63 protein-coding genes and 1 tRNA gene (1 of these 64 cut by a window edge) are annotated in these 56,083 nt (G+C 42.8%); 31 read left to right on the top strand and 33 right to left on the bottom strand.

Annotated elements, in window-relative coordinates; genetic code table 11:
* On the top strand, positions 1-462 hold the 3' portion of the coding sequence (locus tag COT72_05355; protein PIN99676.1) for an adenylate kinase. It extends 186 nt beyond the left edge of the window; the window shows 462 of its 648 coding nt (coding positions 187-648); the start codon falls outside the window, past its left edge; the stop codon is at positions 460-462.
* 10 nt (positions 463-472) lie between these two features.
* Here COT72_05355 and COT72_05350 read toward each other — a convergent pair whose 3' ends face one another.
* The 4 genes from COT72_05350 to COT72_05335 form a co-directional block, all read right to left on the bottom strand.
* Complete coding sequence (locus tag COT72_05350) at positions 473-1,207, bottom strand: hypothetical protein (protein PIN99675.1); 735 nt, start codon at positions 1,205-1,207, stop codon at positions 473-475.
* Positions 1,208-1,286: 79 nt separating this feature from the next.
* On the bottom strand, positions 1,287-1,970 hold the full coding sequence (locus tag COT72_05345; protein PIN99674.1) for a hypothetical protein: 684 nt from the start codon (positions 1,968-1,970) through the stop codon (positions 1,287-1,289).
* A gap of 42 nt (positions 1,971-2,012) precedes the next feature.
* On the bottom strand, positions 2,013-2,426 hold the full coding sequence (locus tag COT72_05340; protein ID PIN99673.1) for a hypothetical protein: 414 nt from the start codon (positions 2,424-2,426) through the stop codon (positions 2,013-2,015).
* 316 nt (positions 2,427-2,742) lie between these two features.
* Entirely contained in the window at positions 2,743-3,252 is a 510-nt protein-coding gene (locus tag COT72_05335) for a hypothetical protein (GenBank protein PIN99672.1), read from the bottom strand.
* Positions 3,253-3,366: 114 nt separating this feature from the next.
* On the opposite strand from COT72_05335, the gene COT72_05330 reads away from it, so the two are divergent.
* The 7 genes from COT72_05330 (at position 3,367) to COT72_05300 (ending at position 7,388) form a co-directional block, all read left to right on the top strand.
* Positions 3,367-4,695, top strand: a complete 1,329-nt coding sequence (locus COT72_05330) for an aspartate aminotransferase (protein PIN99671.1) — start codon at positions 3,367-3,369, stop codon at positions 4,693-4,695.
* 48 nt (positions 4,696-4,743) lie between these two features.
* A tRNA-Thr gene (locus COT72_05325) sits at positions 4,744-4,815 on the top strand.
* 129 nt (positions 4,816-4,944) lie between these two features.
* Positions 4,945-5,235: a hypothetical protein gene (locus COT72_05320; protein PIN99670.1), complete on the top strand. Its 291-nt coding sequence runs from the start codon at positions 4,945-4,947 to the stop codon at positions 5,233-5,235.
* Between the two features lie 54 nt (positions 5,236-5,289).
* A complete protein-coding gene (locus COT72_05315; GenBank protein ID PIN99669.1) occupies positions 5,290-5,673 on the top strand; it encodes a hypothetical protein in 384 nt (127 codons plus the stop codon).
* A complete protein-coding gene (locus COT72_05310) occupies positions 5,639-6,034 on the top strand; it encodes a hypothetical protein (protein ID PIN99668.1) in 396 nt (131 codons plus the stop codon). The genes COT72_05315 and COT72_05310 overlap by 35 nt, the downstream gene beginning before the upstream one ends.
* 53 nt (positions 6,035-6,087) lie before the next feature.
* Entirely contained in the window at positions 6,088-6,687 is a 600-nt protein-coding gene (locus tag COT72_05305; GenBank protein ID PIN99667.1) for a hypothetical protein, read from the top strand.
* Positions 6,684-7,388 (top strand): hypothetical protein, encoded by a 705-nt coding sequence (locus COT72_05300; protein ID PIN99666.1) that lies wholly within the window; start codon positions 6,684-6,686, stop codon positions 7,386-7,388. The genes COT72_05305 and COT72_05300 overlap by 4 nt, the downstream gene beginning before the upstream one ends.
* Before the next feature lie 3 nt (positions 7,389-7,391).
* Here the strand turns inward: COT72_05300 and COT72_05295 are convergent, their stop codons facing one another.
* Together COT72_05295 and rpl10e are read right to left on the bottom strand one after the other, a co-directional pair.
* Positions 7,392-9,107, bottom strand: coding sequence for a hypothetical protein (locus COT72_05295; GenBank protein ID PIN99665.1), 1,716 nt, complete (start codon positions 9,105-9,107; stop codon positions 7,392-7,394).
* A 57-nt stretch (positions 9,108-9,164) separates the two neighbouring features.
* Positions 9,165-9,692 carry a 50S ribosomal protein L16 gene (gene rpl10e, locus COT72_05290; GenBank protein PIN99664.1) on the bottom strand — a complete coding sequence of 176 codons (528 nt, stop codon included), beginning with the start codon at positions 9,690-9,692 and terminating at the stop codon, positions 9,165-9,167.
* Positions 9,693-9,789: 97 nt separating this feature from the next.
* Between rpl10e and COT72_05285 the strand changes: the two genes are divergently transcribed.
* The 5 genes from COT72_05285 to COT72_05265 are packed head-to-tail and all read left to right on the top strand — an operon-like array spanning position 9,790 to position 12,691.
* Positions 9,790-10,308, top strand: coding sequence for a hypothetical protein (locus COT72_05285; protein ID PIN99663.1), 519 nt, complete (start codon positions 9,790-9,792; stop codon positions 10,306-10,308).
* The gene (locus COT72_05280; protein PIN99662.1) at positions 10,308-10,700 is read left to right on the top strand and encodes a hypothetical protein; all 393 of its coding nucleotides are present in this window, start codon (positions 10,308-10,310) and stop codon (positions 10,698-10,700) included. The genes COT72_05285 and COT72_05280 overlap by 1 nt, the downstream gene beginning before the upstream one ends.
* A gap of 39 nt (positions 10,701-10,739) precedes the next feature.
* Entirely contained in the window at positions 10,740-11,756 is a 1,017-nt protein-coding gene (locus COT72_05275) for a hypothetical protein (protein PIN99661.1), read from the top strand.
* Positions 11,757-11,790: 34 nt separating this feature from the next.
* Positions 11,791-12,276, top strand: coding sequence for a hypothetical protein (locus COT72_05270; protein PIN99660.1), 486 nt, complete (start codon positions 11,791-11,793; stop codon positions 12,274-12,276).
* Positions 12,251-12,691, top strand: a complete 441-nt coding sequence (locus COT72_05265) for a hypothetical protein (protein ID PIN99659.1) — start codon at positions 12,251-12,253, stop codon at positions 12,689-12,691. Before COT72_05270 ends, COT72_05265 begins: the two co-directional genes overlap by 26 nt.
* On the opposite strand, the gene COT72_05260 is transcribed toward COT72_05265, so the two are convergent.
* The 7 genes from COT72_05260 to COT72_05230 form a co-directional block, all read right to left on the bottom strand.
* Positions 12,678-13,778 carry a hypothetical protein gene (locus tag COT72_05260; GenBank protein ID PIN99658.1) on the bottom strand — a complete coding sequence of 367 codons (1,101 nt, stop codon included), beginning with the start codon at positions 13,776-13,778 and terminating at the stop codon, positions 12,678-12,680. The genes COT72_05265 and COT72_05260 overlap by 14 nt on opposite strands.
* A gap of 50 nt (positions 13,779-13,828) precedes the next feature.
* The gene (locus COT72_05255) at positions 13,829-14,962 is read right to left on the bottom strand and encodes a hypothetical protein (protein ID PIN99657.1); all 1,134 of its coding nucleotides are present in this window, start codon (positions 14,960-14,962) and stop codon (positions 13,829-13,831) included.
* Positions 14,963-15,002: 40 nt separating this feature from the next.
* On the bottom strand, positions 15,003-15,644 hold the full coding sequence (locus COT72_05250; GenBank protein PIN99656.1) for a hypothetical protein: 642 nt from the start codon (positions 15,642-15,644) through the stop codon (positions 15,003-15,005).
* Entirely contained in the window at positions 15,641-16,318 is a 678-nt protein-coding gene (locus COT72_05245; protein ID PIN99655.1) for a hypothetical protein, read from the bottom strand. The genes COT72_05250 and COT72_05245 overlap by 4 nt, the downstream gene beginning before the upstream one ends.
* Positions 16,318-16,545, bottom strand: a complete 228-nt coding sequence (locus COT72_05240; GenBank protein PIN99654.1) for an AsnC family transcriptional regulator — start codon at positions 16,543-16,545, stop codon at positions 16,318-16,320. Before COT72_05240 ends, COT72_05245 begins: the two co-directional genes overlap by 1 nt.
* 6 nt (positions 16,546-16,551) lie before the next feature.
* Positions 16,552-17,112, bottom strand: a complete 561-nt coding sequence (locus COT72_05235) for a hypothetical protein (protein ID PIN99653.1) — start codon at positions 17,110-17,112, stop codon at positions 16,552-16,554.
* 94 nt (positions 17,113-17,206) lie between these two features.
* Positions 17,207-17,527, bottom strand: coding sequence for a hypothetical protein (locus COT72_05230; protein ID PIN99652.1), 321 nt, complete (start codon positions 17,525-17,527; stop codon positions 17,207-17,209).
* A gap of 90 nt (positions 17,528-17,617) precedes the next feature.
* Here COT72_05230 and COT72_05225 point away from each other — a divergent pair, with 90 nt between their 5' ends.
* Entirely contained in the window at positions 17,618-17,902 is a 285-nt protein-coding gene (locus COT72_05225) for a hypothetical protein (GenBank protein ID PIN99651.1), read from the top strand.
* A 7-nt stretch (positions 17,903-17,909) separates the two neighbouring features.
* Here COT72_05225 and COT72_05220 read toward each other — a convergent pair whose 3' ends face one another.
* Complete coding sequence (locus COT72_05220; GenBank protein PIN99650.1) at positions 17,910-19,100, bottom strand: hypothetical protein; 1,191 nt, start codon at positions 19,098-19,100, stop codon at positions 17,910-17,912.
* A 108-nt stretch (positions 19,101-19,208) separates the two neighbouring features.
* Between COT72_05220 and COT72_05215 the strand changes: the two genes are divergently transcribed.
* A complete protein-coding gene (locus tag COT72_05215; GenBank protein ID PIN99649.1) occupies positions 19,209-19,715 on the top strand; it encodes a hypothetical protein in 507 nt (168 codons plus the stop codon).
* A gap of 186 nt (positions 19,716-19,901) precedes the next feature.
* Positions 19,902-20,423 (top strand): 50S ribosomal protein L15e, encoded by a 522-nt coding sequence (locus COT72_05210; GenBank protein PIN99648.1) that lies wholly within the window; start codon positions 19,902-19,904, stop codon positions 20,421-20,423.
* Positions 20,424-20,450: 27 nt separating this feature from the next.
* On the opposite strand, the gene COT72_05205 is transcribed toward COT72_05210, so the two are convergent.
* Positions 20,451-21,677: a hypothetical protein gene (locus COT72_05205; protein PIN99647.1), complete on the bottom strand. Its 1,227-nt coding sequence runs from the start codon at positions 21,675-21,677 to the stop codon at positions 20,451-20,453.
* Between the two features lie 46 nt (positions 21,678-21,723).
* On the opposite strand from COT72_05205, the gene nac reads away from it, so the two are divergent.
* Entirely contained in the window at positions 21,724-22,044 is a 321-nt protein-coding gene (nac, locus tag COT72_05200) for a nascent polypeptide-associated complex protein (protein PIN99646.1), read from the top strand.
* 10 nt (positions 22,045-22,054) lie between these two features.
* On the opposite strand, the gene COT72_05195 is transcribed toward nac, so the two are convergent.
* Together COT72_05195 and COT72_05190 are read right to left on the bottom strand one after the other, a co-directional pair.
* Positions 22,055-23,593 (bottom strand): hypothetical protein, encoded by a 1,539-nt coding sequence (locus COT72_05195; protein PIN99645.1) that lies wholly within the window; start codon positions 23,591-23,593, stop codon positions 22,055-22,057.
* Positions 23,590-24,495 carry a hypothetical protein gene (locus tag COT72_05190; protein ID PIN99644.1) on the bottom strand — a complete coding sequence of 302 codons (906 nt, stop codon included), beginning with the start codon at positions 24,493-24,495 and terminating at the stop codon, positions 23,590-23,592. The genes COT72_05195 and COT72_05190 overlap by 4 nt, the downstream gene beginning before the upstream one ends.
* Before the next feature lie 118 nt (positions 24,496-24,613).
* On the opposite strand from COT72_05190, the gene COT72_05185 reads away from it, so the two are divergent.
* Genes COT72_05185 through COT72_05170 form a run of 4 tightly spaced genes read left to right on the top strand, consistent with a single transcriptional unit; the run spans position 24,614 to position 29,629 of the window.
* Entirely contained in the window at positions 24,614-26,443 is a 1,830-nt protein-coding gene (locus COT72_05185) for a transketolase (GenBank protein ID PIN99709.1), read from the top strand.
* Positions 26,440-27,282 (top strand): transaldolase, encoded by an 843-nt coding sequence (locus tag COT72_05180; protein ID PIN99643.1) that lies wholly within the window; start codon positions 26,440-26,442, stop codon positions 27,280-27,282. The genes COT72_05185 and COT72_05180 overlap by 4 nt, the downstream gene beginning before the upstream one ends.
* Positions 27,279-27,725, top strand: coding sequence for a ribose-5-phosphate isomerase (locus COT72_05175; GenBank protein ID PIN99642.1), 447 nt, complete (start codon positions 27,279-27,281; stop codon positions 27,723-27,725). The genes COT72_05180 and COT72_05175 overlap by 4 nt, the downstream gene beginning before the upstream one ends.
* Positions 27,719-29,629: a hypothetical protein gene (locus COT72_05170; GenBank protein ID PIN99641.1), complete on the top strand. Its 1,911-nt coding sequence runs from the start codon at positions 27,719-27,721 to the stop codon at positions 29,627-29,629. Before COT72_05175 ends, COT72_05170 begins: the two co-directional genes overlap by 7 nt.
* A 1-nt stretch (position 29,630) precedes the next feature.
* Here the strand turns inward: COT72_05170 and COT72_05165 are convergent, their stop codons facing one another.
* The 6 genes from COT72_05165 to COT72_05140 all read right to left on the bottom strand — a co-directional run bounded on the left by COT72_05165 (position 29,631) and on the right by COT72_05140 (position 36,311).
* Positions 29,631-30,287 (bottom strand): NUDIX hydrolase, encoded by a 657-nt coding sequence (locus tag COT72_05165; GenBank protein PIN99640.1) that lies wholly within the window; start codon positions 30,285-30,287, stop codon positions 29,631-29,633.
* A 9-nt stretch (positions 30,288-30,296) separates the two neighbouring features.
* The gene (locus COT72_05160; protein PIN99639.1) at positions 30,297-31,121 is read right to left on the bottom strand and encodes a hypothetical protein; all 825 of its coding nucleotides are present in this window, start codon (positions 31,119-31,121) and stop codon (positions 30,297-30,299) included.
* A gap of 89 nt (positions 31,122-31,210) precedes the next feature.
* Positions 31,211-31,885, bottom strand: coding sequence for a hypothetical protein (locus COT72_05155; protein ID PIN99638.1), 675 nt, complete (start codon positions 31,883-31,885; stop codon positions 31,211-31,213).
* Entirely contained in the window at positions 31,875-33,317 is a 1,443-nt protein-coding gene (locus COT72_05150) for a nicotinate phosphoribosyltransferase (GenBank protein PIN99637.1), read from the bottom strand. Before COT72_05150 ends, COT72_05155 begins: the two co-directional genes overlap by 11 nt.
* A gap of 98 nt (positions 33,318-33,415) precedes the next feature.
* Positions 33,416-34,123, bottom strand: a complete 708-nt coding sequence (gene uppS, locus COT72_05145) for a di-trans,poly-cis-decaprenylcistransferase (protein PIN99636.1) — start codon at positions 34,121-34,123, stop codon at positions 33,416-33,418.
* Positions 34,113-36,311 carry a hypothetical protein gene (locus COT72_05140; GenBank protein PIN99635.1) on the bottom strand — a complete coding sequence of 733 codons (2,199 nt, stop codon included), beginning with the start codon at positions 36,309-36,311 and terminating at the stop codon, positions 34,113-34,115. Before COT72_05140 ends, uppS begins: the two co-directional genes overlap by 11 nt.
* On the opposite strand from COT72_05140, the gene COT72_05135 reads away from it, so the two are divergent.
* The 5 genes from COT72_05135 to COT72_05115 all read left to right on the top strand — a co-directional run bounded on the left by COT72_05135 (position 36,304) and on the right by COT72_05115 (position 42,480).
* The gene (locus COT72_05135) at positions 36,304-37,542 is read left to right on the top strand and encodes a hypothetical protein (protein ID PIN99634.1); all 1,239 of its coding nucleotides are present in this window, start codon (positions 36,304-36,306) and stop codon (positions 37,540-37,542) included. The two genes, COT72_05140 and COT72_05135, sit on opposite strands and share 8 nt — an antisense overlap.
* Positions 37,543-37,562: 20 nt before the next feature.
* On the top strand, positions 37,563-39,062 hold the full coding sequence (locus COT72_05130; protein PIN99633.1) for a hypothetical protein: 1,500 nt from the start codon (positions 37,563-37,565) through the stop codon (positions 39,060-39,062).
* 5 nt (positions 39,063-39,067) lie between these two features.
* Positions 39,068-40,216, top strand: coding sequence for a hypothetical protein (locus COT72_05125; protein ID PIN99632.1), 1,149 nt, complete (start codon positions 39,068-39,070; stop codon positions 40,214-40,216).
* Complete coding sequence (locus tag COT72_05120; protein ID PIN99631.1) at positions 40,216-41,382, top strand: hypothetical protein; 1,167 nt, start codon at positions 40,216-40,218, stop codon at positions 41,380-41,382. The genes COT72_05125 and COT72_05120 overlap by 1 nt, the downstream gene beginning before the upstream one ends.
* A gap of 108 nt (positions 41,383-41,490) precedes the next feature.
* Positions 41,491-42,480: a hypothetical protein gene (locus tag COT72_05115; protein PIN99630.1), complete on the top strand. Its 990-nt coding sequence runs from the start codon at positions 41,491-41,493 to the stop codon at positions 42,478-42,480.
* On the opposite strand, the gene COT72_05110 is transcribed toward COT72_05115, so the two are convergent.
* From COT72_05110 to COT72_05080, 7 genes are all read right to left on the bottom strand, one after another.
* Complete coding sequence (locus tag COT72_05110) at positions 42,477-43,721, bottom strand: DNA helicase UvrD (GenBank protein PIN99629.1); 1,245 nt, start codon at positions 43,719-43,721, stop codon at positions 42,477-42,479. The genes COT72_05115 and COT72_05110 overlap by 4 nt on opposite strands.
* Before the next feature lie 85 nt (positions 43,722-43,806).
* Positions 43,807-44,556, bottom strand: a complete 750-nt coding sequence (locus tag COT72_05105) for a hypothetical protein (protein ID PIN99628.1) — start codon at positions 44,554-44,556, stop codon at positions 43,807-43,809.
* Between the two features lie 151 nt (positions 44,557-44,707).
* Positions 44,708-45,466 (bottom strand): hypothetical protein, encoded by a 759-nt coding sequence (locus tag COT72_05100; GenBank protein ID PIN99627.1) that lies wholly within the window; start codon positions 45,464-45,466, stop codon positions 44,708-44,710.
* A 1-nt stretch (position 45,467) separates the two neighbouring features.
* Entirely contained in the window at positions 45,468-45,659 is a 192-nt protein-coding gene (locus COT72_05095; protein ID PIN99626.1) for a 30S ribosomal protein S27e, read from the bottom strand.
* A 6-nt stretch (positions 45,660-45,665) separates the two neighbouring features.
* Positions 45,666-45,959 (bottom strand): 50S ribosomal protein L44e, encoded by a 294-nt coding sequence (locus COT72_05090; GenBank protein ID PIN99625.1) that lies wholly within the window; start codon positions 45,957-45,959, stop codon positions 45,666-45,668.
* A gap of 681 nt (positions 45,960-46,640) precedes the next feature.
* Positions 46,641-47,858, bottom strand: coding sequence for a hypothetical protein (locus tag COT72_05085; GenBank protein PIN99624.1), 1,218 nt, complete (start codon positions 47,856-47,858; stop codon positions 46,641-46,643).
* Between the two features lie 55 nt (positions 47,859-47,913).
* Entirely contained in the window at positions 47,914-48,252 is a 339-nt protein-coding gene (locus tag COT72_05080; GenBank protein PIN99623.1) for a hypothetical protein, read from the bottom strand.
* Positions 48,253-48,301: 49 nt separating this feature from the next.
* Here COT72_05080 and COT72_05075 point away from each other — a divergent pair, with 49 nt between their 5' ends.
* Positions 48,302-49,243, top strand: coding sequence for a hypothetical protein (locus tag COT72_05075; GenBank protein PIN99622.1), 942 nt, complete (start codon positions 48,302-48,304; stop codon positions 49,241-49,243).
* Between the two features lie 237 nt (positions 49,244-49,480).
* Here COT72_05075 and COT72_05070 read toward each other — a convergent pair whose 3' ends face one another.
* The gene (locus tag COT72_05070) at positions 49,481-49,915 is read right to left on the bottom strand and encodes a hypothetical protein (GenBank protein ID PIN99621.1); all 435 of its coding nucleotides are present in this window, start codon (positions 49,913-49,915) and stop codon (positions 49,481-49,483) included.
* A gap of 90 nt (positions 49,916-50,005) precedes the next feature.
* On the opposite strand from COT72_05070, the gene COT72_05065 reads away from it, so the two are divergent.
* The gene (locus COT72_05065) at positions 50,006-50,935 is read left to right on the top strand and encodes a hypothetical protein (protein PIN99620.1); all 930 of its coding nucleotides are present in this window, start codon (positions 50,006-50,008) and stop codon (positions 50,933-50,935) included.
* A gap of 4 nt (positions 50,936-50,939) precedes the next feature.
* On the opposite strand, the gene COT72_05060 is transcribed toward COT72_05065, so the two are convergent.
* Both COT72_05060 and COT72_05055 read right to left on the bottom strand, forming a co-directional pair.
* Positions 50,940-52,382 (bottom strand): hypothetical protein, encoded by a 1,443-nt coding sequence (locus COT72_05060; GenBank protein PIN99619.1) that lies wholly within the window; start codon positions 52,380-52,382, stop codon positions 50,940-50,942.
* Positions 52,383-52,439: 57 nt separating this feature from the next.
* Positions 52,440-53,123: a phosphoesterase gene (locus COT72_05055; GenBank protein PIN99618.1), complete on the bottom strand. Its 684-nt coding sequence runs from the start codon at positions 53,121-53,123 to the stop codon at positions 52,440-52,442.
* 87 nt (positions 53,124-53,210) lie between these two features.
* Between COT72_05055 and COT72_05050 the strand changes: the two genes are divergently transcribed.
* The 3 genes from COT72_05050 to COT72_05040 all read left to right on the top strand — a co-directional run.
* Positions 53,211-54,230 (top strand): hypothetical protein, encoded by a 1,020-nt coding sequence (locus tag COT72_05050; protein PIN99617.1) that lies wholly within the window; start codon positions 53,211-53,213, stop codon positions 54,228-54,230.
* A complete protein-coding gene (locus COT72_05045) occupies positions 54,231-55,031 on the top strand; it encodes a hypothetical protein (protein PIN99616.1) in 801 nt (266 codons plus the stop codon).
* Between the two features lie 33 nt (positions 55,032-55,064).
* On the top strand, positions 55,065-56,083 hold a 1,019-nt coding region (locus COT72_05040), incomplete at its 3' end, for a hypothetical protein (protein PIN99615.1).

Below are 56,083 nucleotides of genomic sequence, written 5' to 3'. Positions count from 1 at the left end.
ATTATCATAGAACTCGTAAAGGAGCGTATTGCAAAACCAGACTGTGTAAGCGGGTTTCTCTTTGACGGCTTTCCGCGAACAATCACGCAAGCAGAAGCGCTTGACACGCAAGGAATCACCATTGATAGTGTTATTGAACTTGATGTTCCAGATAGTGAAATATTACTGCGCATGAGTGGGCGGCGTGTGCATGCTGCATCGGGGCGCGTGTATCATGCTGTGTTCAACCCGCCGCGGGTTGCAGACTATGATGATGTGACCGGAGAGCCATTAATTTTGCGTGATGATGACAGAGAACAAATCGTGCGTGAGCGTCTTGCAATATATCATCAGCAAACAGCGCGGTTGGTAGATTTTTACCAAGAAAAACAAAAACAGAGTAGAACACATTTTTTCAAAATTAATGGGGTTGGCGACATTCACCAAATACATGAGCGTACTCTCAGCGCACTTGAAATATAACTCGTTGTTTTTATTTGAGTACTTCAAAAATGGTTGAGAGGTTTTTTCGCTCAACAGTGAGAAGTGATATAATTTGTGGTTCTTTGCGGTTTTTGAGCATGATGCGATACAGAATAGCGGTGTTTCCTGCAAGTTGCAACAGGTACATGTGCGCGCGGCTTCCCACTTCATGCATGTTTTTCAAGTGTTTTTCAATGTTTGCAACAATGTCTTTTTCGTGGTCAGTAACAACCACAATAACGCCTGTGTTGTTGTAGAGTTCTGCAAGGTGTATTGGTTCTGCACCCATAATTTTTTTCTGGTTCCAGATAAGAACGCGTTTGTTTTTTCCAACAAGATAATTTGTGTAGCCCATGACGTTATCTATCTTCATTCCTTCACTAAACAGTTGTGCAATAACGTGTCGGTCGCGCGTGTAGTTTGCAACAAGAATCTTGTGCTGTCGCAGGGGTGATTGCAGGGCTTTGCGTCTTTCGCTTGCAAGGTGTTCTTCATCAAGCAGGGTGTCATCAATAAATGAGAGTATTGTTTTTTGCGGGTACGTTCCAAATCCGCGAACAAAGAATTTTCCCTTAGTTTGCGAGTAGTTAACGAGAAAATCAATCCACGCTTGCACCGGTTTGTTTTCAGGGTATGCTCGTTGAAGGGATTCGCGCGTTTGTGCAAGACTCTTATTTACGTCAATTCCTTGTTTAAGGTGTTTGCTCACTTCTGTGAAAAATTTGTAGGCAACATCTTTTTGCATTCTCTTGTTGAGGTTGAACGCGGTAAATAAGAACATAGAGTAATTAGGGTATTGTGAAATTAATATAGGTTGTTATTTCTTAATTAGCAATAAGCGTGCGAAGCGAGTTAAGAACAGATGGCTTGGTTTGTGCATGAAGAATTGCGCGATTTTCAATTTCAGTCAGCAAATGGTCAACAGTGGGGCAGTATTCAACAACGTTTTGTGCACACCCAAGCATGTCAAGCGTGTGCGCATCACTTCCTGCAACGCACGCAGGACCAAGTGCATTTATTCGTAGCGCGTTTTTTCGCAAGAGGGGTGTGAGCGGGTTTTTGTAGGAGTAATATGTTTCAACGCCTGAGAGCATTTTGTAATAGTTCTTTTTTGAGCGGTCAAAATAAAAGGGGTGCGGCAGGATGAGGACTGAACCGTCTGCGTGCGCACTCTCAATTGTTTCGTAGAGGTCAGGAAATGCTTCAGTATTAAAAAAGTCCTGTTTTGGGTTGAGGATGATAAGATGTGTTTCGCCAAGTACGCGTTCAAGGCGTGATGCTGGTTTGCAGGTGAGTTCAACGCCGGGAATGATGTGATTGTGAGTAATTGAGGGCATCATGTTATGGTCTGTGAGCGCGATGAAATCAAGACCTACCTGGCGTGCTCGTGTGAGAAGTGAGAGCGGAGCATATGTTGGCGGTATGTGAGCGAACCCGCGTTTTTGTTTTCTTCTGCCTTCCGTTGAGAGCACGCAGTGCGTGTGAAGGTCAATGTGCGTGTATTCCATGCTAATTGAAATGTGAGGAATAATTTTTAATACTTTTGGATTTTAAATATCCACGGAGTTGCCTTCTTTTGCGTATCTTACAAGAACAAAATCTTTAACTCGAGCAGTAAAATCTATCTCACGAAGCGTGCAGAGAATGTCTTCTAACTGAGAAAAATCGTGTAAAGCAGATTTGAGAATTTTTTTTCCAAAGGTTGTTGTTTTGTATTCCAACCCTGATGTAAAACCAATTATTTGGTGGCGAATAAGTGATTCCAAATCAGTAAGAAGTGCGCGTGAGAAAATGCCATCCTCAGACTTTATGAATTGATAATCAAAGAGTTTTTTTCCGTATGCTTGAAGAGATTCGTAATTAGTGGAAAAAAGAAGGCAGCTTATTTTCTCAATTCTGTCAAGGGGTAGGGTTTCTAATGCATACATAAGATAGTACCAGTTTGTTGAGAACTCACTACTCACACGGTTCTAGATACAGTTCAAATATTAAAATTAGATAGTTATACTTGTTTGAGTCCTAAAAACGCATAAGCAAGTCGTTTTTGTTCGTCTTCAAAGGTGGTTACGTCTTTTGCACGCATAAGATTGAGCTTGAGGTTTGTATCATATGTATTGATTACAAAACTTCACGTTGTTAGAATACATAAAAGATAAAAAGCAAGGTAACATGCATGACTAGTATGACAGATAAAAAAGAATGCAATTGCGCCAGACAGGACTGTGCATGCAAACAAGACGCAAAGCAAGAATCACACGGTTGTGGTTGCGGTAATTGTTGTTAAACGCTTCGGGCAAGGATTATTTCTAAGTCCCCATTCTTGTAGTGTGCAGAAACAAGCGGATTGACGGGCATGTTTTTAGACCACGTTTCCAAATTTTGATAGAATGTTCCTTTAGGTGTTTCTAAAACAAGGTAGTGGTATTGTTTGCGGGGATTATTTTTTGGTGTTCTTGTTTTAATCATAGCGCGCCATTGTGGATTAATGTCTGGAAAGAGCAGGGTAAAGTAGGAAGGGTGCACTTGTGAGTGCATTTCAAACAGCGCAGGCTTATTGGGTGTTCCGCTATGCAGTTTCATAAGCAGTGTGTCTTGTGCAATGCCTGTTTTTTTTGATAATTCCTGGGAAAGTGTTTCAAGAGCCTCGTGCGATAGGTTGGTTGCATAAAAGAAGTCAGGGCATGAGATTTCTTTGGTGCCAATAAAGTATGATATTTCAATAGTTCCTTTTTTGTCTTGGCATGCGTGCACATACACATCAAAATCAAATGCGTTCTCAGCGTTACTCATAGTATGTGTTTATGAAAGCGCGCTCTTTTTAAAATTAGTTGCATAAAATCATTATATAACGCGTGTTACCTACCAAAGCACATTTAAAGGATTGCAATACCTAATGGGACGACAATGTCTAACACAAGGTATGGTGTTATTGAGCGGAAAAATCTGCTTCGAAAAACAGTTCGCGGTCTTAAAAAAAGCGCAACACTTGTAATAAATGAGCAATGTAACGCACTAAAAGCGCAAGGCAGGGACGTATTCAAACTTGGTCTTGGTCAGTCACCATTTCCCGTTCCAACAAGCGTTGTTGAAGCGCTCAAGGAGCACGCGCATGAAAAAGATTATCTTCCTGTAGAAGGTCTTTTTGCCCTTAGAAGCGCTGTTGCAGAACATCATACCCGCATGAATGGGGTTAGCATCATGCCTGAGGGCGTGCTTGTTGGCCCGGGAAGTAAAGAATTATTGTTTTTATTGCAGCTTGTGTTTGAGGGGGCAATTATTCTTCCCTCTCCCTGCTGGGTTTCGTACCGTCCGCAAGCGCGTATTCTTGGCCATTCAATTAAAACAATCAAAACGCGTTTTGAAAATACGTGGAAAATTAGTGCAAAAGACTTAAAAGACCTCAGTCTTTTGCAGGCAAACCCGTACACGCCAAAACTTTTCATACTCAATTATCCTTCAAACCCAACAGGTCAGATATATAGCGCGCAGGAATTGGAAGAAATTAGCAGGGTTGCGCGAAAATATAATATCATCATTTTAAGCGATGAGATTTATGGACGTCTCACGTTTAACAAAACGCACACGAGTATTGCAACGTATTATCCTGAAGGAACAATTATTAGTTCAGGGCTTAGTAAGTGGTGCGGAGCTGGTGGTTGGCGTCTTGGAACGTTTAGTTTTCCAAACACATTGTACGCGCTCAAAGAGGCTATGGCAACAATTGCAAGTGAAACATACACGAGCGTGAGCGCACCAATACAGCATGCCGCCATAACCGCGTTTAAAGAGAATTCAGCAATTGATGCGTACGTTGCTGATTCGGTTCGCATACTCCACGCGCTTGGCGAATGGTGTGCCCTTACGCTTCGAAATGCGGGTGTTCGCGTGCACAATCCCCAGGGCGGTTTTTACGTGTTTTGCGATTTTTCCGAGCTCAACGATATCATTGATAAAAAAGGCATATTTGATGATGTGGAATTATGCGAGTCTATACTCAATAAAACAGGTGTTGCGATTCTGCCCGGCTCTGATTTTGAGCGTTCGCCAGAAGAGTTAACTGCGCGCTTGGCGTTTGTTAATTTTGATGGCAAACGCGCACTTGATGCAGTGCGAAACATACCCCAAAAAGTGCCGCTAACAACCGATTTTTTGGAAACGTATTGTGGCGACACCCTTAAGGCAGTGCGCAGAATTGTGTCATGGCTTTCACAAGAGCATGAACGCGGGGCATAGGTAAAACCTTTTAAAATATGCCCCTTTATTGTTTTAGTACAAAACAGTGCCTCGGTAGCTCAGTGGTAGAGCGATTGCCTTGTAAGCAGTAGGTCAAGGGTTCAACTCCCTTCCGGGGCTCTTTTTACGTTTCTTTGGTACAGCTTTCTTCCTAAGAAAGGTGTTGTGCACTCCCTTCCGGGGCTTTTTATTCTCATATCGGATACAGGATACAAATATTCTTTACTTGTTATGTAACTATTTTTTAGTATGACAAAATCTGTGCTTATCGAACTTATTGAAAATCGTTATTTTAAAGAGGGCCATCCAAAAGAAGTGTGGGCAAACAACACTATGGATGCAACGCGGCGCGAGCAATGCATGTGCCTAAATTGTGAGCGTCTTAACACGAACTCAACATACTACAATTCATGTCCTGTTTCACAAAAACTCTATGACCTTTCAAAAGAACATGACATGGCTATAATGATTACTCGTTGCGGTGCAACAGATGAACGCGGAAATCTTATGTACATCCCAGCAAAACACCTGAAAGAATAACAGAACTTAACAATTGTGAAAATGTTTTTATAGTGATTGTGTGCATAGTTTAATATGGCTGATGTTCTTGAAGGAGGTCTCTTAGAGCTCGAAATAACACAAGAAGCGCTCGAAGCATTGTCTGGTGTTGAAAAAAAAGTGCGCAAGATTAAAAAGAGCAAAAATCTTGACACTGCATACTTGCGCATTGTCTATGACCGCCCAAGTGGAGATTTTAAAACCGCAGTTGATAATGAAAAAGACGCGCTTGACAAGCAACTTGTTGTGGGGGGTCTTGAAATAATTGCAGACAACATAACTGCAAGAGCATTGCAGGAAAAAGCAATTAAGCTCCACTACCTTCCTGACATGCTTGGACAATACCGCTTAGCGCTTACCAGTCCATACGCAGGAAAGGCCTGCAATGGGTGCAGTGGGGGTGCTGGTTGCTGTGGGTGAACCTGATATGAAAAACAAGCTGTATGTTACAAAAAGCGCGCACGAAAAACTTCTTGAAATCGTTGAAAGCAAGAAAAAGGAACTGAATGAGGATACGTTATACGTGCGCGTGCTCTTTACAGGAAGAACTAATATTTCGCTTTCAAATACGCGGCATAATGATGACACGCTTGAAACGCACGCGTATGAGGGTGTGCCTGAGCTCAAAGTAGTGTACAACGCAGATATCGCAACGTTTCTTGAACACGCAACAATTGATTATGTTGAGGATGAGTTGAGCGCAGGGTTTAGCATTGACAATCCAAATGACATTCAAAACAGTTGCGAGTCGTGTGGTGGCGGAGCAGGGTGCTGCGGATAAGGGTAACGTGTTGAACGCAATTCTTAAAATCACATAATGCGCGTATGCAGGGTATGGTGCATCGTAAGCGTGCAGAAATCTTTACTGATATCAAAGACGTTCTTGAACATGTGTTGCATGGCATTGAAACTCAGGATTCTGCTGAGATTAAGGAGTGGAGCAATCACATCATTCATAATGCAAGCGTGTTTCAAGACAAGTACTCAGTTAGAACCGGTATTCTTGTATACGCGCTCTCAAAAATACATGAGCGCTACAAGTTTGAGAAAAACGCGCGCATGTGGGAGCGTTTTTGGAGTGAAATCATCACAGACATTCGTCTTGTGGTTCGCTCACTTGAAGCAAATGATGAAAAAAACATTGACAAAGGGTATCGGCTTATCACGCGCCAAATCAATTCTGCAGACAAGAAGTTTTCAGAACACATCCAGCATGTCTTAGAAAAGGCAAAAGTGCAAAAGGCGTGGAAAGTGTACGAACATGGGGTAAGTCTTGGGCGCGTTGCTGAATTAATGGGTGTAAGCAAGTGGGATGCCATGCAATATTTAGGGCAAACGCGCACAAGCGACTATAAAGAAGCAGTGAGTGAACATATCAAACAACGCTTCAAACAAGTCAAGGACGTATTTAAGCCGCGAAAGGTGAAACCATGACGCACAGTCTTGTTATGGATTCGTCAACCCTTATCAGCCTGTCCTCAAACTGTATGCTGAGTTTGTTTAAGCGTTTGAGAGAAGATTTTGACGTTGAATTTGTGATTGGACCAAGCGTGATGAGTGAAAGTATTGAACGCGCCATCACGTCAAAAAAGTTTCGAACAGAGGGTTTTCGCTTGCTTGAACTCCTCAAAAAAGGATATATCCTGCTCAAACAACCAAAAGAACTCCAAGACATGACCGAGCGCGTGCTTAAAGAGGCAAATCGCGTGTTGATTGCAAAAAATAATCCGCTTCACATTATTCATCGGGGAGAAGCAGAAGTAATTGCGCTTGCAACCCTGCTCAAAGAGGCGACCATTCTTGTTGACGAGCGCACAACGCGCTTGCTTGTTGAAAATCCTGCAAGCCTGCAAACACATTTGAAAAACAAGTTGCACACGCCCGTAAGCCTTGATAAAAGCGCGCTTCAAAGATTCTCTGAGTGCTGCAGTGGATTGCGTGTGTTTCGAAGCACTGAACTTGTCGCGCTTGCGTTTGACAATGACTATTTTAAAGATTATGAGCAAGAAGAGCAAATTCTCAACATTTCTGAAAAGCGTTCAAAAGTGTTAGAAGGACTGTTATGGGGTCTAAAACTTAATGGGTGTGCAATTAGTGAGAGCGAAATTCTTGATTATGCTCACCACTTATTATAAACGTTACCAAAAAGGCATGAACTGCTGGTTTTTTGATGCTTGCTCTTCTTGCGGTTGTGGTGTTAGTTTTGATTCTTCTTTTTTCGTGGTTGCAATATGCATGTTCACACCAAAGCGCGTGCAAAGCGCGATGAGTTCTTGGAGAAATATTCCTTCAGCTGAGCTGAATCCAACCGTGAGCGCGCTTGAAGTAGGTTTTGTTGCTAAGAGTGGTGAAAGTGGTTTTGGCACAAATGACGGTTCCGTGCTTGGTTGTGCAGGTAGTGGTTGTGTCATGTTTTGTTCAGTGTCAAGAAATGACGGTGCAGGAAACGCGTTTTCAAATGAGTTGTGCGATTCTAATGGTGGCGCAGGTGTTTGTACGCTGTAAAGTGATGCACTCTGCGTATCAAGAAGAATAGTATCATTCTCGTCAAGACTGGTAAAATCAGTTGATTGGGTAACAATGGGTTTTGCAAGTTCACGCGCAAGAATAGCAAGTTCAGACCCAAGCCCACCGTGCAAGCTTGCAATTCCTACAATGTTTTCAAGGTGGGCAATAAGTTTTGGTGAGAGCGTTTTAACAGCAAGCACGGTGTCTGCGGGAAGCGAGAAGAGTGCGTCAGCAGTTCCTGCAATGCGTAGCGTACCAGTAGCGCTTCCTTGTGATACGGATACTCCGCTTGCAACTTTTTGCATGCCTGATTGAAGTTCAGCACTTCCTTGCGAACGGGGCGGGAGAAGTTCGTGCACGCCGGTGAGGTACACGCGGTTTGAAATAACACAAAATCGGATGAAGTGGGATTTGAGGAAGTGCCGCTCAACTTTTTTTGCAAGGTGTGCAACACGCTTTATCACATCATCAGTAAGCACTGCTGAATTGCTTCGCTCAGTTGAGAGTTCTTTTTTTGTTTCTTTCATAGTGCGAAGGTCTCGTGTGAGAAGCCATTCTTGTCGGTTTATTTTGCGTTCAACAACTTGTAAATGCTCAGGGCCAACCGTGTACGAGTCTGGTGTGATTGTTCCCTCTTCAAGAGGTCGCGCCCAGCCCCAAATTGCTTCAACCACAACTTCTTTTTCCTGAGTAAGAGGGTTGGTTGAGAATGCAATACCTGATTGTTCTTCATCAACCATTTTTTGCACGCATACGGCAATTGAACCTTCATGAAAGCCATGCTTTTTGAAATAGTAAATCGCTTGCGGTTCATAGAGCGCACTCCACGCGCGTTTGAGCGCGTGAACAAGGGCTTCATCACCTTGAATATTTGAAATTGTTTTTCGTGTTCCTCCAAATGAGTACCCTCTTGTTGCTTCAGAACATAGTGAGGAGGTAATCTGGACTTGCGGAGTTCTCGCGCGCCCCGCACTAATCATAGCATACGCGGTTGAGTTGAGCGCTGCAAAGCGCTCACCACCTGTTTCAAGATTGTGGTATGCTGAGAGCACGCGGTCCTGCACGTATGCGGGAACCGTTGCGTTCATAATAAGTTCTGTTGCGCGTTTGCTTGCTTCAAGAATACTGTTTGAATCATTAAGGCGTGCTTGGGAAGTGATGTCAGCAAGTTTTTTGCAAAGACCATTTGCATTTGAAAACTCATCAAACGCGCTGGTGGTAATAACAAAGCCAAGGTTTACTGGAAAGTTTGATGAGTAGAGTTCTCCTAGTTTTGCAAGGCTCTCACCAACTTCGTGGGAATTATTCGAGTCTATGTCTTTAAACCATGCAATAAGCTTTGCCATTTCCCCGCACAACTAGAAAATCTCAAAGCTTATAATGATTTCGTGAATAAAAGAAAGTTAGTTATTATTTTGCGCAACTGAACAGCGCGCAGTAATGGGCATCTTTTTTGATGCGCGGATAAGTCCTTCACGCGCTTTTTGCACGTGTTGTTCGTTGAGGCGAACCGTGATGACTTCTTGGCCTTTGCGTACTTGCGCTGCAATGCCGGTTGGTTTTCCATACGGGTTTTTCATTCCTGACTGGAATCGGTCTGCTCCGGCCCCTGCTAAGAGTTTGTTCTCGCGAAGCACGTGGTGTGGAAAGACGCGGATAATCAAGTGGTAGTTGTCTTTGCCCACATATTTTGTGAGATATCTGTTGACTGCAAGTCGTGCTGATTCAAGAGCGTTGTGTCGAACTTGCATTGAATCATTTGAGACAAGATGCACTGAGTGCGAGAATTTTGCTTTAGTGTTTCCAAGCTCGAATTTCACGATTTTTGAGTTCGGCACGCCGCGAACAAAGGATTTCGCGCGATACTTTGATTTACGCGTAAACGGGCGTTTGATTGTTCGATAACAGCTTCCGCTTCTAAGTCGTGCCATAAGTAGTGTGGTAAAAGAAAAAGGGGTTTTTAAAGCTTTTTACTCATCATAGTGGATAGCAATAAAAGCTATAAAACAGGCAGGTCTTAGCCAGTATATGGGCGCTAACGTGCTTATATCTTCTGATGTGATGCAGGATTTTCTCAACGCATATATACCCTTAGTGCTGCGTGTTGGAAAAACGTTTTTGGTGAATCTTAAAGATGCACGTTTTTCATGTGACCATCTTGGTTTTCAGGCAATGAGTGCTGCGGAATTTGACGCGTCCCACGAGCTGTTAGACAAATACGCGAAATTGATTCATGCAGAACGTATTCATGAACGGAGAAATAACGTGTATTATTTTAATGAACCATTTATCGTGGATGATATTGTAATTCCTAAAATTGAAGTGTTTGAGCCAAAACCGGATGCAAAAAAGGAGCAGTTGCGTTCCGGCATCGAACATATTGCGTTTTTTGTTAAAGACTATGACAAATTTTTAGTTCAGTGCAAGAAAAAAGGTGTGTTAATTGACAAGACAATTGATATGGCTAATTCCAAGTTTTTCAAAACAAAAATAGTGAATACCGTGGAACTTGAATTTAGAAATGATGCGCTTGGAGAGTGGAACTAATGAAAAAAGAAAAAGGTATGAGCCTTGAAGCGTGCGTGGAACGCGCGCAGGAATACATTACAGAACAGGGCGCGTGTCTTTTGATTTTTGACGTAAAAAATTCGCGCGCGCACGATGATTTGAATGCGCTCTACAAAACTGTTGACGCGTTTCGCGCTGACGTGAACAAGACGTTCAAAGCATACCTGCCAAAAAACGTTCTTTCAACCCTTGTTCGTGAAGAAACCGGTTTTGAAATGAGGTGGGGTGATGCGTCATGGGCTGCAATTAACAACCCACAGGTTATCCTAGACATTATTGCCTATCAAAAAAAAGAGTATCCTTTGCTTGAATTGCACTGGGCTATTGCAAAAGATGGGTTTGACCCTGCAGCAGACACCATACTCTCATAGTAATAAGGTATTTTAAGAGGTGGTGCGCCTCATAGTTTTATGTCCTCATACTTATTTGTTTTAGGAAGAAATCCACAATTGTCACACTTAGAGTTAGAAACAGTATATGAGAAAAAACCGATTCACAAAAGCGAGAAATGCGTGATTCTTGAGCTTGACAAAAAACCAGACATTGCAACCCTGGGGGGAATAGTTAAGATTTGTGAGATTGTTGATGAAATCCATTATAAAGGAAAGAAAAACGCGTTTTATTGGGGGCTAAGCGATTACGACAAGGATGGATATGGAGAAGCACTCAGAAAAACCCTGCAAAAACAGTTTGTCAAACAAAAGCTTAAAGCAATTTACAAGCGCGAGAGCGAGCGCCCAAGCGTGGTAAACAAATATCGCTTGCTTGACGCGGTCGTATGCGATGGGTTTTTAGCAAAAACAATTGCAGCATATAACCCTGATGAAGTAGTGCAGCGCGAAGAAAAAAAGCCAGTCAACGATTTTATGATAGCTTCATCAGCACGGCTTGCACGCATCATGATTAATATTAGTAACGCACAGAAAAAAGACGTGCTTCTTGACCCGTTTTGCGGGGTTGGTGTGGTGTTGCAGGAAGCAACGCTTAAGGGCTTGCGCGTGATAGGTATTGAAAAAGACTCGCTTACCGCAAAAAAAGCACGAAGAAATTTGCACTGGCTTAAGCGCGGAAATTGGGAAATCATTGAACAAAACAGCACACAACTTGCAGACCATGTGATGGAATGTGATGTGGTAGTATCAGAACCCTACATGGGCGAGTTTCTTGACAAAATCCCTACCAAAAAACAAGCACACCGCATTGCACGCGGGCTTGAGGATTTGTACGCACGCGTGTTTGAGCAAATTGCAATTGTGCTCAAAAAAGGCGGGCGAATCGTGTTTGTGCTTCCCTATTTTAAGACACGTGAAGGAGATGTGCTGCGCGTATCTTTCAAGCACCCTTTTTTTGAGCGTGCGCGCGTTGCTTACGAGCATGAAGGAACAAAAATTGGGCGCGAAGTCGTTGTGTTTGAGAACGTAAAATGATTTTAATCTCATGTGCGAGAATAATAGTGTGGAGATGAAGGTCTTTGACGACTTTGCACAGGGAAAAAAAGAAATCTATCTTGCAGACCACTTGCTTAACGTAACGTATAAACTTCTTGGAGACTACAAAATCATTATCTCAGTAGTAAGACACGTGTGCGAAGCAGCATTTTTGGGCATTAACTCATTTTTGGAGTACGAGCAATTTGTCAAGAATCGCACAAGCATTCCAGAAGATACGGGCTTGCGCGTGCGCGTTTTTATCAAAGAATACGCACAGACTCTTGGATTGACAAAAGAGGATAGTGGTATGCTCTTAGCATTGACAGAACTGCAAAACATTGGAGCAGAAGCCACGCATTACGTGCAAAAAGGGAATAATTTTTATGTTATGAGTGGTGGATTTAATCTAGCACGCATTGATGTTTCAACATTGCGTGCGTATATTAAGCAAACATCGCATCTTATCACCGATTTGGAGAAACACGTGCACAATGACAGAACAGAAAATAAGGTATAATCTTAAGAAGGCTCGTCTTGAGGTTGAAAAAGCAAGAAAAATGCTTGACAACTTTGACATGCTTTCAGAAACAAGTGTAAAACAGTTTATTGAAAACCTGATTTCAGCAATGAATGCCTTGAGCAAGGTCATACTTATTTTAGAAAAAGACCTGCCCGTTAGCGGTGATGAAACGTTTGAAGACCTGAACCAGGACATGTTTGAGCGCATGGAGATTGAAAGAAAAATCTACGACGCGTACTATGTTATGCGCCACATAACGCGTTGCAGAATTGAAAAAATAGAGAACGGGGTGCGCGTAAGTTCGTGGAAGAATTCAAAAACATTCTCAAAAGCTGAGCTCAAAACATTCTTAGATTGGGTTGAAATGTTATGCGATTCTGTAGCCAAAAAAGCAAGCCTCACTGCTCTTTGAGAAGTAGTTGTGCTGCTCTTTGCGCCCCATTAAAGTCAAAACGCATTGCTTCAATATTTTCTGAGTACGTTTTTGCTTCTTTGAGCACGCGCGTAAGCGCTTTTTCAACAAGGTCCTTGTCATAGCCTTTTCGCGGGTACACAACTTCTGCAAGCTTGTTTCGCCTGAAGAACGTGGCGTTTGCAACTTGCTCAATGTGGTTTGGAAGTGGCAAGATGAGTGACGGCTTTTTAAGGTACGCAATGTTTGTGAGTGTTGAAAATCCTGCAAAACTAATAACTGCTTTAGCCCCGTGCAGGTATGAGAGAACTTCGTCCTCGCCAAGAAGCGGGAACAAGTACACGTTTCCAACGCGCTTAATGGTTTTTGTTGGGAAGTTTAAAAGAAAGAAATTCTCTTTTGGAAACCGCTTGAACACGTGAAGCAACTGGTTGACAATGTCATACGTAAGTGTTGAGCCCGGTATTGGCACGCATATGTAATCCTGTTTTGCTGAGCTTCGCAAAGCTTGTTCATCAAAGGTTGGGTTAATAACCAGTCCAACATTGTGTTTTTTACTCATCTTAAAGGGGGTCTTATCAAATGAAGGAACAATTACGTCATCAACGTATTGCACAACGTAGTGGTCAATCTGTTCTAAGAACGCGAGTTGGTAGCCAAGGCCTTCTTGAAATCGTTTTGGCACGAATTTTGCTTCTCGAATCGCGCCTTGCAGGTTTTCAATCAGCACGCTTCGCGTTTTAAGAAAGTTCGCAGAAATAAGCCCAATAGGGTCGGAGTCTGAAACTATGGTATCAAACGGGTAGTCTTTTTGGAGTTTTGAGATTCGCAAGTAATCGCCTGCAAGCTTGAAAAAAAGGTCTGCTTCTTTTACTAGGGTTTTAAGCAGTTCAAACGAGTACTCGCCATGATAGTCAAAACCGCGAAGCCCAACAGGTGAGAATCCTTGCCTCTCAAAATATTTGAGCGCTGAACCATATGATGCGATTTTGTATTCAGCATGTTTTTTGATTTTGTTAATAATGGCATGAGTGCGCGTCGCATGTCCAAGACCAACGCCACTTGGAACAAACAAGAGTTTTCGCATGGTCAGTAGCTATAGACAGCGTAATCGTATTTAAAACCATAGATACTGCACTAGAGAAGTTTTTTTGCACGCGTTTTTCTGCGTTTATCTTCTTGCTCGTGCACGTCTTTGAGTTCTGCAAGGTAGCGCAAGTCTTTTGAAGAGAGCAGGTCGCGCGCAAGGCCGCTTACGCTTAAGGCCTGTCTATAGTATGCATTGATAAGAACCGTGTGGACAAGGTCGATTTCTTCAGAGTCTGTGCGATTAGCAAAGTGTTTTGCCACCTGCTCAAAATAATTAATAAGCTTGCCAACATAACCTTCGCCATAGTTGAGCATGTTGATGGCCCCGTCATTTGAATTGTACAACAAGTCGCCAAGATCATCAAAGAGTTCGCTGAGCGCGACAAATCCTTTAATGTAGTAAAATGCGCGCTTGTCCGCTTTATCATTGCGCATGGCTTGCATAAAATCAGTAAACACCTGGTGTGTGCGGTCACGATAGCCTTCGTGGGCGCAAAGCATCATGTATGATTTTTCTTCTTGCGGCTCGTCTGCTCTTTTGAGTATGACAAAGTCAGCGTCAGGGTCGTCATCAAAGCAAAACACGTCATCTACAACAAAATCAGCAATCAGCACATCATTGTGCGGACTGCCTTCTGCTTTTTTGATAAGATGCTCAAGTGTTTCAGGTCCGTTGTCTTCATAGGTTTTGTCCTCTTCTTTTTTTTGAACGCTGTTTTCAAGTTTCCCTCCAAGGTCTGGTGCATGATTCTTAGCCGTGTTTTCTTGTTCGTTTTTCAAATAGTCAGTAAACCCCGTGCGCGCGAGCGCGTGGAGTACTGCATGTGTTTCATCAATAATAAACGCGTGACCTTGGCCCGGGTCAAGATAGCCGCGCATATTGGGTTCACAAAGAAAGCCATACGCGTTCCAGAAATCAAGAATTTCCGGCTCGTATTTTGCAATAAGCGCATCCTCATCAAATAGAGTGAGGTCGGCGTCAATCTTTTTAAATAACCCGGTTAGTCCTGTTTTGATTTCGTCATACACTGATTTGGTAAGAAACCCATCGCGCAGGTAAAACGAGTCGAAGTAACTGCCGTCAGGATTAACCCGTTCAAGCGCTTCATCTTCAACAAGAAGCACGTCAAACGTGGTAGCGTTCCAAACGCTTTGCACAACTGCTTCAATGTCCCCGCCCATTACCTTTTTTTGGGGGTGGTTTGTACTCATAAACTCTTCGTTAGTTTGGTGTTGTGTAGGTGTAGAATTGTTCTGCATATTTAAAGCCGTACACGAGACCATAGTAGAGGGATTTGACGTAGAGAAATGGTTTGAGAATGTAGATGAGGTATTGTTGTGAGGGGAAGTGTTTGAGTGCTTCCATTTTTTTATGATGGTACGCGCTCACGTCAATCATGATTTGGTTTTCGCGAACAAACGGCGTGAACCACGAGTTGACTTCAAAACCGTACACTTCGGTTTCAAGCCGTGTTTTTTCAAGAGCGCGCTTGCACGCGAGAAACACGGCGCGGTGGTCCGGGTGCAGGTCGTTTGCGTGGTGGACAAACACTTTTTGGGGTTTGTAGCGCTCAAACAGGTATGCAACTTTTTTACTCAGATAATCGCGGCGCGAGGTAAGTTTAGTGTCTTTTTGTCCAAGAAAAATAGTGTCAGTAACGCCAAGCACGTGGTCTGCGGCAATTGCCTCATTAATGCGTGTTTTGACCAGCTCTTTTTTGTTACGCGCCCATGCGGGTGATGATTCTCCTGCTGAGCAAATCACAACAAGCACGCGATGTCCTTCTGCAACGTATTTTGCCATAGTTGCGCCAACGCCAAGAATGGCATCATCACTGTGCGCGCTTAAAACAAGTATGTTCATTGCTCTTCATCCCTGTTGCTCTTTTTTGTCAGGTATGTTTTAGCAAATCCGCGAATTTTTGAGAATGAGATAAGTGGTTGTTTTTTCATTTTTCTCGAAATCACGTGCTGGAAGACAAACAATGTGAGGGCAATGCTTCCAATAAGGATGAATGCTTTGTTAAACCCGCTGATAAATCCTTCGCGCAGGATGGTGTCTGCAACAAAATCACCAAGCAGGGTAAAAAAGAACGCGCGAGGAAAGCTTGTGATTGCAGTAGCAATGATAAAAACGCTGAATTTTATTTTTGTCATGCCCGCACCATAGCTTACCGCATCAAAAGGGACTACTGGTATGAGCCTGCCAATAATAACTGCTTTTGCGCCATACAAGTCAAACCATTTGTCTGCAAAATCAAACACGGTTTTGCCAAGAAAGCGTTCTGCAACGGGTCTGCCTCCTTTTCGTGCAATATAAAACCCAATTACAGCACCTGCTGTTTCGCCAAGGCTGCCAATAATGCCCCCCCACAACCAGCCGAAGCTTGCACCGCCAAGAATAAGAAGGGCTTCTGAGGGTATTGGTGCAATAATTGATTGGAGTATCATTGCAACAAAAAAGCCGGGCAAGCCGTAGAGCTGCGTGATACTAATTACTGCATCATACACGGGTTGAAGGTATTGTTCAAGTATCATTATGTTGTTATCATCGTTGTCGTGTTCTGGATGTGTTTGATGCGCCTGAGCGTTTCAACAGTAAATGAGCGCAAGTCTTCTAGGGTTTTTGTCTTCACTTTGAAGATGATGTCATAGTCCCCATACACAATGTCTATATCTTCAACTTCTTTGAGTCGGTTGAGTTTTTCTGCAACAAAACTTTCTGTTCCCGGTTTAACGGTGGCAAGGATGTATGCTTTTACCATAGGTCTTCACTTCTTGATGAGTTTATGTTTTATGAGCATTGTATTTGGGATAATAATTTTTTCACTTTTGTTCTTGTCAAGAACTGTGTGAACAAGGTCGATTTCACGAACTTTGCCGCTCACGCCTGCAACTTCTATTGAATCTCCTCGTTTGATAATGTTTGTTGATGAGATATAAATTCCTGCTGCTGCGTTTGGTATAATATTTCTTAGTGCAAGTGCTGCTGCAACAACCACTGCAATAATAAGGACAAACACCAGAATGTCCATAAGCACGCTTGACACGCCAAGGCGTCCGAGCACAACGAGTAAAACAATAAAGTAAAGGTAATAGCGGATAATGTTTGCAGTAAAATCAAGAATGTGGGGGGTTATGCCAACGCGTGCAAACATTGAGGCGACTTCTTTGTCACGTAAGATTGAACGAATAAATTTATTGAGAACCGATACTACAAAGAGCCCAACAAGCGCGTACACGCCTGCAGAAAACACGCGAAGCACAAGCGTATCAGTAAGGGGTGTGATGCTGAGTGCAACAATAACGCGCGCAACGTCCGTGAGATTCATACTAGTTGTTAGAAAGGATAAAAACAATTATTAACGTGTTGGTTTAAAAAGTGCTTAAACATTAATAGATACTGACCACAGCCCTGATACCTATTCAAGATAAACTTAAAATTTGAGCATCAACGTTATCAGCATATTCTTTAGCTAATGCTAATTCCAACTGTATAATGCTGCTAACAACAGCACTACTCATATTTATTCTGTATAGTTTCGTCTTACCAAACACCCGAGAAATTTTAACCATACCTATCTTTTCCAATTTAGGGAAATATTTAAAGAAGGTGGCTTTTGATAGGTTTATTTCTTCCATAATTTGTTTTTTAGAATAGTCAAATAATTTGTTCTCTACTAAAAAATCAACAATTCTAATAATAGGACTATCTCCTAGATATTCAACGAGAACAGATTTCTCCATAGTAACGGTATATCGTTATAAGGTATATAAATTTACCCTTTGAAAGTATAGTATAATAAACCTTTAATAGGTAGATGTTTTAAAATACACGTGCACGATTCGAAACGAAGAATAATCTTAACAGACAAACAAATCCAAGATGATATACTCACAAGACTCAATCGGCGTCGGGTCTGGGGCGGAAAACACACTGATTTCGAGCACTTAAAAAAAGGAGTTCCGGCATATCTTAGTGGAGATTATCTACAAAACGGGAAAACACTCATAAAAGAAGGATTACTAATTCAAAAGAAAACGAATTATGGATTGCAAGTGGCACTCAATCCAAGAAGAAGAAAAGAAATCCAAAAACGGATTGAAGAATCACTAGAATAAACATTTCTTAGAAATATGTGTTAAGTGTTGGTTGTTTGTGAGCGGCGATGAGTTTGCTCGCGTTTAGAACTGGTGTTGGGTCAATGCCAAGAAGCGTTTTTGCGTATAAAAGCCCTGATTCAAGTGTGTCAAATCGGCGTTCAAAATTGAAAGCTTTTCGCATGTTCTCGCGCACCTGCCATACGCCAAGCGGCAGGAAGTAGTCGCGCGTAATCTTTCTCAAAACAAGCGCACGCGCACAGCGCTTATTTTTTTGCAGGTAATCAAGAATTGCAAGGCGCGCCGCATAATAGCCTCCAGCAGTTTGTGACGCGTAGGATGTTCTGCCAAACGGGCTTTCATAGTCGGTAGTAAAACCCCTGTGTGGGTTTTCAAAAAACTCGAACAATTCGTAGGACCACGGTCCAGGCATCAATACAATTGCATAGTGGTTTCCAAGCTGCGAGCCAAAAAACACACGATACTCATCAATGCCCGGAAATGCTTTGATGTTGTGAATCATTTGCTTTCCAAGAGTGTCATCAACAGCAGTAATGCTCCACCGCGTTGGCACAAGTTTACGCTGCGTTTTTACGCCAAGAATACCTCCTGAAAGAATGCGCGCGAGTTTAAGCTCATCAATGCCTTTTTTGTAGAGCATGCCAAGCGCGTCAGTTGCTCTAAGGTCAATATCATAATACGCTTTTTCTATGGGTTTTAAAACGCGCACGTTTTCTGCAAGCCGCACCGTTTTAAGCTCAACATTTGGCCCCATGGGCGCCGCGTTTGCAAACGTTTGGGGATGATAAGCAATACTCTTTTTAAGATGTATTTCAAGGTCAGTTTCCTTTTTTGCCATGGCAAGTTCCTGAAATGTGCCAACAGTTTTTTGCGCGCGTTTCACATTTGACGTGATTCGCGAATTAATAAGCTCGCCTCGAAGTGCGGCAATTTCTGACACGCCAAGCCCTTGTTTAAACCACGTATAGTGATTATCAAGAGTTGCTATATCTCCCTCATAATTAATTGGTGACATAACACCAACGTTCACGTCAGGATAGTTGTATCTGCCAACAAAAATGGTTGGCGGTGACGTGCTCATAAAATCTTTAATGCCTGATAAGTCGCGTGAGAGAATGTGCACAAACGGGCATGGCCTGCCCTGGTGTGCCTGTAATTTACAGGTGGGACAAAGACCGCCACGTTGGGGGATGTGCATATCACTTTTAAAGAAGAATCATACTTTAAAAAAAATAGTATTGTACGCGTCCACTAATTAAGAGGAGTAGAGAAACAGATTTTAATGCATGCGCGCTTAACATAACCTATGGCAATTCGTGGTTTTACAACAGACATTTTTCTTACCATGGTTATTAACAGCGGTTTATTAGTTGCCTCAGAGCCAGAATTGCACGGGGGCAAATTAAAAGAAATAAGTTCGCTTATTGCAGGATATCTTGAAGTAATTGATATCACACGGGGGGATTACCACGCGTTTACGTCACAAGGAAAGTCAAAAACGTATGAGGGCGCACGCTCAGTGTTTAAGGATATGGGCTACGAGATGGATGCAACGGTTATGGCACGTAGTAAAAAAAAGAAGATTCTTGTTGTTATCGGACCAAACCATCATCTTGCAAGTCAGACACGGATTAATAATGTCGTAAAAAACACGATGAAGATTCGCCAAGAACTGTATGAAACCGCTAAAAAAATTGCGGACGAGCTTGAAGCACGTTTTTTCAGGCATGATGATTCATTTCTTTTTGACGAGAGCAAGGGCAATGATATGGTGGGTATAATGCAGCACCACCTTGCAAAGCTGCGCAAGTAGTAATAGTCCCTTCTACAGAAAATTGTTACTGTTTGCCGACTGCTATTTCCCGACACTTTCTGGATAGTTTAGACGTTGCGGACAGTTACAAAACGATAATAACTTTTAAAAAGGGTTAAGCAATTAGTTTGCAGATAACCGCGCGTTGATTCGATTCAGTTCGATGAGCATAAATGGTGATAAAACATGGGATTTTATAAGTATCTCAAAGAAATATGGAAAAGCCCTCTTAAAAACAATCGAGAGGAATACAAGCAGCTTTTGCAAACGTGGCGCAAAGAAGGCACGATTGTTCGTATTGAGCGACCGTCAAACATTGCAAGCGCGCGCCGTCTTGGGTATCGCGCAAAGAATTGTTTTGTTCTTGCACGCGTAAAAATCAAGAAAGGCGGAAGAAAAAGACCACAACTGCATTCTGGCAGGAAGCCGAAAAAAACAGGCCAGGTTAAGTACTCGCCACGAAAGAGTTTGCAGCTTATTGCTGAAGAACGCAGTTCGCGAAAGCATCCTAATCTGGAAGTCTTGAACAGTTACTGGGTTGGCGATGACGGACACTACACATGGTTTGAAGTCATTCTTGTAGACCCCTACCATCCGCAAGTCATAACTGACAAGAATTTACAATGGCTTTTGTCAACAAACAGCCGCAAGCGTGCGCTTCGAAGCCTAACAAGCCAGGGCAAGAAATTACATAACAGAACAAAGTAAGGCAATTCTCTCAACTCTCTTTTTTTCTCATTTCTTTGCTAAACCAAGGCTAAGATTAAGAGGAATTTTTTGTTCGTGAAAGCGGAAAGTGATAACAAGCAAGAGTCCTGCAACCACCGCAAGAATCATAAGAAGTGCACTGAAATTAAATTGGCTGATAATAAGTCCGCCAAGAAATGGTCCTGAAAGCGCGCCAAGGTCTTTGAACATTTCACCCATACCCGCAATCACTCCTTGCTCACCATCAACAGCCATGTCGCCAACAAGCGCGTTTGCTGTTGGTGTGATAATAGCAAACGCAAAACCCAGCAACAGTACTGAACCAAGAATGCCCGCAAGAGAACTGGAAGCAGAAAGCGCAAGAAGTGCAGTAATAAGAAGAATAATGCCCCACCAGAGCACAGGTTTTCTGCCAATCTTATCAGCATACCTGCTTACGGGCAGCGCAAAAAAGATAGGAATGCTCTGCACAACAGCAACAAGCGCAATGATAATTGAAGAAAAGCCCGCGTCAAAAAGAAAAATAGGGATAAACGTGCCATACGCGCCGCTTATGAGAAAAACGCCAAGAAGCATTAAACCAACAAAAGCAAAACGCGTGCGAAAAGAGCGTATCATGCTCACATTTCTTTGTATAATAGTGTTTACCGTAACTGCGCGCACTGAGCGTGCCGGTTTTGCCCGAAACAAAAAGATAATGCCTGCAAACGTGCTAAACAAAGCCATAACAAGAAACACGTTTTTCGGGTTTGAGAGCGTGAAGATAATTGCGCCAAGAAATGGCGCAAAAATAGAGGGAATGGTTCGAGCAATAGACTGAAACGTTAAATCCTCATCACGATATTGTGAGGGAATTGTCTTGTGCAAATACCCCCACAAGCCAACCCAAAGCACGCTGCCAAAAAGTGAGTGCACAACGCGCCACGCAAGAAGAAGCAGGGGTGTGTCAATAAAATAGTAGCCAAAGCCAACTAGAACATAGCCAAAAAATGAGATAGTCACCAGCTTTTTTGCATCACTGATATCAACAAACGAGCCGACAAAAAAATCAGTAACAAAACGAATCACACCCCACAAGGACGTGAACACGCCCACAAGAAACGGGGTGACAAGAATTTGTTTTGCATTAATAGTAAAAAACGGCCCAATCACGCCCCAGCCAAGAAAAAACAAGAAAAGCGCAATAGAAGGAACAAACACCGGCGAGATGTGGCGGTACTCTTCGCGAAGAATGTGGTTGAACCGGTGAAGCATAATGTTAATAAGGGGTTTTACGGTTTAAATATCGTGTGATTGATTCATGTTTAATCCAAACCAGATGAAAAAATTAATGAAGCAAATGAACATGCAGCCTATTGACGCGGTGCGTGTTGAAATCTTTACGCATGACAAAAAAATTGTTCTTGACAATCCTGACGTGACCAAGATGAGCGTGATGGGCGAAGTCATATTTCAAATTAAAGGAGACGAGCACGACGAGTCACTTGAAGAAGAAATTGAAATTTCCCCAGATGATATCGCACTCGTAGCTGAAAAAGCAGGCGTATCAAAAACCAAAGCAAGAGAAGCACTTGAAGAAACAAACGGCGACTTAATGCAGGCAATTAAATCACTCAAATAAGTGATTACACTTACTCTTTTCCTTCAACCATTTTAACCAGTTCTGCAAACGCAGGTCGGGTAATAAACACGCCAACGCACAAACCAATAATAGTTGTAACTGCAAAACCCCGCAAGAGTCCTGCTCCTGCAAATAAAAGCGGTATCATTGAAGCAATACTCACGGCAAAGGCAGCAATCACAATAAAGAACGCTTTTTTAATTCGCCGCGTGATTTGCGCGTCTGAATGCTTGTTTTTAACTTCGTCAAGAATCACGATTTGGTCGTCAATGCCAGTTCCCACACTGGCAATAATGCCTGCAATTGATGCAATATCCAGATTCCAGTTAATAAGGGCTGCAACGCCAAGCGTGATAAAAATTTCTGAGAGCGAAACAAATATGGTAACGCCAACGAGTTTGATATTTTTGTAGCGCGCTGCAATAATTACATCAACAACAAGAATGGCAATAATAAATATGAAGAAAATGTTTTCAATAAATTGTTTGCCAAGGGTTGGCGATACGCTTTGCACATTTAAAATGTTGAGTTTGACAGGCAGTTTTCGCGATTGTAAAATAGACTGTAAATAGCGCATTTCCTGCTGGGCTTCTTCTTTTGTTTGCGCACCGCCCGTGATAACCGGGTCAGTAAGAGCAATCCCCTTAATTGATGCAGGAATGCGCAGTGATGCGTCTTCAATAAGCTCGTCATCAATGTAAAAATCAATAGTCGCGTTCACGTATTCTTGTCCGTTTTCAAACTCGGTTTCAATCTGGTTTGTTATGTTTGCAAAAGAGTCTGCTGCATGTTGCGAGATTGAAATGCCAAATGCAAACTCCCAGTACAAATCTTGTTGCGTGAGTCCGCGCGCTTGCAAGGTCATGGTGCATTGCACGCCAGAAATGCACACGTCGCGAATATCAGTGCCGGTAAATACGGTTTCGTTTCTGATTTTTGCTTCAAACTTTCCTTCTTTTTCAAGCAAGTCGCGCGCTTCCTGGCTTGTCACGCCTGCAAGCTCAACTTGGATGAATTTCTCGCCACTCAAGTCAGTAATTGAAGAAACACCCGCTCCCTTAACGCCAAACAAGTCAAGGCGTTCGCGAAGAATGCTTAATACATTTTCAAATTGAGTGGGTGAGAGTGTCTCATCTGGTTTGAGAATCAGTTTTGTGCCGCCACTCAGTTCAAGACCGAACATGAGATTTGATGAGGGTGGTTTTGAAACGTACGTGCCAATCCAGGTCTGGTTTTCTTTTTCTTCAGCAAGAAAGGGGTAGACTTCAATAGTATCATACATAAATGGATAGGTGGGTTGTGTTGTGGTAATTCGTACTGTGTCTCCTGGCGCAATGTTTGCAAGCGCGTCATGATAATCATCAAGAGAATAAATGGTGTGATTGTTGATTGCAACAATAGTGTGACCTTTAAGGTCTTGTTCAAGCGGCGCTCCAGAGCTTACAACATACACGCCGCTCGTATCAATGCGCGGGTTAATCGCAGCAATAGCAAAGATAACGCCAATAAAGAGAAGGAGGAGTTTGTAATTAGTAACTATTCGTTTCATTGTCGTCCCTCCTCTACTACTCTCTGAAACACCACGTTACCAAGCCACGTGTTTATGACATCATACACAATGCCCAGCAAGAGCACCAGCGCAATTTCGCGAATCATTTGCACGTTTGAGAACACAAACATGATAGCGTACACGGAAAGTGCTGCAACGTCCATAACAATTTCTGTTTTGATTGCGCGCTTGATTCGGTCTTTGAGTGGTGCATCTTTTCGTTTGAGAATGTTTGTTGCTAAAAGCACGTCGCTGTCAGCGGAGTAACCAATAATGATAAGCAACGCACCAAGACTTGCAACACTTAGTTTTATGCCAAGCAAGTTAAGCGTGGCAAGCACTGCAATGATGTCTGAGAGCGTTGAGAAAATAATGCTAAACGAAGAAACAGGCTGTCTAAAATAGTAAAACACAACCGCGCCCATAAGCACAAATGCAATGATAAGCGCAACTGAGGCTTGTCTAAAAAACGTAGTTGCAATAGTGGCGCTTTGAAACCCAAATGAGAGATGCGCATCATCAAGGGCAAGGTCATAGGTGTTTTGGAAGAATGTTTTGATTGTTTCTGCAGTGAGTTCCGACTCGCTCGTAATATCATAACCGCTAATCCCGCTTGTGAACGCGTCATTTAGCGTGCGCACGTCAACATCAAAAAATCCTGCTTGCGTGAGTTGTTTTGCAAGCAGGTCAGCATCAAACTGATATGAGGTTTCAATTGTAACCGAGTACCCACCTTTAAGAGATACGCCTTTTTGGAAGAACTCGCCAGTGGTGATTTTTGAGTATGCTAAACTTGCTGAGAAAAACACAAGAAGCATGAGCGGGATGAGAAAGAGTTTTTTGTATTCTCTAAAATAAAACTCCCAAACACGGTCAAGAACGTGCGTAACACGGCGTTTCATGCGGACATAAAAAACGTATTTTATTAATAAAGTTGTGGGTTAAGCAGTGCGTAGCGTCCAAAGAATTTTTAACAAGGCAGCGCGCAAAAATAGGTATGGAGAGGATAGTGTGAGTAACGTGTTCTCGCTTGCAAAGCTTGCAAAACTGGTTCGCTACTATATTCTTGAATCAACAACAAGCGCAGGCTCAGGTCATCCAACATCATCTCTCTCAGCAGTTGAACTCATGACCTGTCTTATGTTTAATGGATATTTTCGCTATGATGCAAATAATCCCCAATACGAGAATAATGACCGCATTATTTTTTCAAAGGGACACGCATCTCCTCTTCTCTATGCGTTGTGGGCGGTTGCAGGAAAAGTAAGCGAAAAAGAACTGCTTTCTTTGCGTCATTTTGGAAGTCGTCTTGAAGGACATCCCTCGCTTGATTTTCCGTATGCTGAAGCCCCCACGGGTTCATTGGGTCAAGGTTTGAGTATTGGTGTGGGTAAAGCATTGAATGCAAAGTATCTTGACAAACTCCCCTACCGCGTATTTGTCCTCTTAGGAGATAGTGAAATGAGTGAAGGTTCGGTGTGGGAGGCAGTACAAATTGCCGCGCACTACAAACTTGACAATCTTATAGGCATTATTGATGTGAACCGTCTTGGACAGCGCGGCGAGACTATGTGGGGTCATAACGTATCGCGTTTTGAGCGCGTGCTTGCAGCGTTTGGCTGGCACACGATTGTAGTTGATGGCCACCGCATTGAGGAAGTGTGTCTTGCATACGAAAAAGCATTACGCCTCAAAGGAAAACCTGTTATGATTATTGCAAAAACAATCAAAGGAAAGGGCGTGTCATTTCTCGAAGACAAAGAAGGATGGCATGGCAAAGTGCTTAACAAAGATGAGTTTATTCGCGCACTCGTTGAACTTGGCGGCATTGACAAAAGCGTGGTGGGACACATACGCGTTCCAGAAAAGAAAAAACCAAAACAGGCGCGAGCACGAAAGGTCAAGCCTATTTTGTACAAGCGCGGTGACATGGTTGCCACGCGAAAAGCATATGGCACAAGTCTTGGAGAAATCTTTTTTCGCTACCCTGACATTGTTTGTCTTGACGCTGAAGTGAGTAATTCAACCTATGCAAAGGATTTTGCAAAATGCTACCCTGAACGTTTTTTTGAAATGTTTATTGCAGAACAAAACATGGTTGGCACCGCGCTTGGACTATCGCTTCGCGGTAAAATCCCGTTTGTCTCAACGTTTGCTGCGTTTCTTGCGCGCGCGCATGACCAGATTCGCATGAGCGAGTATGCCCGGGCAAACATCAAATTCGTGGGCTCACATGCGGGCGTGAGCATTGGCCAGGATGGGCCGTCTCAAATGGGTCTTGGAGACATTGCTATGTTTCGCTCAATTCTTGGCAGCGTAGTGCTCTACCCCTGTGATGCAGTAAGCATGCGTGCGCTTGTTGAGCGTGCAGCACAACATAAAGGAATTGCCTATCTTCGAACAACGCGCATGGACACGCCGGTGCTCTACACAAAACAGGATGCGTTTCATGTTGGAGGGAGCAAAATATTAAAAGAGAGCAGCAAGGATAAAGCAACCATTATTGCCGCAGGCATCACGGTTCATGAGGCGCTTGGCGCATATGAAGCGCTTAAAGCAGAAGGCATTATAGTGCGCGTGATTGATGCGTACTCAATAAAACCCCTTGACGTACCCACTATTGTTCGCGCAGCAAAAGAGACTAAAGCACTTATCACCGTTGAAGACCATTTTCTTGAGGGCGGATTAGGTGACGCAATTGACAGCGCACTAAGCGACATGCACGCCTTTGCAAACATGCACCGCCTTGCTGTCACAAAAATCCCTGAAAGCGGCGCGCCCCGCATGCTACTTGATTATGAAGGAATCTCAAAACAAAGCATTATCAACGCGGTGAAAAAAGCAATATGAGAACGCGCATCTTTCTTGACAGCGGAAACCCAACAGACACGCGAATAGTGAAGCGCGCGCTTGGCTTTCTTGACGGACAAACCACAAATCCCTCACTTATTGCAAAAAATCCGCGCGTGCAAGCGCGCATGCAAAAAGAAGGGTCAATCACGCCCGCAGCATTATTTGGGGAATACGAACGCATTGCAAAAGAAATCAGCCAACGTATCAAAAAAGGTTCAATCTCATTAGAAGTGTATGCTGATGCGCGAACCACGTACAAAGAAATGCTCTGGCAGGCGCGACTCATGAACACGTGGATTAGTAATGCCCATATCAAATTTCCTGCTACAAAAGAAGGACTAAAAGCAGCGCACTACGCAGTTAAGGAGGGGTTGCGCGTTAATATGACGCTTGTTTTCACCCAAGAACAGGCACGCGCTGTGTATAGTGCAACGCGCGGCGCAAAAAAAGGTCAGGTATTTGTTTCGCCATTTATTGGCCGTCTTGATGATACCGGTGTTTCAGGCATGGACGTAGTGCGAAACATTCAAAGAGCATACGCAAAAGGAGACGGACATGTGAGCATTCTTGGAGCAAGCATCAGGCACAAAGAACACGTGCATGCGTGCATTGAAGTGGGGGTGGATTGTATTACCGCGCCAAAGCAGGTGCTTATTGCATGGCATAAAAAACAGCCAAAAAAAATTGTGTATGACAAAAATCTTAAACCCGTAGCGTATAAAAAACAAACAACAAGCAAGGATTGGAAGACCATGACGGTTTCACATCCTCTTATTGCAAAAGGCCTTAACACCTTTGCAAAAGACTGGCAAAACCTTGTTGGGGGAGTGTTATGAATATTATTTTTGGCGCAGACCATGAAGGATTTGCACTAAAAGAAGTGCTCAAAGCGTATGCAAAAAAACAGGGTCACAACAGTACTGACTTAAGCCCTTTGCACGAGGAGGGTGATGATTATCCTGACATTTCATTTGCTGTGGCAAACGTGGTTTCTCGCATGAAAAACGCACGGGGCGTTCTCATATGCAACAGCGGAACGGGTGTGTGTATTGCAGCAAACAAAGTCAGCGGCATTCGTGGAGCATTATGTACTGATGTGTTTAGCGCAAAAAAAAGTGTTGAGGACGATAATGCCAATGTTTTATGTCTTGGCAGCGGCAACACAAGCGAGAAATCAGCAAAAAAAATTTTTGACGCGTTTATGCAGTCAACCTTCAGCAAGCTCAAACGCCATGTGCGCAGGGTAAAAAAAATCATAAAACAAGAGGAATCATGGTAAGCATTGTTCCAGGCATTATTGCAAAAAACCAAAAAGAGCTTGATGGCGCACTCAAAAAAGTCATGCACCTTGTTGATGCTATTCAGCTCGATGTGATGGATGGTGCATTCGTGCTAGAAACATCACTTGATTTTGATTTTTCTCTGCCCAATTTTAAGGGAAGCTATGAAGCCCACCTCATGGTTGCAAATCCTCACGCATGGATTAAAAAGCACGCGCACAAAGTTGATGCAATTATTTTTCATATTGAATCAACAAAGAATCCAAAAAAGCTCATCAAAGAAATTCAGGACGCTGACCGGTGCGTGAGCGTTGCTATCAACCCAAAAACGCCAGTGAGCGCAATTGAACCCTTGCTTGACACGGTTGAGAGCGTGCTTGTAATGAGTGTTGAGCCCGGCAGGTATGGCAGCGAGTTCTTACAAGAAACAGTTGACAAAGTAAACTATTTGCAAACGCATTATCCCGATGTGCCTGTTGAGGTGGACGGGGGTATTACACCCTACACAATTGTCAATGAATATTTTGCAGGAGCTGATAGTTTTGTTTCAGGCTCGTATGTAATGCATAACACAAACACGAAAAAAGCAATTGAAACGCTCAAGGATGTGATTGAACACGCAAAAGGAAAAATTACGTATCCGGGCTTTAGTTTTTCATATCGCAATAGTATGGTGAGTTCAGGCGTGTTTGAATCTGGTCAAAAAAAATTACATAAAACAGTACAAGCGTTTAGACGTGATTTAGAGACAAAAACAGAGACGCGCCTTAATTATATTGATAACAAAAAAATGTTAGCAGACGTCAAGCGCATAGCACAACATCTTAAAAAAGACGCGCCAGATTATTTAGTTATTGTAGGTATTGGTGGTAGCAGTCTTGGCACACGCGCAATACATGAAGCATTGAATGGCGCGCTCTACAATGAATCAAGAAAAAAGCCAAAAGTATTTTTTCTCGAAACCGTTGATTCCGAGTACACGCATGATGTGTTTCAAATTCTCAAACGCAACATTAAACGTGGAAAAAAAGTAGTAATTAATACCATAAGTAAAAGTGGCCTGACTGCTGAGACCATAGCAAATTTTCAAGCCGTAGTTGAACTCGTAAAAGAGTTTGACACATCTTACGCATCGCGAGTGGTTGTTACAACAACAAAAAATTCACCATTATGGCGCGTTGCAAAAAAACAAGGGTATCATACACTTGCAATACCTCTTGCTGCGGGAGGACGGTTTTCTGTGTTCTCACCAGTAGGTCTTTTCCCATTACTCATGCTTGAGATTGATATTGACAAACTTCTAGAAGGGGCGCGTGCCATGAGAGATTTGTGTGTGCATGAAGAGTGGCAATCAAATCCTGCGATAGTAAGCGCAATTGTTCATTCATATTATTATAATAGGAAAAAAAGGATTGCAAATATCTATCTTTTCTCAGGATACCTCAAATCAGTAGGTGATTGGTGGCGCCAGCTTATAAGTGAAAGCCTTGGAAAACAAGGCAGGGGTTTTACGCCAATTGTGAGCGTTGGCTCAATTGATAATCATTCCATGTTTCAATTATTTGCTGGCGGTCCAAAAGACAAGATTACCACGTTTGTTAATGTCAAATACGTGACGCGCGGAGTGCGCGTGCCAAAGCTTTTTGGGCTGGTAAAAGAATTAGAGACAAAGCGATATCATACGGTGCTTGGCGCGATTCTTGCAGGAACTGAGACGTCTTTTGAAAAAAAGGATTTGCCGTTTTTGAGTGTTGAACTTGAAGTGATTGATGAAGAAAATATTGGCGCGTTTTTGATGTTTAAAATGCTTGAAGTCATGTATCTTGGAAAATTACTTGGAGTCAATGCGTTTGACCAGCCAAATGTTGAAAGTTACAAAAAAGAAACGCGAAAAAATCTATAACTTATTTTTTGTGAACCATTGACACGTCTTCAAACTTGAATTCGTACAACCACGCTGGCCGGTGTGAGACTCCTTCTGTTTTTTCATTTGTTTTTTTAACAAGGTTTGCAATGCTTTTTCTAAAATTGCGCTTGTCAAGTTCTTTATTCAAAATAATTTCATACACGCGCTGCAAGTCTGTAAGAGTAAATTTTTCAGACAAAAGTTTGAAGGTGACTGCCGTGTATTCAAGTTTGTATCTAAGACGTGTGAGCGCGTATTCAAGAATTTCTTTGTGGTCAAACGCGAGTTTTGGAAGGCGGTACATTGAAAACCACTTGACTTCTTTTGCATCGCTACTTGCTTGCACATGCATGTTCTTTGAATTTGCAAGCGCAAAGTATGACACGGTAATTACTCGTCCGCGCGGGTCTCGATTTGGACTGCCAAACGTGTAGAGCTGTTCTAAGTAAACATCATCAACATTGGTTTCTTCTTTGAGTTCGCGTAGCGCCGTTTGCTCAAGGGTTTCATCTTTTTTTACAAATCCGCCGGGAATTGCCCATTCATCTTGGAAGGGTTCAAAACGACGTTTAACAAGAAGTACTTTCAAGTCATCATTCTGGATAGTAAACAGAATAATATCAGTCGTTACCAATGGCGTCTCCCGGTTACTCATAGTGTATGATTAACAATTATTAGTTATAAAATGTAGTGTCCTCAGTTTTGGTGCAGGTGCAAGAGTAAACGAATCGCCTATTTGAAGGAAGTATGTTTTTTGGCTGTCAATTGCAAGGTATGCTCCCTCATCAGTTTTTACGGTAACTTTTGCAAATCCATCTTTGATTTCGCCAAAGCGTTTTTTTCCAAGGCAGCGCGCATACAGTCCAAACAGCAAAGTATCGCTCTCACCGCTGTAAGCATCATATTTTTCCCGTTCAATCAAGTCTTTAATGTACGCAGTTGAACCAGTTCCCGTGCTAAAAATAAGTGTGTCTCCTGCTTGAAATTCTTTGAACTCATTTGTTTCAAGCTCATAGTAAACCATGCGTCGTGGCGTGCTTTTGTTTGCAAAAGATATTTCATTAAGCGCAGGATGCGAGCACGTGAACGTGTTTCCATTTGCAGTAATAATTGCATTGATGCGCGAGAGTGCTGCGATTTCAAATTCACCCTGTTCTAACTTTTTAAGCGAGCTTTCTATTGTATCAAGGTTTGCAGAGCATACATGGCCAATGCTTGTGCTTGTTGATCTGATACCAAGAACAACGGCATTGTTTTGGATGTAATGTGCTGCGCCAAGAAGCGTACCATCGCCACCAACAGTGATGACCATTGTTGCATCATCAAACACGCCAGTTCCAAGTTCTTTGTTTTGCAATTGCATGACTTTTTTTGCGTGAGCACGAAGCCATGCAAGCACGGTTTCTCGGGTTTTTTCGTGCTCAGGATTTGTGCGTTTGTCTTGATTGTCAACAATGTACACTGAATCAAAGAGTGTTATATTTTGCATTGTTACTGCTCCCTACATCTTGTTTTTGTTTTTTTGCTATTCAAATGTTTCTTTAGTGTGCATATACCTATTATGTAGTGCACATGCGTTTATTTCAATAAGTCCAACAACTGATTTGTTGTCACTTCTCTTGCACCTGCTTTACACATGAGCGCAAGGGCTTCTTTTCCAGTTTCTGGCGTGACTTCTTTTATTGCGTCAGTGACAAGCAATACCTCAATGCCGCGCTTGCGCATGCCCAGCACTGCATCTTTTACGCAGTAATCTGTTGCAACACCATATACAATTGCTTGTACGGGTTCACGCTCATTGGGATGTGGTATTAAACCAAGCGCCTCAAAAAGATAGTTGTATGGAGCATGGGAGAAAATGTCATTTTCATCTTTTTCAAGCAGGAGGTTATGGTGTAAAAACCCTGCTTTTGCGCGATATCCGCTCACGTGCAATCCCGCATCAGATTCAAGCGGAGAGAGCGTGAGTTGTGGTATGTATCCCGATTCTTCACACAACTCCTTGCCATACGCGCCTTTCATACAGTGGTCTGGCCATACGCCGCCATTTCGTGCAAGTTCTTTTGAGTGCGGGTCATGTGCATCAGCACTTGCCCAGACGGGTATATCTTTTTCTTCAAATAATTTATTGAGTGTTTGAATGTTTTCAAACAGTTTTTCGGCGTCCTCAATGTAGAGTGCACCGCCAGTTTTCATAAAGTCATTTTGTACGTCAACCATGTATCCTATTCTCATTGTCAAGTTACCTCTCATAGAGCGAATCCCAATGTGTGCGGGTTCGCCACCGACCTCCAATGCAGGGATAGTGTGTAATACCTCTAAATCGAGTTGGGTTAAACACGCTCACGTGATAGTCTAGACTAAGTTTGTTTGTTAATTTCTCAAGTTGCGGACTGACACGCACTTTGTAGGGTTCAGTTTTTTTCAGGCAAAGAATATGGCTTGGAAGTTTTTCTTGTTGTTTAAGACAATAGTCACGAATTTTATGCACTGACTTTTGCGTGTCAATGCGTTTGCCATCAGTCATAACGTCATGCAAGAGTGGCGTTCCTTCAAGTACTTCATCTTCAAGTGCGAGAATATCATGACTGTTTTGTCCATCATAAATGCGATAAATTTGTTTTCTTCCTGGGTACGTGACTTTGCCTTCGCTAAGCTTAATGCGCGGTTTGTTATCAAATTCAACAAGCTTGTAGACAATACCTAGGCTTGGCGCGTCTTTTGATACCATCAGTTCAGTGCCAACACCAAACAGGTCAATTGGCCCGCGGTTCTGAGAGTATTTGCTTGCCACAAGCTCTTCAATCTTGTACTCATTTAAGTCACTACTTGCAACAATTTTTGTGTCTTTTAGACCATGTTTGTCAAGAGCTCTTCGAACATTTCGTGCATTTTTTGCAAGGTCGCCACTATCAATACGCACCGCTTTAAGGAGCTCACCTAGTTCTGACGCGTTTATTGCTCCGGCAATTGGATTGTACGTGTCAATGAGTGCAACCATGAAATCAGGATACACTTCTGCATAATCAGCAAATGCTTTTTTTTCGTCACCATAGGTTTGAATGTATGAATGTGCCATAGTACCCGTAACGGGAATACCCCACAAGAAACCAGCAAGATCATTTGACGTTGCAGCACAACCCGCAAGATATGCAGCACGCGCACCATATAGTCCAGCATGGGGTTCATGTGCACGACGCAAGCCAAAATCTGTCACCGGCCTTTTTTGAGCGGCATGCACAATGCGCGCTGCTTTTGACGCAACCATTGTTTGGCCAGCAAACGTTGAGAGCAGCATTGATTCAACAAGTTGTGCTTCAATAATAGGTGCGGTTACTTCAAGAATCGGTTCGTTTGGGAAAATAGGTGTTCCTTCACTAACCGCACGAACTGCTCCAGAGAATTTAAAATTTGGCAGGTATTCTGTAAAAAATGTTTTATCAGCGTGAGCAAATTCAGGCCGTTTTGAGAGCCAGTCAATATGTTCTTTTTCAAAATGCAGATTTTCAAGATAGTCTAGCGCTTGTTCGAGTCCTGCTGCAACAAGAAAATTTCTGTTTTCTGGAAGTTTTCGCACAAACAAGCTAAATGTTGCATTTTTGTCTGTGAGTTTTTTTGTGTAATACGCTGCGCTCATAGTAAGCTGGTAATGGTCAGTAAGTAAGCAATCATTATTTGTTGTCATCAAATATCACGTTATTGTACTTTCCACACTTTGTTATTTAGTGTAATGCATACACTATTATTTAAAGTTTATGTTAAACCCACACTAAATAACCCTAGTTATGCGCCAAATCTGCGGTTGCGGCGTGCAAACTCGCCAAGGTCTGCGTCAAGTTGTTCTGCAGTGTAGTCGGGCCAGTATATGTCATGAAAAATAAGCTCAGTATATGACGCGTCCCAGAGCATGAAGCCCGACAGTCGTACACCATCATTCATGCCGGTTCTGATAATCAAGTCAAGGGGGGGCACCTCTTTGCTGTACAAGTGTGCTTTTACTGTTTTTTCATCAACCTGAGTTATACCGTTATCAATTATTGCTTGACACGCATCAGCAATTTCTGCGTGTCCGTCATACATAAAGCAAAAGTTAAGCGATTTTTTGGTAAAATGTTTGGTTTCGTCAATCATTTGCGCAATTTCTTTTTTGACTTCAACCGCGTTTTGCCATCTGCCAAAAAATTGGATGCGCACTTCATTCTTTTTTGCTTCTCTAATCACATTATGAAGTGCTTTAACAATAAGGCCAAAAATGTTTGAACGCTCGTCTTTGCTTCTTCCTGCCTCGTTTTTAAGACTCCACACATAGAACGTGATATGGTTGATGCCTTTTTTGTCAGCGTGGCGCAAGATAGGGTCAAATACATCAAAGCCTGCTTTGTGTCCTTGAATCGCGGTTTTTGCGCGTGCTTTTGCCCACCTGCGGTTACCATCAATAATAAATCCAACATGGTTTGGCGTGTTCATTATACGTGTCCTCTCATCCCACATACTTATTTAAATCTGATTGTGGTTCTTGCTCGTTTTGGGGCCTTTGGGGAGTTTTTTCGCTTACTTGCAATTTAAGTTTTGTGGCGATTTTTGGTCCAAGTAAGCGTTCCAAATCAGGTAATGGCACGCTTTTAATCTGGACAGCGGTTCGTATGCCAGCGTCATAGAGTGTGCGTGCCCGCACGCGCCCAATACCTGCGTATTGCACAAGAGGCAGGAGTTGGACTTTAATGCCATACGTGATGCGGATTCGCACGTGCTGTATGGGGGAAAGAAGGTATGTTGCTCCCTGCACGCGGGCAAGCTCAGCAAGCGAGTATAATATCCAGTCAGCGTTGTTTACACGCCAGCGAAGGTCGCCGGGGAGCACGCGAAACTTAGTGAGAATGCCTTGTTCTGTAATTTCATCAATCCAGTCTTCAAGAAGCAGCGCGGTTTTGTAGGCGCGAATATAATCTTCAAAATCAAATGAGGTGGGAGGGGGAACAGGATAGAGCAGTTTGTTCTGGTCGTATTCAAAGTTTTCTGCAAGGCGTGAATAATCGGTTCGTGAGAGTCGCAAGGAGGGTTGCATTTCAAGAGTCATGCAAATCGCGTGAAGCAGCGCAATTGGTTCAACTTCTCGCGCGCCTTTTGTTGCCTCAATTGCCTGCAGGAGCGTGTGCGCTGAGATAGGGTCAAGATAGAGTTGTGCAACACGAAGACCAAGGCGAGTGGCGCTAATAGTGCTGCCCTGATACGTGATAAATCCAAATCCTTGTAACTCATCAAGCACCATGCGAAGCGTTGCCTGCAATTGGTCTAGGTTTCCATACTGGGTTGCATAAAAGGTTTGCTCAAAAAAGGCTTGCGCGCTCTCTTCGCCAGTAATAACTTCTTGGGCAATAAGCGCGAGTGCATGCATGCGCAGTGTTGGCTGGTGAGAAAGTTTTGAATACACTTCTTCAACTTCGCCCTGCACAAACTTGCTGCAAATCAGTTCTTTTTCTTCGCGTGTTGTGGCAAACGTGATTGCTTCACCCCATTTTTCATAGTTTGGCCGTCCTGCGCGCCCGGCAAGTTGTTTGTATTCTAAAACTTTTATCCAGTCCATAAAGCCTTCGCGCGCGTAGTAGCGTTTCAAGTCTTTGACAATCACGCGAAACGCAGGCAAGTCAACACCCATGGCAAGCGTGGGCGTTGCAACAATAACACTAAGCGTGCCGTCGCGAAACGCGTTTTCAAGCAGGGTTCGCTGCTCATTTAAGAGTCCTGCGTGGTGAAACGCAACACCGTTTTTTACAAAGGTTGCGAGCTTTTCGCATTGGCTTGTTGGTTTTTCAAGCACGTTTTGCACGCGTTGTGAGAGTGCTGCAAGCTTTTTGCTTTGTTCTTCTGAGAGGATGAGCTTAATTTTTTGTGCAAACGTTTCTGCGCTTCTTCGCGAAGACACGAATACAAGTGATTGTTTTCCCTGCTCATGGGTGTGGTGCACTACATCAAGACTGGGCTCATTTCGTCTTGCAGACACAAAAAGCGTGTTGTTGTCAAAAAAGTCTATGCAATTATCAAACATGATACCTTCTTTGAGTTCAACAGGCCGGTACGTGCTCTCAACAATATCTGCTGAAAGCCATTTACCTATTTCATGCGCATTTTTGATTGTCGCGCTTAGCGCAAGAATTTTGAGTTTTGGAAGAGCTGTTTTAAGGCGGGTGAGCAATACTTCTAATGTTGGTCCTCTTGCTTCTTCACCAAGCAAGTGCACTTCATCAACAACAAGCAACCCTACCTGCGAAAGCCATGGCGCGCCATGGCGAAGCAGGGAGTCCATTTTCTCACTGGTTGCAATGATAATATCCGCGTGTTTGAGAAACGTGTCTTTTGAATCAAGGTCACCCATGGACACAGACACGTCAAGAATGTCTTTGTATTTCTTTTTGAAATCAGCATATTTCTCGCTTGCAAGTGAACGAAGGGGCACAAGATACACCGCTTTCTTGTCCTTATTGAGAACCATGTTTAAAATGTCCATCTCTGCAATCAGGGTCTTTCCTGATGCTGTTGGTGAAGCAATAACAAGATTCTTTTCAAAAAGACCGGCTTCAAGCGCGCGGGCTTGGGGCGGGCGAAGCTCAGTTATTCCTTGCGCTACAAGAATATTTTGAACATTCTTTGGAACGTACTCTAACGTAGCTTCTATGCGCATGTGCAACACAACCTTTTTATCAATTAAAAAGCATATCTATTTACCCAGTATGAAACACGGACAAGCAGGTGTTGCGGTCATTTTATTCGTGGTACTAGGGCTATTCATGTTTTACTTGCTTTTTGTAACGCCAACAGAGCGCTTGTCATTATTAGGACTCAATGAAGAGGAGAAAAACCAAACCCAACCGCCCCAGATTAGTGAGTCAACAAACCAGATTTTTTCGCGTGAAATAGGGTATATTGGGAAAAAAACAGGCTCGCTTCTTCGGGAACACGAACTTGAAGCAATGGACTTAGCATACCCTCCTGTTGAAGAAGTGATATGGGAAAAGGGAACTGCCGTTCTCACGGCAAACATACTTTTTAAAGGTGAGCTAAGCACCCTCATTCCCGGCGATTACGCGTTCGTGCGTGTCACGGGTAGAATTGGTGATGTGATTGGCACGCCTGTTCTTAAAATTGGCAGCAACAACATAGCCATTTATTCTTCAGAAATCTTACGAAATCAGGAAATCAACCTTGCAATTGACGCATCAAAAATAAGCGGTGACGCGCTTGAAATCTCATGTGAATGGCATGGACTCGCATTTTGGAAGCAGCAAAAATGCGAACTGCTTGACCTTGAAATTATAAAAGTGTCATATGCTTTAGTTAATCCTCAAGACACACGCGAGGTCACCATCACGCGCTCAGAAAGCCAGGGAGGAAGCTACAAATTGCTCTTTAGCATTGACAGCTCAAACAACACAGCAAATCTGGGGGTGAGCGTTAATGGCGTGCTTGTATATGAGGAAGCGCCTTTTGCACGTGATGAGCAGTATTTTATTCGCGGTTCGCTCAGCAGTGTTGACCTTTCAGAGGGACAAAATCTTATTGACTTTCTTGTTGAACCCGGAGCATCATACGCGCTCTCGGATATCACTTTGCAAACCTTTGAAAAAGAAAGTGAAGAGAGCAATATAACGTTCTACTTTAACCTATCAAACACTATTTATGCAGGCGCCCGAAATTTTACCGTAGTGTTTTCTGTTGAAGAAATTACTGAAGCAGGCGGTCTTGATGTTATTTTCAATAACAAAGGATACTGGTTTGCGCCATCACAACTGGTTACCGGAGATAACTGGTTGAATGTAAAACGTGAGGATTTAAGCGCAGGAGCAAATCGTGTTCGCATCAGCAGCAGCACAGGACGTTTTAGAATTGGAACTATGCGCATGTATTGGGAGTAATAAAAGTGGGGACGTAGGGGATGAATACACGGGGACAAACAGCACCAACAAATATCACCGTCAAAGAAGCAGGAAGTGGTGGAAGCAGTGTTAGCAAAATTCTTAAACTGCTTATCCTGGGTCTTATTGCACTTATTGCTATTATGCTCATATTTCCTTCAATTCAGGACAATTTTTTAAAACCATTATGGGAAGGAACTCCAGGAAAGCCCGGTCTTTCAGCACAATTTAGCAGTTCAACGTCTGTGTCAGAAATTCTTTCACGATTCTTTGGAGCAAGCAGTTCAGCAAAAAGCGAGGACGAAGTGCTTGCAGTGCGAACTCAGGTTAAACAAGTGTGGGAAACACAATACGCTGCAGGCCAGGAATCAACACGCAGCACGAGTGTTGATTTTTCTATGGGACCGTTTTCTATTACCCCATTTGATTCCATTAATGGATGGCGTGAACAAATACCCATAAGCTTTCAGTTACAAGTAACAAATAAAGGAAACGTGGCAATGGATGTGCAAACAAACTTTGCCTGTGTGTATCCAACAACGCCATCAAACATTTGTGATATTGTTGGCGTTGATTTCCAGTGCAATACTGATACAAACGAGCCTGAAAAGCTCTTTTTCAACGACCTCCCTCCAACAACGCCTTCAACTAAAACGTGTCGAACCGTTTTAATTGGTGAAAATCAAACATGCGACGGATGCTCACAAGGAGTGCGTGATTGTTATGCAAACAGGCAGTGTTATGAATCAATTGTGTATGACACAACCCCTCTTAAAACAGAAGCAACACCCATGTCATGGTGTTTGAGCATTCTTGACGAAGGCGGCAGCATGGGGCTGTACGAAGCAAAATTCCAAGCGTATGGGCGTGCAAATTTCATTTCCCGTGCGCGCATTGACGTGCCTATTATTAATCGTGAGTACGCAACAAGCCTGCTCTCAGAAAATAAACTGACCTTCTTGCAAAGCAAGGCAGTAAACACAGAAAACCCGGTTGCAATTGGTATGGATGTGGGTCAAATCCCTATCCTCACTGAAGCAGTAAGTGGCGATAATGTAAAATCAGTTTTGTTCTCATTTGGTGAGCCAAGCGATAATGGCCGCGTTATTGACATACCCCTTTTCACGCTTCAAATTGAAAAGGAACTGCTCAACACTGATTTAATACATGCTGAATTATGGACGTGCGCGCAAAACAGTATTGAACTTGATAGTATTATTCCAACAGGGACGGGAAGTGAATTTGAGTTAAATGACCGCGCAATCGGGCTCAAAGAGCAGTACACGGCGATTATTGATGATTATGCGATTTGTAGGCTTGCAAATCCGCGGGCTAATGACCGTTACTCATTTGATTTTGAAATAACTGATAAAGGTATGCGAAGAATTACCTACCTTATTGGTGCAGACATGATTTACACATACCAAAGACAAATGAGCAGGGATAATACTATTACTATTGATTGCTCATGCACAACGTTCAAAGAAACGTTTGACGCTGATAACTGTATAATAGGTTGAACCATATGAAAACAAGTATAGTAGTACTCATTGCAGCAACCCTTTTTCTAAGCGGTTGCTCTGCGCTTGGAGCAGGCGCGCAAACAAGCAGCACGCAAAGCGAGTCAAAACTCAGCGCGTTTCAGGGAATTGGCGTGCTTAGTTTCATCCCAATCCAAGAACAACTCCTTCCAGGCGGGCAGTCCTATGTTGAATTAACTATCAGGAATAATGCGCTTGGCCAGGTCGCAAAAAACATTGTTATTACCCTTGACCACATCCACCCATTTAGTTTGCTTGACTGCACTGGCAGTGAAATACCCCTTGAAAGTATCAGCGTCAGTAATCAAGATTATCTTGTTTCATACCAAGACGAACAAGTAGCGTGTGACAAAGTATATGGGCGCTGCGACCCGCTTGATTCAGATTGCGGTTTTTTCCTCTATGACAATGATTCACGTGTTGCACTCAACCAGCATGGGCTCTTAGAGCTCTTCACGGGTGATGAGTATGATTTTATCTGGGGTGTTAAAGCACCAGAAGTCGGCGCAATCAAAGGCATTTATTACAAACAAGACCTGTATTACATAGTTGAATATGATTATGGCGTAAACGGGTTTTACAATCTTATTGCCATGAGTAACACAGAAGCCCAGCGCAGGAGGGATGTAGGAGAATCCTTGAACGTTCCAATTGATGAGCAAAACAGCGCAGGACCAATTGATGTTGTATTTGAAGACGAACAAGTGTTTTTTGACGTGCTTGGCAGTCAGATTGTGCAAAACTTTATTTTCACCATTGAAAACAAGGGAACCGGCGTGCTCTCAGAAGGAACTGACGCACGGGTTGTTTCGCGCATTCCCGACGAATTAGATGTGCAAAGCTCGTGCGCGAATTGGTGGGATGGGCATTTAGTGCAAAACGAGGATGGAACGTACCGCACAGAAGAGGGATGCGCTAACAAAGACATATTGTATCGTGACATCACCTCTCAAGACTTTTTTGGCAGTCTTGAATTTTTTGTACCCTTTAAAATAAATGAGCAAACACTCACCCTGTTGCGCGATAACAACATCCCGCTCACAACCTTCACGTTTTTTGTTGATATGAACTACACCTATTCAATTGAAGGAAGCACAACACTTCAGGTCCGCCCGCTTGGAGGTGAACAATAATGAAGCAGGCTCTTATGCTCCTGCTTGTAGGCATTGTTGCGCTTAGCGGGTGTTCAGCACTCAGCGGGGGAGACACACAAACCCCTGTTGTTCGCGGGAAATATGGTCTTGCAATTGCATCATATGCAGCAGAGAACACTATTCTTGAGCCAGGTCAAAGCACTGCGTTGCGCTTGCACGTGAGAAATGTGGGAAATCAAAGTGCAACAAATGTAGTTATGCAACTTATTAATACTGGATTGCTTGACGTTGAGGGGGATACCACAACAAAGCCGGCAAATATTGAAACATTCCCCACTATTGAACATGGTGATAATGAGGAAATCACGTGGATTGTGCGCGCTCCGCAAACTGCCGGTGTTGATTATCGTCCGCTTGTCAAGATGTGTTATGATATGACCAGTGTGGGTTATGTCACGGTTAAAGCCGTTGATAACGCCGTGTACAACCAGTTTACCGTTGAACTTGCAACATTAAGTGATTCAACGGATGGTCCGGTGTCTATCACATTCCAAGTGGATAACCCAATTGTTATCAATGATGGAGGAGAAATTGAGCAAATCACGATTAATTTGAATAATGTTGATGAAGGCCAAATTTCAACCGCGCAAGGCACTGAGAGTTTTGGCGAACTCAATTCACTTGATGCAGGCAGTTTTAACATCACGTTCTCAGCGCTCACCAGCCGCATTGAAGGAAGCACCGCAACATGTGCAAAGGGCTCGCGAACCGGTGATGGGCGCTGCGACCTTGGAAAAGCCGTGCGCGCGTGCAATCAGGCAGGTTGCGTGTATGATTCTTCACAAGATGTGTGCACGCCATCAGAAGAAGGGGATTGGACGTGCAGCACGCGAAAGTATTGTTTGTATGGGGAGTATAGTCCGTCAACAGACCAGTGTTACGTAAAAGAGGGCTACACCTTTGATGGACAAATTGATTCGTACTGGCAGTGTTCAGTAAATGAACAAACAAATCAGATTGATTGCACAAACACTGACCGCATCAGATTCATTAATGGTGAGCGCGCACGCATGAGAATCAATATACCGCTCATGGCGCCTGAAAACGAGGTGTTTTTTGAGGATGTGGTAACCTTTGAAGCGCAGGCAAAATACAAATACTGCATTAACACAGACCCCTTGCGCATTCAAGTTCGCAACAGGTAGGCAGGGGGGTGGCTTCTAAACACTTCTTTTTCGCTAAACATTTATAAGAACTGAGAATCACAGTAATAAGTAATGTGATGTATCATGCATAAGGGGTTATTATTTTTGATGGGAATTCTTATCATAAGTGGATGTACTGGTCAGGGTGCACAAGAAACTGACACCGGTGCATCCTCATCAGCAGGAGGGTATGGGCTTATTATTCCTGAATTCTACACTGACATTGCGCGTCTTGAAGCAGGGGATACCGCCCTTATTGTGCTTAATGTAACAAACCTTGACAATGAATTTGCACGCGACGTAACCGCGCGCATTTTTCCTGCGGGAATGGAAATAAGCGAAAGCGACAGGGAGCAATCAGAGTTTGAAATTGCTCCCCAAGACAGTACTGTGTTTGAATTTGATTTGCAGGCAGCACGAAATCTCAATATTGACCGAACCTACACTCCCTATGCAGAAGTGTGTTACAACTATCTTGCAACCGGTTCTGCAGCCTTGTTTGTAATTGACAATGACTTTTACACAAGTGACACACAAATCCCCGACATTCCGCCCGCATCAAGTTTAGGACCAATTGAAGTAACTGTTGACCCGGGAACGCGCCTTAATATTAGAAAAACAGAACAGGGCGTGATTGAAGGAAGAAACCGAACAATCAGACTTGAACTTGCTAACATTGATACAGGGTATGTAATTAATGGCTCAACCGGGTTTGTAAGCAATGCAGTTGAACGAAATAGGGTTGCAACACGCGCGCTTGACCTGCGCATTACTGCAACAAGTGATGCAAAAGCAACAATTAGCGAACTTGAAAATGAAGGACAGGTCTTTGCGTGCTCAACTGACTCAGTCACGGCTCAAAGCGAACTGTATGAACAGGCGTATGGCATCTCAACAAACGGTGCTGACACGATATATTGCACAAACATTGATGATATCAGTTTTGGCAGTACCGGCACAGGAAAATCATTGCGCCTCCCTATAGAATTCACGGTAAACCAAGGCGGGCAGGACACCGTGTTTTTTGAAGCAACCCTTGATTACCGTTACTGCATCCAGTCACCTCAGATTAGTTTACTTGCACAGCGCGTAAACTAGAAAAAGTCGCAAAGATTTTTCTCTTTTTTTTCAGGTTCAGCAAGAGCGCTAAAAATGGGCTCGCCATACACGCCATCGTAGCCGGGTGTGTATGAAACAGTATTATTTCTTAGAGCAAGAATCATTGAGGCTAATTGTTTGCCAAGTTTTTCTTCAAGGTCTTTTGGGGTTGCATCAATAAGAATGTCAAATTCGTTTTTGAAGTGTGAGACCGCGTCATAGTATTGACGAAGCACTTTTTTAGAGTTAAGAGAGGAAACCCTATTTTTAACGCGAATGATTTCTGCAAGCGGAAGCAGGGTTTTAAAGGGTCGCGCGCTTGCCGGCTTGTTTTGTGGTGGCGTGTCAGTAAGTTCAAGCACTCTGTTGAGAACGCCAATAACAAGGGGTTGCCCGCATTGAGGGCACATGTTGTGGTGTTTTTTTGCTTCTGCAGGATGCATGCGCACATTACACGCGCGGTGTCCATCATAATGGTATTTTCCATAGTCAGGAGCTACTTCAACAGTGTAATCAAGGTGGTTTTGGCGAAGTGTGTTAATAACGTTTGCGTACGTAAACTCAGTAAGAGAAAACACGTTGCACTCGCGCCCAATACGCCATGGGTGGGGCGAATGTGAATCACTGTTGCTCACAAGGGTTTTGCCATGTGTTTTTGACACGCTCCAGTTCATACCCGGATCGCTTGAGAGCCCGGTTTCAAGGCAGTAAATGTGTTTTGCCTGTTTTTCATAGCACGCGTCTATGCTGTTGTAGCCTGAGCGTGAACCAAACAAACTAAACCAGGGCGTCCACACATGCGCGGGTATGATTTCTATGTCTTGGCTGATTGCTTTAAGGTCGTATACAAGGTCGCTAGCAGGGTATCTGCCAAAAATAGGTCTGCCGTCAGCTGCAAGGTTTCCTTTTGTGCTTAACAATTCATTGACTTGGTCAACAACGTCAAAATTTGGAAAAAGAAGGATGTGGTGAATTTTTTTTGTGCCCTGCGGAGTTGCATATATGTTTGACACTTCACTTGAGAGTATCCAATGCATGTTTTTGAACGTGTAAATGCCGGTGCCGTGGTCTTCTAGCTTGTTTTTTAGTTCCTGAAGCCAGACGGGGTGGGTGGCGTCTCCGCTTCCAAGAAGAGTTAATCCTTTAATGACACCATAGTGGGTTTGGTGTTCTAGGTCCATGTCTTTACTGGTTGCCCGTGAGTACTTGCTGTGATTATGCAAGTCCGCAAAAATACGCATTGACTCTCATGTCCTCATTTCTTTTAGTCGAGCTTTTCTTTTTAAAAGAAAAGGTCGCTGTGATTATGCACGTCTGCAAAAATACTTATCCAATATAACGGTTATCTGTGTCTGAGTGTTGAAGCATGTAATCGCGGATTTCATCTTCGCGCTTGGCGCGTTTGCCAATCTCTTTTTCGTAGAGAGCAATATCATTTTCAATGTTTGATAAGTCAAGGTCAAGTGCTAAGTGTTTTGCAAGGATTTCGAGCACGCCTTTTGCAGCTTTAATGCCAAAGTGTGTGGGGCTTGCGTCAGTTTCCACAAGCAGGCCAAACCCGGGAATGTTTTTATTTTTTGCAAGTCCCAAAAAAATGCCTGCAGCACCAACAACAAGCGAGACTGTGTCATTGCCATCAAACACAAGCGAATAGGGTTCTAGTTTTGTTTTGAGTTCCGGGGTGGTAACAACGCCATGCACGCGGGGTTTTGCTTCAAGCAAAGCCATGCCGCCAATAGTGATGATTTCTTTTGGTTGCGTGAGTTCAATGATTTTTTCGCACAATGCATAATTGTACTCATCTGCAGCTTGCACATCGCCTACCACCAGGATGAGGTCTCGCTCGCCTGCGCGCACGTGGTACACGTCAATTTTTGGAAGTGTGATAGTTGAATCGTCCTCAATCATAACAAATGCAGGAAAGTGATGAGAATAGATTTCATACATTTTTTGCGCGCCCAATTTTTCTACGAGCAAATCAACGCTGATGCGCGCAACATTCGCTATGCCCGGAAGACCTTCTATGAGAACCGGATTTTTGATGGTTGGTTGTGAGAATGTTTTAATGTCAAACATGGTATCGCCATAAGTTCAGTGCGCAGTTGTGTTTCCCGCAGGTGAAAGTGTTTGTCCTCTACTTTAAAGTTACGCGCTTTTCGAATGGTTTTTTCTTCATGGCATTCTTCTTTGAGCGTGTAGTGTTTGTTTTTGGTGCAGTAGTGGAGCTTCATCGTTTTTTTGCTGCAAACTCGATAGCGTGTTTGCTCGCATAGGTTTCAAGTGTTTTTTGTAGGTCTGCAAGCTGTTTTTCTGCGCGTTTATAGTCTGATGCTTCAATTTCTATTAAGTATTCTGGTGATGAAATGTATTTCACCGTAACGCCAGGTTGCGTGACCTGTTTGAATGCGTTTTTTATTGCATTCACTCCATTTGGTGCAAGCGTTTTCATAATGAGGGTGACACTTATGCGCACGTTCTTTTGTTTTTCAGCAGCATATTGCGCGATTGCGCGCGACCATTGTGCTGAAAGGCCAAGTGAGGAAAATACGCGCCCGCCTTCAACGCGGTAGTTGTCAATAAAGTGTGAGAGCGCGCCATATTCTCCAAGCGCTTTGTTTCCCACTTCTGCATACATGTCTTTTTGGGTTTTCCCAATGCTTTTTGCAGCGGTGGTAAGAATATTTTCTGCGCGAACTTCTGCTTTCCATTCATTCCATTTTCGCGTTTTATCTGCAGGCGTGACTGCTTTGAGTGAGAGGTCGATGCTTCCTTCTTTTATGAAGAGCACTTTGCAGACAATGTCTCTGCCGATTTGAAAAAATGAATTGATATTTTTTACCCATTTTGAAGAGATTTGGGACACGTGCACCATTCCTTCAGCGTTTTCGTATTCTTTGAGCGTTACAAAAACCGCATGGGGAAGAATTTTTGTTGGCGTGCACACCACAAGTTCGTTTCTTTTAGGAAGTCCTTTTTTGGTATGCATTCTATCCTAAAACCTCCAAAACGCGTGCGAGAATATTAGTTTTTCCGCCTGTTGATTGTGCGAGTTCTTCGCCGCACACAAGACACGTTATGGATTTAGTGGAGGCTTTATTAAATATGACTTGTTCGTTCTTGCAGCTATTGCAGCGAACTTTGACAAATTGGGATGATGGGTTTTTGATAACGTCTTTCATAGTATTTTACACCAGTTCGAATTTTTTTGTGCGCTTTGAGCTTTGGTAGGGATGTTGTTTTTTGCAATTTTTGCATTCAAAACGAATATCTGGTTTCTTGGAAAGTTTCTTCTTGTGGCGTTTGCTTTTTTGCGGCTGCGGATAGGGTGTTGAACCGTACCCCTTCTGAATCCTCGCTGAACGAATCCGTTCTATCCTGCCCAGAGGATTCTTTGCTCGCGCTTTCACTCTCACTACTTTCTGCTCTTCGTGTGTCTTGCACGTTGGACAGTACCGTTTCATTGACCGAGGAACTTTCATGCTTTCTCGCCTTATTGTTTTGAATGAGGAACATGGCCAAATCAAAAGGCAACACCGCGTGCGTGTTTTTCTCAAATGGACCGTACGTGTTCCCGTCTTCCCACACAAAAGGGGTGGGAATATCTTCACTAATCAAAAGGGGTAGTGTTTTTAAACCTTTTTGTTCACTCTGTTCTGGAGGGTTTTGTGCGCGTGTTTGCGTATCTTCTTTTCTAAGAGAAGCAGGTTCGCGTGGGGGTTCTAGCTCGCGTGTCTGTGGTGTGTGCTGCTCAGAGAGTTGCTGACTCTCATGCGTTTTGCCATTGAGCACGGGTTCAAGCAATGCTTGACGGGGTTCAAGAATATGAGCAAGAAGTGTCTGGTAGCGTTCTTCTTCAAATGCAAGCAAGTTTTTTGGAACCTGGGTTGAGCGGGTTCGCGCTGAAGACAGGGCTTTGAGCACTATTTTTCGTTCTCTGCGGTCAAAAATGTCTATAACAATTTTTCGCGCGTTGTTGAGTTCGCTAACTATTTGTGTACGCGCATCTTCTGCAAATACGCTTGTTGTTTGGTTGAGTTCACGTGTGCGTTTCTCAAGGGTTTTAAGGTATTCCTGCACGCTATTGTAGAACGTGACCGGGAGTTCAACAATGTCTACACTTGAGCGTACCATGCGCTGTATTTCGCGAAGTTTGTTGTAGTTCATTTCTTCCATGTGTGTTTCAACCTCTGATAGGGATAGCTTGCCGGGTTTTTGATGCGTTTGCACAAGTTGTCAGGTGCGCAGATGCGCAGTGCAACATAATAGTTTTGAGTGTCTGCTTGTTGCAAAGGACAGTTTGGTGGAGGATATTCTGCTTTTAATTTTTTATGCCAATTGAGTTGTGTTATTACGTATCCTTCACGCAGGGGTTCATAATTTTTGTTGTTCCATTCAAAGATGCGTTTCTCAATTTGTTCAAATGACCACCCGCAGGCTTTAAGAAAATTAAGCAGTATGAAAAGGCTTCGTTTGCGCCCGTCTTGGACACCCTTAAGAGCGGTTTTGATGCAGGGAGGAAAGTGTTCTTCGCTGATTGCTTCTTTTGGTTTAGTGATTTCAACTTTTGTCTTATCTTGCAGTGCTTCTTGCTCTGCGTTCCAAAAGTACGCGTCTTCAAACAGGTTTTTTGCTTCACCTTCGCTTCCTTTTGTAAGAAAGGTACGCAAACCCTCAACACGGGGCGGGAGTGCTTTGTTTTTTTCAAAATCAAAAATTTCATCAACAAAAAGCGGCACGCTTGCAAGTCCTGATTTTTCATGAAGCGAGTAGGGCATGCGAAAAAGGTGGCGGGATGCAATGAAAATAGTGTCAATCTCAACGCGAGAAAATGGTTTTGGCCCAATCTCTTTTTCTAAGTGTTTTGTGATTTTTTCTTTGATGTGTGCAGCAATGATGCGTGGCAGTTCAGGAAACAGGCGGGATACGGGTTGTTTGCCAAACATTTTTGGAAATGATTCAAAGGGGACGCCAATGTGAAATCCGTTATTTCCTGAGAATTTGATGTACACGTTTTTGATGCGGTTGATTTCAGTCAGGTATTCAGTGATGAGTTGCGCGGTTTTTTTTGCCCATACAAAGTTTTTCGTGTCAATATCAAAAAGCAGGTCCCAGCCCGCGCGCAGTTCGTCCTGTTCACGTCGTGTGCGGGTATTTTCAAGGTTAAGCGGGTTAAGCCAGTGTTCTTCGCTTGCGTGAAACGAGGTTGCTCCCCGCCGGGCAAGGTCGTAGAATTCTTGTTCGTTTAATACTACATGCGGTCGTTTGCCAAATCCTTTAAGGCCGTAACTTGGCACAACTTCACGCTGCAGTGCGCTTGCAAGCATTGCACTGCGTATGTCTTCTTTTGCATAATACTTAACCACGTCAGAAAAACGCATTATGTGTTTGGGATGGTAACCGGTCTTAAAAGAGTTTTTGTGTGTGTGGCAGGTATCATTTTTTCTTTTTCACACGGGTTTTTTGCTCAACGCCTTTTTTTCGAAAACGCGGCTTGAAACGCACGTTTTTTGATAAGTACAGAAGTCCTACTGAGAACAGAAGAAATATAAGAGTGTCAAATAAATTAATAAAAAGCGGGTCTGGAACGTTAAGGATGCTATAAAGCGCGCTTCCAATAATGACAATACCGCTTAAGAGGATGAGCATCCCTCCTTGCGTGATTTTTTCAATGCCACCAAATCGTTTGATAACCGTACTGATAATAAGAAGTCCAGTGAGAATTTCAAGAATATTGAGAAAGATTGTAGGTTCGTAAAAACCAATGGCACTCATTACAAGAATAATAACGGTTATTAATTTAAAAACCCTGTGAACTAGGGTAATGGTTGCGCAGGAACTTATTATCAAACTAGGCATTTTTTCAATTAGCCTGTTTATCATGTTGTTTCTCTCAAAATATCTTGTTGATGCGCTCATTCATTTCTCGCAAAAAGTAAAACTTTCAGAATTCTTGGTTGGAAGCGTTATTTTAGCGCTTGGAACAAGTATGCCTGAATTAATTGATAACATAATTGCGGCAAGCATTGGCGTTGGGGAATTGGGTGTTGGGGATTTGATTGGCTCAAACATTACGAATATCGCCCTGATTTTGGGTGTTTCTGCAATTATTCAACCAATTAGAAACATTGGCAAGAATGAAGCGCGCGAAGCCATCTTCCCGTTTTTAGCGGCGGTGCTCTATTTGCTTGTTGCATATGATGGTGTGATAACCCGTTTGAATGGCGTCTTGTTGCTTGTCGTGTATTTTGGCTACCAGTTCTATTTGCGCAAGAAGTCATTGGGCACACAACAGGAAGTGTATCTCAAAGAGATTCAGGCCGACATCATCCTCACGCCAATTGCTATTTTTACTATCATCATTTGCGGATGGCTTGTGGTGAATACCGGCGCATCTCTTGCACAGGACATTGGTATTCCGCTTTCAGTGTTTGGTTTGACAATTCTTGCGCTTAGCACGTCACTTCCTGAATTAAGCGCAGGAGTGATAAGTTCACTTAAGGGACATTCAAAAATCAGTTTGGGAAACGTGTTTGGCAGTAATAGCCTTAATCTCACACTTATTGGAGGTATTGCAGCACTTATTCATCCCATCACACTCAATAACGTGAGCGTGGTCATTGCCTCATTGATTATTCTTATTGGCTTGAGCGCACTTGTTGTTCTTTTTACCCGAACAAAGCGCAACATTACAAAAAAGGAAGGAATTTTCTTCCTGCTTATCTACGTGGCGTACTTGTTGTTTATTATCCTCACACAAGGCTAAAGAAAAAATCAAGCTGTTTTTCTGTGGAATAAAAAAAAAGAATAAAAAAGGACATGCGGAATTCATTTGCGTGTCGTGTCAATGTATCAACAATACATCGTCCCGCATTTCCCTCCGGGTAGAGTTATATTATGTTTTCTCATTATTTAAATTTTTGCAAGCGTAACACGCATAACTAACGCACCATATGCCAAAAATAAGGGTGAAAAACAAGGGTTTTTGAGAGAAAAATAGCGCTTAGTCTTCTTTTGAGCCAAGAAAATAAAAGTCAGTTTCCTGAGTTTTTTCTTCTAAGTCCATTGCAAGACTTTTTGCATCTTCAACCATCTTGTTGAGTGTGGCAATCACGCGACGGCGTTCCTGATTGATTTTAGCAAGCTCAAGATAGGGTCGTGCTGCATCAAGAAAATCACCATACGTAATAGTTGAGTACGGTTTTTTTGCCATTTCTTTAGCAATAATCCTGCCAATGTGTTCGAGCAATTTGTTCATTTCTACTTTAACGCGGCGTTTGATGATTTTTCCCTGATTTTCTTCGCGAATAAGCCGTACAACACGTGCATTAGTGAAGAATAAGTCCGGGTCTTCCTCTTCCTCAGCGTCTGCTTCAACATCAGTTGGAACTTCTTCTTCAATCTCGTCTGCTCCTGCTGCTTTCTGCTTGTCAGTCATTAAAAATCACAGTATGAATTAACTAAAAGATTGTATTTAAACATACCTCTACCCGAAACTAGTTAAGTCTAAAACATCTTTTGGGGTGCTATGCGTATTGTTTTGCGCTCAAATCCGCTTATCGAGTTTCCAGACTTGACCGTGCATTGTGACGGGAATAAAGGCGATATCAATTTCATGTCGCACGCGCATTCTGACCACGTGTTTGCACGCGCAAAAAACGTGCTCAGCTCAGAGCAAACGCTTGCACTCGCGTCTGAGCGCTTCAAGCGTTTTGCTATTGAACACTATCAAAAAGAAGACGCGCGATTCTCGCTTTTAGATAACGGACACGTGCTTGGTTCTAAAGCGCTTCTCGTTAAGCATGATAAGCGCGTGCTCTACACTTCTGATTTCACGCTCAAAAGCAGGAATTTTCTCAAAGGATTTAGGCCACCAAAAGCAGAGGTGCTCATCATTGAATCAACTTTTGGCAAACCCCACTATGAGTTTCCGGATTTTAATGCGGTTATGAGAGAAGCGCGCGACCGCATTGATGATGAACTCAAAAAAGGTAAGCATGTCTCGCTTATTGGCTACGCACTTGGAAAGGCTCAGCACTTGATGCAGCTTGCAGGCACGTTTGGTGCAGTGAGCGTTGAAAAGGGGATTGGTGCAATTAATGATGTGTATCGAAAACAGGGGGTTATGCTACCTGAACACGTTGATTTAGGTTCTAGAGAAAGCGAGGTAAGTGTGATTCCAAATCCCCGGTTTGCTCAAAAAAAGAGTGTGACTCTTGGTTTTAGTGGGTGGGCTGCTGATGGGTATTATGCCATGAGCCGGGGTGTTAATGACGCCTTTATGGTAAGCGACCACGCAGATTTTTATGAGCTTGTAAAGACTGTTAAGAAAGTGTCGCCAGAAAAAGTCTTTGTGTGGCATGGGTTTAGCGAAGAATTTGCCGCGTTTTTGCGAGTGGAAGGCTTTGACGCGGTAGCATTGCAAAAAAATCAGCACATGCTTGCAAATTTTCACTAAGTATTTACAGATACACAAGAGCGCGTTCTGCAGCTTTTTCTGCGGCAACTAAGCCATGTTCTAACTCTTCTTTGAACCGGTAGAGGGCATCAAGATAGTTCTTATTGTATTGGTTTTTCCACACGGTCATGTCCTGTTTTTGTTTTCCGCCAATAATCAGTTCTAAGTCATCATTGAAGAGTTCTTTTAGGTGTATTCTTCTTTGTTTTTGTTTTGCAAAGAATTGGCCTCGTTTTGAGCGCAGAGTATTGCACAGTTCAGTAAGGTACTGCGCGTCAGCAACGTCGCTTACATGTTTGCCTTTGATTTCAGCTTCTAAGCGTTTTGTTTTGTGTTCTTTGTGCACGTAGTCAAGCATTTCTTTAACCACACCGCGCTCAAGATTAAGTTCTTCTTTCAAATCTGAAGGCAGGCTGCTAAAAAACACGCCTGATTCTTTCATCAATTCAGAACCGTGCAGGAGCAATGACAAGATAGGGTCAACCCGTTCAAACACAAGGGGCTTATCAGTATGTTTCTTGAAATCCCGCTCATAGGCAGCAAGTTCTTCTTTTTCGCGTTTGGAAAAATCAAAAAGGCTTGTAACATCAATCCCGTTCTCAAAATTTCGAAGGCAGTTAAGGTCTTGTTTATAGCGTACGAGTATGCTAATACCATTATTTGAGGGTATGAGGGCTGGATTGTCAAGAATTTGTTCTAATTTTGTTTCTTTTCGTTTTTGTGCTGCGCTCAATTCAGAATTGAGACTTCTAAATTTCTTACCGTAATGTATTACATGACTTTGTCCAAGGTGTTCTATTGCACGCTTTACTGAAGGGTACTGGAGTAAATCATCATGAATTTCTGCGTCAATAAAATCCTGCACAAGATTCATAGTATCAAAAAACCGGTTCACACTGCGTTTAACCCGGTCTTCAAGAAGTCCAAGGTTTCTTTTTGGAGCCGTAATGTAGTCATAAAGAGCATTATTTGCCTTGGTAATCGCAACATTCCGCCTCCAAAGCTCTTTTCTTTGAAAATCAGTGCAAAGCTCATAGAGGTATCCGAGTTTTTTAAAATCAGTATCATACCCGTCTTCTATAAAGTCATAGAGTTGTTCTGAGTTTGCGTCCTGTATAAGTTTCTGCGCAGTTTTTAAGTGTTCGAGCATTTTGTTTTGAAAAAAATAGGTCCGCTCATATAAGTATCCGTCATAGTCAGTTACGGTATCATCAAGGCTTTCAAGCGTGTTTATGTTTGTTTTGAATTCTTCTCTGCTTTTGTTTTGTTTTTTAGCATCAATATACAATTCAAGAAGGTCTATTGCTAAGACTGATTTTGAAACCATATCGCGGGGTGTGCTATGTATTGCTTTTTTAACATGCTCAAACGCAATAACGCGGTCGTAAGGGTCATTTGTTTCAAGCGAATGGTACAATTCTTCAAAAGCGTTTTCAAGAGTAGTCATTATTGAGAAACGGTTTTCAGCAACAGCATTTAAATATTGTGGTTCAAAATGAGAGCATCATGCGTAGTTTTTTCTCATGCGTTTAATAGCAGGAAACACAAGTCCTGATACAACCGGTGTGAGCTCATCAAGGTCACAAAGAAGTGGGCTTAATGGTTTTTTTCCCGAAAGCACGTCAAAACCAAAGGTAAGCGGGTTGAGTGAGGGCAGTACGAGTTTATTTTTTCCAAGCAGGTGACACTTGTAGGTATGTGAAACGCCAAATTCGTCTGTAAGGGTGAGAGCAGGGTGTTCATGGCCAAAAATCAAAAATTTAGTTGTTTCTACGGGTTTATGACCATGTGTGATAAACACATCATCATACGCATAGTGGTCAACAAGTTCAAGATTGAAACGTGAAAGAATAGTTTGCACATAATTGTCATGGTTTCCGCGAATAAGCACGAGTTCTTTGCAAGAAGTTTGCAAAAATGCAATGAGAGAGCGCACATGTTTCCATTCTTGTGTGAGATTTTTTGAGAACTCGTGCTTAATATCGCCCGCTATAATAATGCGCTCAGGTTTAACCGCATCAATCATCCTTTGAATGCATGCTTTAAGGTGCGCATATGGGTGTAAAGGCAAGCTGAGTCCTTGATTTTGCAGAACCTGACTGTAGCCAAGGTGCGTGTCAGAAAAAATAAGAGCACGATGCCGAGGCAGGCACACGCCATGGGAAAGGAGTTGAAGCTCAGGTTTCATTTCAGAGTCTTAGACACGCCCATTTGTTTAAAAACGTTAGTGTGTGGCATTTTTGCGACTAAAGTTTATTAAATTGCAACTGCATGAATGTTTTGTATGGTTCGTGACACAATTTCGCGTTTTCGAGATATCATCCTTAAGCTTGCAATTCTTAGTGCAAGCATGATTCTTCTCTATCCTATTTACAAATTAGTGCTTTCAAGCATTATTTTCAGCTATGCAGTCTATCCTTCAAAACGCTATATTCGCAGTGTAGTTAAATCAAATAATCTTGCAACTTTGCTTACAAGTGTGTTGTGGATTTCAGTGCTGATTTATTTTATTGTCTTTCTTATCAATCTTGGTCTTGGCGCAGTAACTGATTTATACAGTGTGAGCCAAAGCCCTGAAGTGAGTGCACTGTTTTCAAATGCGCAGAGTTTTCTTGAAAACAACGCGGTTGGTTCGACACTCATTGCGCAAATCGATATTCGCGCGTTTTTGAGCGTTGTAGGCAATTACTTGTCACGCTTGCTTGTGAGTATTCCCGGCGTTATTTTGCAGGTATTTGCCATTATCATATTTTCATTTTATTTTCTCAGGGATGGCGGGGATTTTATTGAACTTGGCATAAAACAAATGGGAAAATCAAACGAGGGGTCTTTGCGCGAGGCGCTCAAAAAATTGGACAACGTGTTTCGCAGCATTATCTACGGCTACCTGCTCTCAGCAGTGGTAATTGGCTTGCTTGTTCTTGCAGTGCTTCTCATTCTTAACGTACCACAAGCATTTGTGCTCGCGCTAGTAGCAACTATTTTCTCAGTTATTCCCTTGTTTGGTCCTGCAATCCCATCTATTGTTGCAATTATCTATTTTTTCTACACTGGCGCGTACGTGAAAGCAGGTTTTATGATTATTGTTTGGTTTGGTCTTACATTTGTTGATGACCTTGTTCGCATGTTTGTAAGCAGGCGCGGCATTAAAAAAGAGTATAAACTGCACCCCCTTCTTTTTATATTTGGCATTATTGCAGGTCCTTCGCTTTTTGGACCAATTGGTATTGTAGTGGGTCCAATGATTTTTGGAGCGCTGACTGTTTTACTTGATGTGACAAACGGGTCGAAATAAATGAAAAAAGCAATCTTTGGTGACAAAAAAAACAAGAAACGTCATAAAGAAGTAGCAAAGCGTATTTCACAACTGCAAAAAGAACTAAAAAAAGCAGATAAAAAAGCAGATAAAAAACATGAGAAACTAAAAACAGGTGTTCCGGGAATAGACCAAATCCTTAATGGAGGCATTCCTGAAGGAAACCTTGTTCTTCTTACTGGAGGTCCAGGGTCTGGAAAGACCACATTTGGTTTGCAGTTCTTGTACGAAGGCGCAAAAAAGTATAATGAGCCGGGCATTTTTATTACTCTTGAAGAATCTCCCACACGCCTAATTGAGCATGCAAAGGATTTTGGCTTTGATCTTGCTCCTCTTATTAAAGCAAAAAAACTCAGAATTGTTAAAACTCCCTTGTACAAGTTCAGTACCCTGCTCACCGCAATTGATGATGCAGTAACGAGAATGAATGCAAAGCGGTTCTTTCTCGACCCTGCGGCGCTTTTGAACCTGTTTTTTGAAAACACGCTTGAACTGCGAAAAGGTATGGTTGCCCTTGCTGAACTTCTCAAAAAATTGGGATGCACTGCGCTTATTACCACCGATACGCAAGTGGAGGGGGGTAACATAAGCGCGTATGGTATTGAAGAATACGCGGCAGATGGGGTTATTACTCTGTATCATAGCAAAGTTGAAAACACGTTTGTGCGCATGATTGCTGTTCTTAAAATGAGAGGAACAGAACACAGCGAAAAAATTCATCCTCTTGAAATTTCAAAAGATGGACTTAGAACGTTTCCTGATGAAGCAGTATTCCAATAAGCCTTATATGCTTATTTTTCTCAGTATGGTACTGTGAGGCGGGGACAAGCTGCGCTTGAATATATGCTATTTATAGGTCTCCTCTTTGTTGCGGTTCTTCCGCTTGTCTACATTTATCACAATTCTATTGCACAACTCTCAAATGACGTAAATGTTGAAGGAAGTGCGGACAAGCTTGAGAATGTTGCGCGAAACGTGTTTTCTCGAGGGTATCCTGCAGAAGAAGTAGTGCTCATTAACATGCCTCAAACTATTATTGCAAACAGAACATATGTAACCAATGAAACCGTGCAAATCAGCTACTACAGTCAGAGTGGAAGTATTGTGGATGTGGTACGAAAGCTTCCCTTTGTATTGAATGGCACGCTTCCTACGGGTGAAGGCTCATTTTACGTGCGGGTTTCAACAACGCCCACAGGAGGTGTTGATTTTTCATTGCTCTCATTTTATGCAACACCAAACCGCATTATTTCCGAGCTTCAAACAAGCAGGTATGAAAGCGTAACTGTCACAATTTATAATACGCATGCCGCGCCCTTAACCGTGAACGTGAGTATTCATTCACTAGGAGGGCTTGTTGATGTTAATACCTCAAGTGCTGCAAATAATAATGTAACAACGATTGTTGGAATTGGGGGGCATTCAAGTTACAACCTTACGATTAATGTGAGTGCAGGAGGCAAGACAGGAACGTATTTTGGCGCGCTTGTAATTGACAGCTTGCAGGGAATTGTAAGTATTCCCCTTACGATTTCCGTGTCAAACGTGTTTACCTACCTCACAAACGGAACACAAACGTTTACGTTCAGTTATGATACTGGAGCGCTTGTAAATCTGAGCTTCAACGCAACAAGCAATGCACTCACACTTAATGGAGCAAGCACGCAGGGGTTGTACACCTCACAAGTGTTTTATGCAGGAGGAAATTCTGAGTGGAAAAACATTTCATGGAGCAGTTCAAAAAACGCGCTTCCCAATACGGGTACAACTGAAGACGAAATTAACATGACCGGCAATCTTGTGTTATTGCATGCTGATGAGACAAACAGTAC

The sequence above is a fragment of the archaeon CG10_big_fil_rev_8_21_14_0_10_43_11 genome, from assembly GCA_002763265.1.
Lineage (GTDB): Archaea > Nanobdellota > Nanobdellia > PEZQ01 > PEZQ01 > PEZQ01.
This window is presented reverse-complemented; position numbering and strand designations above follow the sequence as displayed.

Coding starts and splice junctions, on each gene's coding strand:
- COT72_05330 (PIN99671.1), top strand. CDS start 3,367: ATGTCTAACACAAGGTATGGTGTTATTGAGCGGAAAAATCTGCTTCGA.
- COT72_05230 (PIN99652.1), bottom strand. CDS start 17,527: ATGGAGAAATCTGTTCTCGTTGAATATCTAGGAGATAGTCCTATTATT.
- COT72_05240 (PIN99654.1), bottom strand. CDS start 16,545: ATGGTAAAAGCATACATCCTTGCCACCGTTAAACCGGGAACAGAAAGT.
- COT72_05310 (PIN99668.1), top strand. CDS start 5,639: ATGGGTGCAGTGGGGGTGCTGGTTGCTGTGGGTGAACCTGATATGAAA.
- COT72_05305 (PIN99667.1), top strand. CDS start 6,088: ATGGTGCATCGTAAGCGTGCAGAAATCTTTACTGATATCAAAGACGTT.
- COT72_05090 (PIN99625.1), bottom strand. CDS start 45,959: ATGAAAGTTCCTCGGTCAATGAAACGGTACTGTCCAACGTGCAAGACA.
- COT72_05275 (PIN99661.1), top strand. CDS start 10,740: ATGTCCTCATACTTATTTGTTTTAGGAAGAAATCCACAATTGTCACAC.
- COT72_05215 (PIN99649.1), top strand. CDS start 19,209: ATGGCAATTCGTGGTTTTACAACAGACATTTTTCTTACCATGGTTATT.
- COT72_05140 (PIN99635.1), bottom strand. CDS start 36,311: ATGCGCATAGAAGCTACGTTAGAGTACGTTCCAAAGAATGTTCAAAAT.
- COT72_05065 (PIN99620.1), top strand. CDS start 50,006: ATGCGTATTGTTTTGCGCTCAAATCCGCTTATCGAGTTTCCAGACTTG.
- COT72_05110 (PIN99629.1), bottom strand. CDS start 43,721: ATGCGTATTTTTGCGGACTTGCATAATCACAGCAAGTACTCACGGGCA.
- rpl10e (PIN99664.1), bottom strand. CDS start 9,692: ATGGCACGACTTAGAAGCGGAAGCTGTTATCGAACAATCAAACGCCCG.
- COT72_05280 (PIN99662.1), top strand. CDS start 10,308: ATGAAAAAAGAAAAAGGTATGAGCCTTGAAGCGTGCGTGGAACGCGCG.
- COT72_05165 (PIN99640.1), bottom strand. CDS start 30,287: ATGAGTAACCGGGAGACGCCATTGGTAACGACTGATATTATTCTGTTT.
- COT72_05045 (PIN99616.1), top strand. CDS start 54,231: ATGAAAAAAGCAATCTTTGGTGACAAAAAAAACAAGAAACGTCATAAA.
- COT72_05155 (PIN99638.1), bottom strand. CDS start 31,885: ATGAGAGGTAACTTGACAATGAGAATAGGATACATGGTTGACGTACAA.
- COT72_05295 (PIN99665.1), bottom strand. CDS start 9,107: ATGGCAAAGCTTATTGCATGGTTTAAAGACATAGACTCGAATAATTCC.
- COT72_05175 (PIN99642.1), top strand. CDS start 27,279: ATGAATATTATTTTTGGCGCAGACCATGAAGGATTTGCACTAAAAGAA.
- COT72_05130 (PIN99633.1), top strand. CDS start 37,563: ATGAATACACGGGGACAAACAGCACCAACAAATATCACCGTCAAAGAA.
- COT72_05180 (PIN99643.1), top strand. CDS start 26,440: ATGAGAACGCGCATCTTTCTTGACAGCGGAAACCCAACAGACACGCGA.
- uppS (PIN99636.1), bottom strand. CDS start 34,123: ATGTGGGATGAGAGGACACGTATAATGAACACGCCAAACCATGTTGGA.
- COT72_05345 (PIN99674.1), bottom strand. CDS start 1,970: ATGGAATACACGCACATTGACCTTCACACGCACTGCGTGCTCTCAACG.
- COT72_05085 (PIN99624.1), bottom strand. CDS start 47,858: ATGCGTTTTTCTGACGTGGTTAAGTATTATGCAAAAGAAGACATACGC.
- COT72_05205 (PIN99647.1), bottom strand. CDS start 21,677: ATGCTTCACCGGTTCAACCACATTCTTCGCGAAGAGTACCGCCACATC.
- COT72_05135 (PIN99634.1), top strand. CDS start 36,304: ATGCGCATGTGCAACACAACCTTTTTATCAATTAAAAAGCATATCTAT.
- COT72_05105 (PIN99628.1), bottom strand. CDS start 44,556: ATGTTTGACATTAAAACATTCTCACAACCAACCATCAAAAATCCGGTT.
- COT72_05150 (PIN99637.1), bottom strand. CDS start 33,317: ATGACAACAAATAATGATTGCTTACTTACTGACCATTACCAGCTTACT.
- COT72_05255 (PIN99657.1), bottom strand. CDS start 14,962: ATGGGCGGGGACATTGAAGCAGTTGTGCAAAGCGTTTGGAACGCTACC.
- COT72_05350 (PIN99675.1), bottom strand. CDS start 1,207: ATGCAAAAAGATGTTGCCTACAAATTTTTCACAGAAGTGAGCAAACAC.
- COT72_05195 (PIN99645.1), bottom strand. CDS start 23,593: ATGAAACGAATAGTTACTAATTACAAACTCCTCCTTCTCTTTATTGGC.
- COT72_05300 (PIN99666.1), top strand. CDS start 6,684: ATGACGCACAGTCTTGTTATGGATTCGTCAACCCTTATCAGCCTGTCC.
- COT72_05080 (PIN99623.1), bottom strand. CDS start 48,252: ATGAGTGCCATTGGTTTTTACGAACCTACAATCTTTCTCAATATTCTT.
- COT72_05260 (PIN99658.1), bottom strand. CDS start 13,778: ATGCGAAAACTCTTGTTTGTTCCAAGTGGCGTTGGTCTTGGACATGCG.
- COT72_05075 (PIN99622.1), top strand. CDS start 48,302: ATGGTTGCGCAGGAACTTATTATCAAACTAGGCATTTTTTCAATTAGC.
- COT72_05235 (PIN99653.1), bottom strand. CDS start 17,112: ATGAATCTCACGGACGTTGCGCGCGTTATTGTTGCACTCAGCATCACA.
- COT72_05070 (PIN99621.1), bottom strand. CDS start 49,915: ATGACTGACAAGCAGAAAGCAGCAGGAGCAGACGAGATTGAAGAAGAA.
- COT72_05125 (PIN99632.1), top strand. CDS start 39,068: ATGAAAACAAGTATAGTAGTACTCATTGCAGCAACCCTTTTTCTAAGC.
- COT72_05210 (PIN99648.1), top strand. CDS start 19,902: ATGGGATTTTATAAGTATCTCAAAGAAATATGGAAAAGCCCTCTTAAA.
- COT72_05265 (PIN99659.1), top strand. CDS start 12,251: ATGACAGAACAGAAAATAAGGTATAATCTTAAGAAGGCTCGTCTTGAG.
- COT72_05170 (PIN99641.1), top strand. CDS start 27,719: ATGGTAAGCATTGTTCCAGGCATTATTGCAAAAAACCAAAAAGAGCTT.
- COT72_05160 (PIN99639.1), bottom strand. CDS start 31,121: ATGCAAAATATAACACTCTTTGATTCAGTGTACATTGTTGACAATCAA.
- COT72_05250 (PIN99656.1), bottom strand. CDS start 15,644: ATGAACATACTTGTTTTAAGCGCGCACAGTGATGATGCCATTCTTGGC.
- COT72_05220 (PIN99650.1), bottom strand. CDS start 19,100: ATGCACATCCCCCAACGTGGCGGTCTTTGTCCCACCTGTAAATTACAG.
- COT72_05245 (PIN99655.1), bottom strand. CDS start 16,318: ATGATACTTGAACAATACCTTCAACCCGTGTATGATGCAGTAATTAGT.
- COT72_05100 (PIN99627.1), bottom strand. CDS start 45,466: ATGCATACCAAAAAAGGACTTCCTAAAAGAAACGAACTTGTGGTGTGC.
- COT72_05315 (PIN99669.1), top strand. CDS start 5,290: ATGGCTGATGTTCTTGAAGGAGGTCTCTTAGAGCTCGAAATAACACAA.
- COT72_05095 (PIN99626.1), bottom strand. CDS start 45,659: ATGAAAGACGTTATCAAAAACCCATCATCCCAATTTGTCAAAGTTCGC.
- nac (PIN99646.1), top strand. CDS start 21,724: ATGTTTAATCCAAACCAGATGAAAAAATTAATGAAGCAAATGAACATG.
- COT72_05270 (PIN99660.1), top strand. CDS start 11,791: ATGAAGGTCTTTGACGACTTTGCACAGGGAAAAAAAGAAATCTATCTT.
- COT72_05055 (PIN99618.1), bottom strand. CDS start 53,123: ATGAAACCTGAGCTTCAACTCCTTTCCCATGGCGTGTGCCTGCCTCGG.
- COT72_05115 (PIN99630.1), top strand. CDS start 41,491: ATGGGAATTCTTATCATAAGTGGATGTACTGGTCAGGGTGCACAAGAA.
- COT72_05285 (PIN99663.1), top strand. CDS start 9,790: ATGGGCGCTAACGTGCTTATATCTTCTGATGTGATGCAGGATTTTCTC.
- COT72_05335 (PIN99672.1), bottom strand. CDS start 3,252: ATGAGTAACGCTGAGAACGCATTTGATTTTGATGTGTATGTGCACGCA.
- COT72_05060 (PIN99619.1), bottom strand. CDS start 52,382: ATGACTACTCTTGAAAACGCTTTTGAAGAATTGTACCATTCGCTTGAA.
- COT72_05320 (PIN99670.1), top strand. CDS start 4,945: ATGACAAAATCTGTGCTTATCGAACTTATTGAAAATCGTTATTTTAAA.
- COT72_05190 (PIN99644.1), bottom strand. CDS start 24,495: ATGAAACGCCGTGTTACGCACGTTCTTGACCGTGTTTGGGAGTTTTAT.
- COT72_05120 (PIN99631.1), top strand. CDS start 40,216: ATGAAGCAGGCTCTTATGCTCCTGCTTGTAGGCATTGTTGCGCTTAGC.
- COT72_05050 (PIN99617.1), top strand. CDS start 53,211: ATGTTTTGTATGGTTCGTGACACAATTTCGCGTTTTCGAGATATCATC.